Below are 57,671 nucleotides of genomic sequence, written 5' to 3' on the forward strand. Positions count from 1 at the left end.
GTAGGTCTCTGTATCCACGCCCCAAAACACCTGCACCAAAGCACGCAACATCAAGGCAATACCAAGCGAGGACATAACGGTGATGATTTTCGGCCGGTCTCTGAGATAGTCATAGAACAGCCGGTCGATACCAACCGCCATAGCCGCACAAACGATCATAGCAAGCGGCAAAGAAATCCACGGGTTCAAACCAAAGCCTGCAACAAGGCCAAGCGCGGCGAACGCACCAAAGGTTGCCAAGTCACCGTGAGCAAGGTGGGCGAAGCGCAAAATAGCAAAAACCAGCGTAATGCCGACTGCGCCCAGCGCGTAGATAGAGCCAAGTACAACACCCGGCACGATATAAAAGTTAATCAGTTCCAGCAGTGTCATTGTCTTTATCCGCCCAAGAACATTTCGGCCACTTCGCGGTCTTCCAGCAGCGCTCTGCCGGTGCCCTCATGGCGGTTTCGTCCGGCGGCCAAAACGTAGCCGCGGTCAGAGAATTCCAGCGCCTGTTTGGCGTGCTGCTCCACCAGCAAAATGGAAACGCCGGTATCGCGCACATCACGCACAATCTGGAAAATCTGCTCCATGTACTTTGGAGAAAGACCTGCTGTCGGTTCATCAAGCAGCAGCAGCTTCGGGTCCAGCATCAAGGCACGTCCCATCGCCACCATCTGGCGCTGACCACCGGAAAGATCGCCCGCCATCGCGCTGTTGCGCTCTTTCAGATCCGGAAACAGCTCGTAAACACGATCAAAGGCAGCAGAAGCATCACCTTTACGCAAGAAAGCACCCATTTCGAGGTTCTCGCGAACGCTCATTTCACGGAAGATGTTGTCCACCTGCGGTACGTAGGAGACGCCGTTCTGCACGATCTTGTTTGGTGACCATCCCGCGATATCGGTTCCATCGACTACAATGGAGCCTTCGTGGATGTTCAAAAGACCGAACACGGATTTCATAGCCGTGGATTTGCCCGCACCGTTGGGACCAACAATGGCGACGATCTCACGATCGCGCACTTCCATGTTGATGCCGTGCAGGATGTCGGCATCGCCGTAACCTGCCCGCACACCCGTCATAGACAGAACGTTTTTGGTGCTGACCGGCTTTTCGAGAACTTCACTCATGCGTCCACCTCCGCAACAGCAACCTCACCCAGATAGGCTTCAAGCACCCGTGGATCGGAGCGAACAGTCTGGAAATCACCTTCGATAAGAACACTGCCTTCGGCCATACAGATCACCGGATCGCAAAGCTTCTCGATCATCTCCATGTCGTGTTCGATCAAAATGAACGTGTAGGCGCGCTCTTTGTTGAGAACCTCGATCTTCTCTTCCAGCTTACGCAGCAGTGTGCGGTTAACACCGGCAGCAGGCTCGTCCAGCAGCACAAGCTTTGCATCGGTCATCATGGTGCGACCAAGCTCAAGAAGCTTCTTCTGCCCGCCAGAAAGGTTTCCCGCAAGCTCATCACCCACATGGGTCAGCTCAAGAAACTCCAGCGTATCCATGGCAAGCTGGCGAACCTTTTCCTCCTGCTGACGCACCCCAGAGCGGCTAATCCAGTTGGAAAACAGGTTCTCGCCCTTTTGCGCAGGCGGCACGAGCATGAGGTTTTCAAGAACGCTCAAACGGTGGAACTCATGGGGAATCTGGAACGTACGCACCAGTCCCTTATGAAAGCGCTCGTTTGTTGTTAGCGCTGTAATGTCCTCACCCAGAAACTCGATGGTTCCTTGCGTCGGTGTCAAAGCACCGGCAATCATGTTGAACAGCGTTGTCTTGCCCGCGCCATTAGGCCCGACAAGACCGGTAATCGTTCCCTGTTCAACGGAAAAACTACATTGATTGACGGCCCGAAACCCGCCAAACGACATGGTTAGCTCATTTAAACTGAGCATTTCCCCTCCCCGTTGTCTGCTGTCTTTTGCGAGCCCAACACCCCTTGACGGCAGAAAACAGCTAAAGTGCCCTTATTGGAACGCATCCGCGTGCGTTCTTACTCATTCGTTATTCGTTCAAGCCGCTCTTTTGTTTTGTGCTGACCCTGAACGATGCCCCCGAAAGATACCCCTGAATCGCCAGATAAGTATTTATTAGTATTACACTGTTCCCACCCATGGGAAAAGACCAGTGTTTTCCTCTTGTTCCATTGGCTAGGAACCAAACTTACTTGCGATCAGATGAGAGCCTTTTGCTTTTGCGCGCACTTTGCCCGTTAAGATCTTGCGCCCCCAAGGTAAGACGCCCTAAAGATCAACGCGCATTTGCCATAGTTCTGGAAACAGAACCGTATCCAGCATCTTGCGAAGGTATGAAACGCCAGCGGTTCCGCCCGTGCCACGTTTCAAGCCAATCACCCGCTCAACCGTTGTCACATGGTTGAAGCGCCAACGGCGGAAGTAGTCTTCGAAATCGACCAACTTCTCCGCCAGATCATAAAGATACCAGTAGCGCTCTGGCTCGCGGTAAACCTGAAGCCACGCCTGCGTTACGCTTTCATCTGCAAGATACGGCTGGCTAACATCCCTGTTCAGCACCGCATCGCTAATGGAAAAACCGTTGCGCGACAGCGCACGAATAGCCTCGTCATAAAGGCTCGGCTGGCTCAAGAGCAGCTCAAGCGCATCATGCACATGCGGTACATGCTCATGGGGCTTAAGCAGCGCCTTGTTACGGTTGCCTGCAAGGTATTCGATAGCCCGATACTGGTAGGACTGGAAACCGGAGGACTGGCCCAGCGCATCACGAAACCGCGTGTAATCACTCGGCGTCATAGTGCGAAGCACTTCCCAAGCAGAGTTGAGCTGCTCGAAAATGCGGGCAACACGGGTCAGCATCTTGAAGGCCTCAGGCAGGGAATCTTCCGCTACCTTGTCCTTCGCCGCTGTTAGCTCGTGTATCGCCAGCTTCATCCAGAGTTCACTGGTCTGATGCTGGATGATAAACAAAAGCTCGTCGTGGGCATCTGAAAGCGGGGCCTGTGCATCCAGCACTTTGTCCAGTTTCAGATAATCGCCGTAGGACATGCGCTCTTTGAAAGAGAGCTCTGCCCCGTGATGCTCAAGTGTCTCCGGTTTCCCGTTATCCATGCTTTACGTTACCTTGGCGCGTTTCTTGAATTCCGGCGTATCCCAAAGGCGCTCACGTAGAACCCGTTCTACGGTTTCGGCTGCCTTCACAACATCGCCATAGCTCACGTAGAGCGGCGTAAAGCCGAAGCGGATGATGTTCGGCGCGCGGAAGTCACCAACAACACCGTTGGCAATAAGTGCCTGCATAACCGCATAGCCCTCTTCCACCGCGAAGGAGACCTGAGAGCCGCGCTCATCCGCATTGCGCGGAGTAACGAGGGAAACCTCAGGACAGCGGCGCTCAACCTCTTCGATAAACAGATCACAAAGGGCCACAGACTTGGCGCGAACCTCGGCCATATCTACGCCTTCAAAGGCATCAAGAGCGGCATCAAGCGCTGCAAGAGAAAGAACAGACGGCGTACCCACACGCATCTGGTCAATGCCTTCACAAGCGCGATAATCGAGATCAAACGCAAACGGCGCTTCATGGCCGTGCCAGCCGGAAAGCGGCGTTACCATGGTGTCGTGATGACGCTTTGCAGCGTAAACAAACGCTGGCGCTCCCGGTCCGCCATTGAGGTACTTGTAGCCACAGCCTACTGCAAAGTCGGCGTTGCACTTGTCGAGCTCAACTTCAAAAGCACCGGCAGAGTGGCACAGATCCCAGATCACCAAAGCGCCAACGGAATGCGCCTTCTCGGTGTACTTGGCCATGTCGTAACGACGACCGGACTTGTACTCCACCTCGCTCAACAGCATTACAGCGATGCTTTCATCAAGCGCGTCATAGATTTCTTCAGGATCAACGATCTTAAGTTCGTGACCTGCGTCCAGCAGACGAACAAGGCCCTGCGCCATATAAAGGTCGGTCGGGAAGTTAGCAGTGTCGGAAAGAATAACCTTGCGCTCAGGGCGCATCTTTACCGCCGTTGCAAGCAGCTTGAACACGTTGATGGACGTGATATCGGTTGCCAGAACCGTACCTTCTTCCGCACCAACAATCTTTGCAAGGCGCTCACCAACACGCGCCGGCATATCCATCCAGCCGTGCTTGTTCCAACCGGTAATCAGCGACTGGCCCCACTGTTCCTCAACCATGTTCTTCATGCGTGCAGAAACAGACTTTGGCAGCGCTCCGAGGGAGTTTCCATCGAGGTAGATCATGCCTTCCGGCAGATCAAACAGATCACGACGACCGCTAAGCGGATCGTTCGCATCCAGTTCTTCCCACTTCTGTAATACCTCGACCATTTTTTCCTCTTATAGACTCACAACTTTGCGTATCTTTGCTCGTAGTTTGCCCAATATACAGACTTCCACCAGCAGTAAATTCGCTTAGCACATTATTGTTCACAGAATGGCGCAGCAAATACAAATATTGCATAGCAGAGAGCGCAAAAGTTATATTCGGAGAATATTTTCCCAAAACCGCCGCGCCACGGGCGTTCTACCTCCGGTAGATCACCTTGGATCAACCGCAAAAAGAAAAAGGCGCACCAACCGGCACGCCTGCTTTCAATATGGATGGCACTAACTGGGACCATGTGCCCCTGATATGGAACCTCACTACAGAGCTTTACCGGCCCAATAGAACCGGGTTCTGAAACACTATTTTATTGCTAGTAGATCTTCCGTTCTTTGGATCGTAAGTCGAACTTTACAGGAAAGTCCGACAAGAGGAGCCATGTTCCCAGGAAAATGGGTAAACCCTTCTGCTTCACAGGCTTGGTCTCTAAACTTAATCCATGACCGCTGAGCATCTCTCAACAGAATGACACCCAACTCTTTGTCGTCCTCCCATATGCTATTTTGGAATGAGCGACCTTGATCCCGCAGCACGCCTTGAGCTTTTTTGTAAGCAGCATTTAACTTCTTGTCTTCTCTCTCAAATATCTTCATCGTGCAATGGTACATTCCTCCGGTGGTAGAGGTGTTTTCACAATCGATCTCGGCGCGAGCGGAAAATGAAATCAGAGAAATGAAAATTGAAATAAAAACAATTTTGAACATATCTAACTACTGCCCCAACTATCAGCAATTTTAAAATAAACTGAGTACATTCACTGATATTTAGTAGGCGAGACGACAAGTTCACGTCGAGGAAAAAACAGAAAATTCCCCAACACAATTGTACTGATAAGTCAGTGAGCCGATCTGTCGATACAATAAACCCAAGAGCCTTGAGCTACCTCTGCACACAGATCAGCCGTTGTTCAATCAAGCCACTTCATCGTCTTTCAGCTGGGCTCGTAAATCACGCTTCATGATCTTCCCGTAGTTGTTCTTCGGCAGCTCATCCAGCACCACATAGTGCTTGGGGCGCTTGAAACGGGCGATGTTTTCGATGCAAAGCTGATCAAGCGCTTTAACGTCAATCTCCATGCCTTCACGAGCAGAAACTACGGCAACAACCACCTCGCCCCATTCTTCGTGATGCTTGCCGACAACCGCAACTTCGTTGACCCGCTCATCCAGCAGCAACACCTCTTCCACCTCACGCGGATAGATGTTCGAACCGCCGGAGATGATCATATCCTTGGAGCGGTCATGCATGGAAAGAAAGCCGTCTTCATCCAGCGCGCCCATATCGCCGGTCTTTAGCCAGCCATCAACGATGGTTTCACTGGTGGCCGCAGGGTTATTCCAATATCCCTTCATCACGGCGGAGCCTTTAACGACGATCTCGCCGACCTCGCCAACCGGCACCTCGTGGAAGTCGTTATCGACAACACGTACATAAGAGCCGACCTGCGCAAACCCAACGGAGCGTAAACGCTCTTGCCAGCGCGGGTGCTTGCGATCAGTCACATAGCTGCGAGGCAGAACGGTGATCGCCATCGGACATTCACCCTGACCGTAGATCTGGGCAAACCGGTCACCCATCACGTCGACAGCTTCGATAATATCGGCAAGGTACATCGGCCCACCGGCGTAGATGATCGTATCCAAACCTTCACCAGTTGCACCTGCTGCCTTGGCGTGCTCGACAAGCCTGTGCACCATAGTAGGCGCTGCAAACATAGCGATGCGGCCAATGCGGGGCGCAATGTCTAGAATTTCTTCCGGATCAAAACCGCCGGACTTGGGGCAGATGTGCCGCCCGCCTGCAATTACATGCATGAAGTTATAGATACCCGCCCCGTGAGACATCGGCGCAGCGTAAAGCGTTGCATCATCCTCGGTAGGTGTTCCAATGCCGCCGTAGTAGCCAAGGATCATGCTCTGGATGTTCTGGCAGGTCATCATCACGCCCTTTGGCCTTCCGGTCGTACCGGACGTGTAGAACAGCCAGATCATATCATCCGAGCCAAGCACCTCTGGCTCTTCAATGGGCGTAACATCGAAGAAGGTACCGAAGGAGGCGTCATCAACGTTCACAAAGCGAATGCCTGCCATTTCCGGAAGTACACGAAGCGGTGCACCAACATCCTGCGAAATGAAGACCGTTTTGGCTCCAGCGTTCTCGATAATCCAGCTTGCTTCTTTGGCATGGAGCTTTGCGTTGATCGGCACCGCACAAGCGCCAAGCCACCAGATCGCGTAGAGCGCCTCCAGATACTCGCAGCGGTTCGTCATGAAAAGCGCAACACGGTCGCCCTTCTCCACGCCATAACGACGCTCCAACCGCGCTGCGATAGACGCTGCCCGCTCGGCAAAGCGCTCGTAAGTCGCAACAAGATCTTCACCTGCAAACAAGGCCGGTGCCTGCGGTTTAACCCGCGCCGTTGTTGCCAGCCACTGTGCTGGATTCATGACCGCCCCCTCTGCAATCAATCTGCAATTGTTTAACTATAAAATTGTTGGCACCGAGTATGCGCAGTTTCTCGTAAAGTGAAATTAGCCTTCATGATGACGTGTGCGGAAAACACCTGCCGCTTGGTGAAACTTCAAAAATCACTTTAACTGGAAATCCAGCCGAGGGGATAACGTGATTTTTCAAGGCTAGATTGATGGCGGGCCACCTTTAACGGGCCGGCGCGCGCACCCATAAAATGAGCCACGCGCTTGAATCAAATATTCAACAAACAGAAATAAGCTGCTGTTTTATATGCACTTAACTTCAATTTCACCAATACCAGCGATGCGTGCGCGCATCACATCACCACGGGAAACTGGGCCAACGCCTGCAGGGGTGCCCGTAAATATGAGATCACCCGCTGCCAACTCGAAATACTGCGACAGGTAACTGATCATTTCCGGCAGCTTCCAGATTAACTGGTTCAGATCACCCTGCTGCTTCAGCTCACCATTTACTTCAAGCTCGACAGAACCTGACGCTGGAAATTCAATTTCTTCCGCCCTGACGATTGCTCCCATCGGCGCTGAACGCTCGAACGCCTTGCCGATTTCCCACGGTCGTCCAGCCTTTTTCATCTCGCCCTGCAAATCACGGCGGGTCATATCAAGACCAACGGCATATCCGAAAATATGGTTTGGAGCATCCTCCGGAGAAATGTCTTTGCCGCCCCTTCCAAGCGCAACAACAAGCTCCACTTCATGATGCACATCAGAGCTTTTCGGCGGGTATGGAAACGCACCGGAGAAGTCGAGATTATCGGGATTTTTCTGAAAGAAGAACGGCGGTTCACGGTCTGGATCGTGTCCCATCTCGATGGCATGAGCAGCGTAGTTCCGGCCAACGCAATAAACGCGGCGAACTGGAAAGAGCTTGTCCGTTCCCTTCACCGGAGCACCAACAACGGGCGCTGGCTTAAAAACAAATGACGAAGGATCCAAGCTCATCTCAACTCTCCCAAACTGCAGAACTTCTGATGCTCTTTCTGATCGCTCTTGCAGATTCTGTCCAGAGGCAGCGGCGGAGTTGTCCAAGCGAGGACAACAAAAAAGCCGGAGCGTTTCGTCAACGCTCCGGCTTCAAATTTCTTAACTATCCTAAAGGGCTTATACGCCGCCTGGGTAGTTCGGGCTCTCGCGAGTGATGGTAACATCATGCGCGTGAGATTCGCGGAAGGATGCTGCAGAGATGCGAACGAAGCGAGCACGCTCGGTGTACTCAGCAAGGTTTGGAGCACCAACATAACCCATGGAAGCACGCAGACCGCCAGCAAGCTGATGCAGAACGCTGGAAAGCGGACCTTTATAAGGAACCTGACCTTCAATGCCTTCTGGAACCAGCTTCAGCTTGTCGTTGACTTCAGCCTGGAAGTAACGGTCAGCAGAGCCGCGAGCCATAGCGCCTACAGAACCCATACCGCGGTATGCTTTGTAAGAACGACCCTGATAGAGGTAAACTTCGCCCGGGCTTTCGTCGGTACCAGCAAGCAGGGAACCGATCATCGCGGAACCTGCACCAGCAGCAAAAGCCTTCGCCATGTCACCAGAGAACTTCAGACCACCGTCAGCAATGATCGGCACGTCGGACTTTGCAGCCTCATCAGCACATTCCAGAATTGCAGTCAGCTGAGGAACGCCAACGCCTGCAACGATACGGGTGGTGCAGATAGAACCAGGACCGATACCAACCTTTACAGCGTCAGCGCCAGCATCGACGAGCGCTTTGGTTGCTTCACGGGTTGCAACGTTACCAGCAATCAGCTCAACCTTCGGATAAGCCTTCTTGATGCGTGCTACAGCGTCCAGAACTGCCTGAGAGTGACCGTGTGCGGTATCAACCACCAGAACGTCAACACCAGCGTCAATGAGCATCTCAGCGCGGCGGTAGCCATCGTCGCCAACGGAAGTAGCAGCACCTGCAAGCAAGCTGCCCTGCTCGTCCTTGGACGCATTCGGGTTCAGCTGGGACTTTTCCATGTCCTTAACGGTGATGAGACCGATACAGTTACCGTTTGCATCAACAACCAGCAGCTTTTCAATGCGGTGCTTGTGAAGCAAGAACTTCGCTTCTTCCTGAGACACGGTCTCGCGAACAGTCACGAGGTTTTCGCGGGTCATCAGTTCGCAAACGAGCTGCGATGGGTTGGAAGCAAAGCGTACGTCACGGTTGGTCAGAATACCAACAAGACGGCCGGTCTTGGTGCCGCCACGGCCGCCGTTCTCAACAACAGGAATACCGGAGATCTTGTGGGCTTCCATAAGGTTGAGTGCGTCTTCCAGCGTCGCATCAGGACCGATAACGAGCGGGTTAACCACCATGCCGCTTTCGAACTTCTTCACGCGGCGAACTTCTTCCGCCTGACGTTCGTGGGACAGGTTCTTATGAATGATGCCAAGACCACCAGCCTGGGCCATAGCGATAGCCAGACGACCTTCAGTCACTGTGTCCATTGCAGAGGACAGGATTGGCAGGTTGAGGAACAGGTTCTTAGTGATGCGCGAACGCAAATCGACCTGTGCAGGCATGACCTCAGAGTGTCCAGGCAAGAGTAGGACATCGTCGAAGGTCAGGGCTTCTTGACCAAATGATGGCTCATAGAAAGACGGCATTGCCAATTCCCTTCATTTACAAATGCGGCATCAGATTCATTCCCAAATGGGGAAACGAACCTCTGTTTTGTCCAGTTGTGCCTAGAGAAGTTGACGCTGGTCGTTACCACGCCTTTTCTCTCTTGGAAAGAGTTATTACAGTAAAAAGAGGCCGAATTCGCAAAAAAGTTAAAACAAGTTTACGGACCAAATACCAGAAAATACCTAAGTACCCAAAACTGGGTTCAAGGCGTATATCATGCAGGCTTAGTGCGTTTACCTCTACCCGTTTCAAGTGTATCAGGAAACCACCCTGCCTCCTTCTACTGTAGTCTCTAGTAACTGCAGAAAATAAACCACGAAAAGGTTATCTTCGTGACCCCGCGCCTCAAACTGATCGCCCTTGTTGTGTCTTGCGCGTTGATGATGAACATGATCGACGCAACAGTTCTGGGAACAGCCCTTCCGGCTATCGCAACCGACTTTGGAAGCGACCCCGTTTCCATGAACCTGACAATGTCGGTCTACCTGCTCATGCTGGCAGTCTTCATTCCCCTTTCGGGCTGGATGGCAGACAAGTACGGAACCAAGCCCGTCTTTCTGGTCGCGATCAGCGTCTTTATGATCTCTTCCGTTCTATGCGGCCTTGCCAACTCCCAGTTGGAACTTGTGGCAGCACGCGCCCTGCAAGGCGCATCCGGCGCACTCACCCTGCCCGTTGCACGATTGGTTTTGCTGAAAGCGGCGCCAAAGGAAGCGCTAGTGCAAGCCATGATCTGGGTTACGATCCCTGCCCTCATTGGCCCGCTCATCGGTCCGCCACTTGGCGGCTTTTTGGTAACCTATGCGTCTTGGCGCTGGATTTTCTGGATCAACGTCCCAATCGGCTTGATCGGCCTTGTGATGGCCCTTGCCTATTTTGAGAACTCGAAGGAAGAGGATGTAAGCCCGCTAGACTGGAAAGGTTTCCTGCTGATTGCCCCTGCATCGATCCTTCTTCTGGTAGGCATAGAAGCCCTTGCCTACAGCGACCAGAACCCCGTTCTTCCTGCAGGTTTTGCAGCTGTCTCTCTTTTGCTCTTTGCGCTTTACGTACGCCATGCGGCGCGGCGGGCTAACCCTATCATCGACTTGAAGCTGTTGAGCGAACCGACATTCCGCGCCAGCGTTTCCGGCGGCACGCTGTTCCGCTTCGGTATTGGCGCCTTCCCCTTCCTGATGCCCCTAATGCTTCAAGAAGGGTTTGGCCACACAGCGCTACAGTCCGGCATGATCACCTTCACAACAGCAGCCGGTGCGCTTTTGATGAAGTTTGTCGCTCCTCGCGCCCTTGCGCGCTACGGCTTTAGAGGCGTTCTTGTGCCAAACACGGTTGTCGTTGCGCTTTCCATGTTCGTGATCTGCTTCTTTACTGCAAACACGCCATATTGGCTGATGGGTGTCGTACTGCTGTTTGGCGGCTTCTTCCGTTCCCTTCAATTTACTGCGATCAACTCGCTTGGCTTCAGCGAGCTGGACAAAAAGCAGATGAGCCGCGCAACAAGCTTTAGCGCCATGGCCCAGCAGCTCTCGCTAACCGTTGGCGTTGGCGTTGGCGCGCTTGCGCTCAACGTTTCCATGAGCCTGCGCGGTAGCACTCAACTGGAGCCGACAGACTTTATCGTCGCCTTTGCCACCATCTCGCTTTTGATGCTGGTTTCTCTGTTCGAGTTCACGCGCCTCAAACCAGAAGACGGCGCAGAAGCTGCCAAGCACAAACCAACAACGGTTGGCGGAATTTCGCGCCCACCTTCTGACAGTCGTACCTAACCACACACGTCCAGGCAAAAAAACAGCCGGTAAAGACCGGCTGCTTTTACATCTAGATTTCAAGCTACTCAGCTTGCTTGCTGAAGCACTTTCACGGCCAGACCACCACGAGAAGTTTCACGGTATTTCGGGCACATATCTTTGCCCGTCTGGTACATGGTGGCGATAACCTTATCCAGTGAAACGACAGGATCAGAGTTACGGCGCAGCGCCATACGGGTGGAGTTGACTGCTTTGACCGATGCAATCGCGTTACGCTCAATGCACGGCACCTGCACCTGACCGGCAACAGGGTCACACGTTAGGCCCAGATTGTGTTCCATGCCGATTTCAGCTGCGATACAGACCTGAGACGGGCTTGCGCCCATCAACTCAGCAAGACCAGCGGCCGCCATAGAGCACGCAACGCCGACTTCACCCTGACAACCAACTTCCGCGCCGGAGATGGATGCATTCATTTTGTAGAGCATGCCAATAGCACCGGCCGCCAAGAAGTACTTGGTGTAATGCTCGGCAGAAACGCGCTCGATGAACTTGTCGTAGTACGCCAGAACCGCCGGAATGATACCCGCAGCACCGTTTGTTGGCGCAGTGACCACGCGGCCGCCAGCAGCGTTCTCTTCTGACACAGCAAGGGCGAACAGGTTAATCCAGTCAACGGTCGCCATCGGGTCGTTGTTTGAGCGTTCAGATGCTGTCAGGTGACGATGAAGAGCAGCGGCACGGCGCGGCACACGCAGCGGGCCAGCAAGAAGGCCTTCCACCTTGATACCGTTTTCGATAGCGCCGCGCATGACAGACCAAACGTGGCTAAGATGCTCATTGATCTCTGCTTCGCTGCGGAACGACTTTTCGTTCTCGTAAATCAGCGAGGAAATGCTCTTACCTGTGGCCTTGCACTGCGCCAGCAGTTCTTCAGCGTTTGCGAACGGGTACTTCACATCACGCTCGCCAGAAGAGCCCTGCCCGAAGTTTTCTTCATCAACGATGAAGCCGCCACCGATGGAGTAGTAAGTCTTCGTCAGCACCAGCTCGTCACCAATGAAGGCATGAAGCTTCATACCGTTTTCGTGAAGATCAAGCGCTGGCTCATGGAACGTGATCGCATCAGCAGGGAAATCAACCACATGGCAGTGCAAACCAACCGGAAGACGGCCTGTTTGTTCAACACGGGCGATAAACTCAGGAATACCGGCAATATCAACTGTCTCCGGCGAGTTACCGCCAAGGCCCATGATGATAGCGATATCGGTGTGGTGACCTTTACCGGTCAGCGACAAAGAGCCGTAAATATCAACGGTAATGCGTGTCACCTGACGCAGTTTGTCTGTTGCCCGCAATGTATCGATAAACTGCTTGGCCGCTTTCATAGGGCCAATGGTGTGCGAGCTGGACGGACCAACACCGACTTTGAAAATATCAAGTGTACTCAGCATTTGAGGAATTCCTTGAAAAGAAACCGGCGCCAATGGCACCGGTTTCCTTTGTTTTTCGAAGAAAAGCTTGAAGCTTAGAACAGGCCGCCAATGATGGAGCTGATCGCAACCACACCCATCACCGCGATGAAGATGTTGGACAGCGCACCGTCGTACTTCTTCATGCTTGGTACTTTCTTGATGGCGTACATCGGCATCAGGAACAGGATCGCTGCGATAAACGGCGCGCCGAGGGATTCAATCATACCCAGTACAGACGGGTTGATGACTGCAACACCCCATACGGAGAAGAAGAAGAACGCAACCAGCAGAGTTTCGAAGCGTTTTTCGCCAACGCGCTTTACGGTGTTCGGAGCAGTTTTCTTCACGATACCGGCCAGACCTTCTTTTGCGCCAACGTAGTGGCCGAAGAAGGAGGAGAAGATCGCAAGGAATGCAACAAGCGGACCAAGCAGAGAGATAACAGGGTTATCGAACTCGTTTGCAAGGTAGCTGAGAACCGGCAGGTTCTGTGCCTTTGCTTCTGCAAGCTGTGCAGGGCTAAGAGCAAGAACACAAGAGAACACGAACAGCATCACGAAGCCAAGCAGCATCAGGGATGCGCGCTGCAGGATGAGGTCGGACTTTGCTTCCGCGTCTTTGCCGTGCGCTTCACGCTGAGCCAGAGCCATGTAGGAAATTGCAGGGCTGTGGTTGAACGAGAAGATCAGCATAGGAATGGTCAGATAAACCACCAACAACATGGTGCCGAATGTAGGCATCGTAGACAGGGACATCGCGTCAAAGGACCAATGCGGAACCAGATAGAGCGACATACCAATCAGGATGAATACAAGCGGGTAAACCAACAGCTCAGTCGCAACAAGCATGAGACGACGACCAAGGATCATCACGCCCATCATCATTGCAACAAGCACACCGGACAGGATCCAGCGAGGGATCTCAGGACCGCCCATCTGGTTGATGATGAAGCTATCGACCGTGTTGGTAATGGCGTTACCGTAAATCAGAACGATCGGGTAGATCGCAAAGAAGTACAGGAAGGTAATAACGAGACCTGCGGTCTTACCGAAGTGCTCTTCTACAACGTCGGTAATGTCAGCATCGTCGCGCTTAGAGGACAATACAAAACGCGCCAAAGCACGGTGAGCATAGTAGGTCATAGGACCGACAAGCGCCGCGATCATCACCAGTGGCCAGAAGCCTTCAAGACCTGCGCGGATTGGCAGGAACAGCACGCCAGCACCTACGGCTGTACCGAACATTGAAAGCGACCATGTGAGGTCTTGTTTTGTGAATGAAACTTTTTTCTTTTTTTCTACTGCATATTCAGCAGCAACTTGATCAGTCACGAGACTTATCTCCCAATATGTACTCGACTTTACCGAGAGGAGCTTCCAACCCTCCGGCAACGTTGGGCGTTGATATACCTGCACATAACAAGAAAGCACATAGGTTTTTCACGTATACACAAAATGACAACTACGTAAGATCAAGCAATATTTGAAAGGATATTTTGCCAGCAGTAAAACAAGTGAAAACCTGCTTTAAGACTAGTCAAGATAAGACAGTAATTATGACCAATCTAGGGAGTTCCACTAAGATCGCGAAATTACTACAGTTTCCGATATGGGAAGGGTCCATTTTCAGTCAAAAACGGCAGGTATCGAAAACTTGAGATATCAGCAAAACCACTTTCAAAAAAATGTGACAGAAGTCATTGCTGCGACACTCTGCCATACACCATTGATTGCATCACCAAGGGTAAGGGCAATTTCTTAGAGTTGCTGAATTTGGAAATGCGAAGAAAGTTTTGCTCAGCAAGACGCTGGCAGGAGCAAGCCGAACCAAGAAAAGGCCCGGCTCACAAATCAAATCCTACTGGAATTCGAACATTCGCCTGAAAATGCCAGGCGCGATAACAGACACCGGATTAACGACGAACTGCGGGTCAGAGAGCTTACCTTCCAGCTTATAGGTAACACCGAAAAGACCGCCGCTGGATGAGCCTCCACCAAGAGCTTTACCGATGATAGGCAGCTTGGCGAACAGGTTATTGATCGCGTAGATCGGCACAAAAGTACCGGTGATATCGACTGTCTCTGCGTTCAGATTGACGCCGCCTGCAAACGAGCCGCCCAGAATATTACCGGCAAGCAGACCTTCATCAATGGTAATCAGGTCCTTATTTCGGCGGAACTGCACCTGCATCTTCTGGAAAGACGCCTCACCACTGCTAACCGCTGCGGAATAAACGGCCGCGTCGCGAGCGCTGCCTGCAGGCTTACGCCGAATGCCTTTCAGCGCACGGATCGCACTATCATCAACAATGGAGAAGTCCTTTACAGTGACAGTGCCTGTCCATTCATCGGATGCGGAAATGTCGATATGTCCCCAGCCGCGACCACCACGCATACGCTTGAACATCTTAAGGAAGCGCAGTACCTCACCAACATCAGCAGCGTTGGCTGAGAGCCTACGGCCATCGCCATTAGGGGCAAGATTAACCGTAAACGCGTTCTTTTGCGCTGTGCTGCCGGTAAACTGCAAGGACGTCAGCTTACCCTTTTTCATCTTGGCGGTGCCGTCAACGCCGAATGCTGACATGCCGCCGTAACCGATAAGCTGCTCCGCGTTCACATTCACCAGTACATCAACCCCGAAATCCCGCTTCTGGTTAGGGTGTTCCGTTGGCGACATGGCGCGTAACATCGCTCGCCCATCAAACCGTTTGGCGTCAAAATCAACCCGATAAGAGCCGTCAGGCTGATGCTTGATCGAAAGCTCGGCATTATCGGCAGGACGCAAATTGAAGCGTGAGAAATCAGCAAAATTCAAGCTACCCGTTGTATCAACGCGCAGGTTACCGCGAATATCCACGCCCTCGGACTTCAAGGATAGGTTATGGATCGTAACCCCCTCGGCAGATTTGGACATTCTAAAGCGGGCGGTAGCAGGAATGCCCTTCCCCTTCTTCCAGCCGATCTGCGAGATGTTCACGCTCGCCTTGGTCAGGTCCATAGAATAGGAACGAACGCCGTCCTTTTCCTCAAACCCAACCCGCATGGTGCCGGTAACGAAGTCAGTGAGATCAACACCAAGCTCTAGCAGCTCTTGGGGATCGGCTTCGAACATCACATCCTGATGCTTTTGCGCGCTACTTCCATCCAGTGGCTGGGAGATATCGATATCTGCCTTAAGCCCGTTCAGAAGACCCGTGCCTTTGGCAGTAACAACCTTGTTGTTTGCAGTTACCAATAGGTCGGCATCTTCAATTTTCTGGCCAGCGATCTGGGCAGCGCTGGTGAAATCATCAGTCTGCAAAACCGCGGACCAAGCCACTTGATCTGCTGGGATCTTGCGCAGGCCAATCGGGAAATCAGCAGTGACTGTCAATTCACCCTGACCAGAAAGCTGCCCCGGAAGCACATCAAGACGCTCCAGCGCAGAAAACGGCTTGGCATCCACCAGCACACCAAGGTCATCCGCTCTGCCCTTGACGGTAATGTTCACGTCGGCAGGCTTCACCTTCGCGACAGGAAGGTCATAAATGTGAAAGTCCACCTTGGTGATATCGACGACATTACCGTCTTGCAGGCGGAACTGTCCGTCCTCACCAATAAGGGTAAGCGTCTCATCAGCAATCACACCACGGCCACTTAGTTGCGTCGCAATCGGAAGAGTGCTCAGCGGATGTACCGCAATGTTATGCAGGTCAAAGGAGGCAGTAAGGTCATTTCCGCTAAATGCAGGCGTTGATTTATCGCCGTCGAAAGCCTTTGGACCAAGAGCGAAGGCAAGATCTATGTGGGTGGCAAAACCGCCAAGCACATGATCAACAACCCAGCTTCTTACCTTACCGATCGCGGTAACAGGCCATAGCTGCTTAACCTGATTGGCGTTAAGCCGCGGGCTCTGGATGACCAGCGCAAGCATTGGCCCTTCTGGAGCCAAAGTGAACGAACCGGCTGCATTGATATCGGCGCTGAGCCCCTGAGCGCGCGCCTTATCCAGATAAATGGTCTGATCTTTAAGATCTACACGGCCTCTAGCATAGGCATCAAGAAACACCACAGGCTGAGCGTCAACATCGTTAGGCCCGAATGCAGCCTCACGGGAGCCAAGAGCGTAGTGCCATGTATCATCATCGGTTGCTGGCGGTGTCAAAAGACCACCAAAAACCACCCGCGTGTTGCCGCGAGAAACATAGGAGCGCTCAACGACGATATCAGGGTCACCGCGATTGAGGTAAAGATTAAGCGCGACTTCGTCGATCTCCAGTGTGCTTTCTTTCAAAGTCGCTTTGATTGGAGAAGTTCTGACATTAAGCCGCGCATCAACAAAGTTACCCGGAGCATCAAGACGGGCAAAAGCAGAACTGCTCAAACGGGTGTGGGATACGCTGTTGTACTCAAGCTTTGATGAGTCCGGAAGAACGTCCATCACAGTGACATCAGCGATATCGATAGAGATATGGCGATCACCAGTCTCCGGCACCACTTCGCGGCGCATGGACCAGTTCCATCGCCCCAAACGACCTGCGATACTTGCGTTGATACCGAAGTTCACCTCGTCCATGAGCGAAAGCTTGGCATCGACACCATAGGCGCGGAAAATTTCAAGACCGGTCTGAATTGTGAGCGCACCGTTGCGCACATCAATCGTCTCAAGGTTCCAGTTCTTCAGCTCTTGGCCGAGAATGACAGAAAACTTATCAATCGCGACGACCTGATTTTGAACCTTAGGTAACGGCTTGGTACCTGCGGAAATCTTGATCTTCGCTGAAGGTCGCTCGAACGAGACCGTTTGCACTTCAAGACGGCCAAGAAGCAAGGCGCTGAAATTCACGCCAAGGCGAATACGCGGAACCAAGACCTCTGCGGAGGACCGCCCCTTTACAGAAACAACTGCATTTTCAAGAAGAACCGCGCCGTTTCCAAAAGAAGAAAGATCAAGCTGAGCATCACCAATCTGCACGTCGATCGAAGACGTATCGATGTTGTTTGAAACCCAGTTCACCAGAAAAGGAATAGGCACAGGACCAGAAGCAAGGCGCAGAATACCGGCACCAATCGCGACAAGCAGGATCGCAAGCGCGATCAGCAAATAGCGGTTACGGCGACTTCTGGTTTTGCACTCGGCAAGAGCCGGATCTTCTTTTTCTGCAGTTGTATTCAGGTGCGTGATCCCTAGATTGTATTAGGCGGTTATGTCTCGAATCGTCTTGATGATATCCGCAAAACAACGCATCCGTTGCATTTGCTGAGCTTTATCCCAAACCGACACACTCATAGCATAGCTATCGATGTTTTTTACCTAAAGATTCCACCAATTGGAGTAGCCCGATGTCCACCCTCCCCCTGAGTGAAGGCAGCCAAATTGCAGACTTCGAACTTGAAACCGATGGCGCAGGTACGTTCAAGCTTTCGTCCAGCGACGCAGCAGCTGTGGTGTTATACTTTTATCCGAAAGACGACACACCGGGGTGCACCAAAGAAGCTATCGCTTTTACCGCGCTGCACGAGCAATTTGCAGCACTTGGCGTTAAGGTTGTCGGCGTATCTCCCGATACAACAGCAAAGCATGACAAGTTTAAGGCAAAGCATGACCTTACGGTGACTTTGTTGTCCGACAGTGACAAAAAGCTCTGCGAAAGCTTTGGTGTGTGGGTAGAAAAGAGCATGTACGGCAAGAAGTACATGGGCGTAGAGCGCTCTACATTCCTTCTTAAAACCGATGGCACCATCGTAAAAGCATGGCGCAAGGTTAAAGTACCGGGCCACGCAGAAGCGGTTCTGGAAGAAGCTAAAAGCCTGCTTGGCTGATATGAACCAGCACATCGGTACATATAGAGGGGTAGCTGGCCTACCCCCTGTTCCTTCACTTGCGGCGGGCGCGCGGCTCATCGTCTGCAACCCTGACCCAATGGAAAAGGTGGCGCTCGCCCACGCTGTTTCCCAAAAATGGTTCCAGCGTTCTCTTGGCATTCATCGCGGCGCAATGGAAAAGGCAATGCCGGAACGACCGGGACGACCTGAGCACCCCTTTCTGCTCGCCCCTCGCGATATGCCCAAGCGCGCAATGAACGCCAAGAGAACGCTGGCACTGCTTCACTCCCTTGCTCATATCGAGCTTAATGCCATTGATCTGACGTGGGACCTTATTGGAAGGTTCGCCACAACGCCCTTGCCCCGTTCCTATTACGACGATTGGGTGCAGGTTGGCGTTGAAGAGGCCAAGCACTTCGGCCTCCTTGCTGAACGCTTGGCAAAACTCGGCCACAAATACGGTGACCTACCCGCCCATGACGGCCTTTGGCAAAGCGCCCAGTCCACCAAAGATGATCTGACCGCACGCCTTGCCATCATTCCAATGGTGCTTGAAGCTCGCGGGTTGGATATCACTCCCTCAATGATCGAAAAGGCTCGTTCCACGAACGACAATGAGACTGCCGACATTCTGGAAATAATCTACGAAGACGAAAAGGGACACGTTGCGTATGGCGCCAAGTGGTTCCGCTTCTTGTGTGACAGACAAAACCGACCGCCGGAACGCACCTTTCAGAATCTCGTTCGCAAGCACTTCAAAGGCTCTTTGAAGCCACCCTTCAATGACCGCGCCCGCTCAGAGGCCGGACTTACCCCAGCGTTTTACAAACCCTTAATTCCAATAGTGGCTTAGTAAAATTACAGTCAGACTTTGTTAACCTTAACCTTTTCTAATGGGCGCTGTCATAAAGATTAATTTCTAGCTGAAGTCTCGGAGATTTCCGACATGCGTTCTGCAGATCGTTCAAAGTCAGGCAATGCCCATGCAAACCGCACGACTATTACATTCAAGCGCAAAGGCAAAGAACGATCCATTTCTGCAAACCCTGCTGTGATTGCCCTTACTGGAGGCTTTATTCTTGTCACCAGCGGCCTTTACTTCGCAGCAACAGGATATCTTCTCTATAGAGACCAGATTGCCAGCGGCTCTTGGGAACGCGAAGAACTGATCAAACAATCCTACGAGAGCGAGATCATCGCGCTTCGTACCCGTGTTGAGCAGCTCAATGCAAAAACCCAACTTGCGGCTACTTCCCAGTCAGAAGAACTGCGCGCCCTATCTTTGCAGCAGCAGCGCATTTCCCAGCGCCATCAACAAATCTCGGAGATTTTGAAGCTGGTGGAAGAAAGCGGCATCTCCCTTGCCTCCACCAATCTACTGCCAACAGCCAAACCGTCTGGTGATACAGTTCCAGTCCTTGCCTATGCACCTAATGGTGATGCAAGCGCGGTTGGCGGGGAGGCCTTTCCTATAGAGGCAGTTGGCCCTGCCCTTGGCTTGAAAGGCGCTCAAAAAAAAACTGAAAATTCTGGAATAACTGACGTTCCTGCTTCAGTAGAAGCAAACCATAACCAGCTGTCGGTTATGGAAGATCAACTCGCCAGAAAAACTCAGGAAAACCAACGCCTGTTGCGGCTTTTAACGTCTGCGATAGAAGCCGATATCAAGATAATTGAAGATCATACCAGCGCGCTCGCAAAATCGACCAAGCTGCCGCTAATGCAAAATGTCGGCGGCGTGTATATTCCCCTTCAATCGGATAATTTCGAAGATCACCTTTTCCGCGCCCGCAAAGCCCTTACCCGTTTGGAGCGCCTGAAAGCGAACAGCCGACGACTACCGCTCGGCCATCCAGTTGCCAATACTGTGGTAACCAGTGACTACGGTGGCAGAATGGATCCGTTCCTAAACAAGCCTGCTTTCCACACCGGCATTGACTTCAAAGCCCCTCGCGGAACGCCTGTGCGTGCGCCTGCAGATGGTATTGTTCGCATCGCAAGCTATCGAGGCGGTTATGGCAAAACCATCGAGATCGAACACGTTGACGGCCTAACCACCCGCTATGCGCACCTTCACTCCATCTTTGTATCCGAGGGTGACAAGATCTACCGCGATGATCTCATTGGCGCGATTGGTAGCACTGGCCGCTCCACCGGCCCTCACCTGCACTACGAAACAAGACTTAACGGGCAAGCTATCAACCCGATGCCGTTCATCCGTACCGGTCGCTATCTGGAACCTATCCTGAACTAGCAACAAACATCACGTAGGACGTGACAGCACTCTATTAGCCATAACGGCGAAAAGCTCTGCAAAGCCCGCGCTGCACACTCTAACCTGCAACAAAACAAAAACACCAAGCAGCGTTGTTAGAGATGAGCGAACCAAGCAAAGACGAGACAATCAAGAACGCCGTAGAAGCATGGACGAAAGCGCTATTGGAGCGACGTTTCGACGATTGGGAAGAGTGCTGGACAGAGAACGCTATGCTCATGCCTCCCGCCCATGAAACCATTCTGGGCCCAGTCTCCATCCGCCATTTCATTCAGGACAACTATTCCAGAATTGATACCTACGAGTTTTCCAAATGGCACTTTGAAACCCGCGATGACCTTGCTGTGGTGACCAACAAGCTGCGCTGGGGTGACGACCATTACAAGCAGGTTTTGGTGTTAAAGATGGTGGGCAAAAAGTGGCTCGTACACATCGTCATGTTCAATGATGATGGAACAACCAATACATAAACAAAAAAGCCCCGCCCATTTGGGGCGAGGCTCCAAACTTGAATTAACCGCTAGGGATTAGTCCAAATCTTCAATGGAAGCTGGCCCTTCACCGAAGGCACGCTGTGCAAGCGCTGCTTCCATGAAATCATCCACATCGCCATCAAGAACATCAGAAGGAGACGTGCTTTCTACGCCGGTACGCAGGTCCTTCACCAACTGGTAAGGTTGCAAAACGTAGGAGCGGATCTGGTGGCCCCAACCGATATCGGTTTTGGACGCAGCATCCTTGTTCGCCAATTCTTCACGGCGCTGAAGCTCTGCTTCATACAAGCGTGCCTTCAACATATTCCATGCAGTCGCACGGTTTTTATGCTGGGAGCGCTCGCTCTGACACTGAACCACAATACCAGTTGGACGGTGCGTAATACGAACCGCGGAGTCCGTGGTATTAACGTGCTGACCACCTGCACCAGATGCACGATATGTATCGATACGGCAGTCGGCTTCATTGATTTCAATATCAATGGAATCGTCAACAACAGGGTACACCCACACACTGGCAAAGCTAGTGTGACGGCGGGCGTTACTGTCATATGGCGAGATACGAACCAGACGGTGAACACCGGACTCGGTCTTCATCCAGCCGTAAGCGTTTTCGCCTTTGATCTGCAAGGTAGCGGATTTGATGCCGGCTTCTTCGCCGTCGTTGTATTCCATCAATTCCACTTTAAAGCCGCGCTTTTCCGCCCAACGACGGTACATGCGCAGCAAAATGCTCGCCCAATCCTGAGATTCCGTACCGCCTGCACCGGAGTTGATTTCAACGAATGTATCGTTGCTATCAGCTTCACCGGAAAGCAGAGACTGAAGCTGCAGTTTGCGAGTGCCGTCAAGAAGACCACGCAGGCCCGCTTCGGCATCGTCAACGATGGACTGGTCGTCTTCCATCTCACCCATTTCAATGAGTTCGATGTTATCGTCCATATCCTGTTGCAGTTTGCGCAAGCCGTTGATGCTGTCATCAAGGTGCTGGCGCTCACGCATCAGTTTCTGTGCGCTGGAAGGATCATTCCAGAGGTTCGGGTCCTCGGAAAGAGCATTGAGTTCATCTAGACGGACAAGTGCATTGTCCCAGTCAAAGATGCCTCCTCAGCAGGCTTATGGCCTGCTTGATTTCATCAACGATGGCCTGCATTTCTGCGCGCATCGGATACCTCGCATTAAATAGAGTCACGCCGACTATGTAGTCGGCACAAAAGATTGGAGGGCGACAATAGTCGCCCTCCTGCGTGTTTTCAATGAGCTTGCGCCCATGATCAAGAATTAATAGAGGCCGCCTGTACCGGACATAACTGCCTGACCTGCTTCAGGAGAGAGTTCGCGGTAGATACCGATCTCGTCCTGGAAGCCAATCACAGAGTAGCTGTCTGGTGGCATTGTGCCCGGCTTGAAGGCTTCCAAAATGGTGCCCGGTGCACCGGCATCGGCACGAAGACCGGTGCGGCGGTTGATCGGGATCAGCTGGAGACCTGCAGGAAGCTGGAATTCAAGCGGTGGCTTGTCCTTCAAAGCTTCTTTCATGAACGCGGTAAAGATCGGCGCGGCAATACCGCCACCTGTGGCACCACGGCCCATGCGGCGCGGCGTATCATAACCAATGAACACACCAACCATCAGCTCTGGGGTGAAGCCCATAAACCAAGCGTCTTTTTCCTCGTTGGTTGTACCGGTTTTACCAGCAACCGGACGACCTAGAACCTTAACGCTTGTTGCGGTACCGCGCTGAACAGCACCTTCAAGCATAGAGGTAACCTGATAAGCGGTCATAGGATCAAGAACGCGCTCACGGGTATCAATCAGCTCAGGCTCAGCCTGATTGTGCCAATCGGTAACAGCACAGGCATCACAGACCAACTGGTCGTTCTTGTAGATGGTATGGCCGTAACGGTCTTGAATGCGGTCGATGAGCGTAGGCTGAACACGGCGGCCACCGTTTGCGATCATAGAGAACGCAGTGGTCATGCGCAGAACAGTCGTCTCACCTGCACCCAAGGACATGGAAAGCACCGGCATCATATTGTCGTAGATACCGAAGCGGCGGGCATATTCAGCCACAACGTCCATGCCCATGTCCTGTGCCAGACGAACAGTCATCACGTTACGAGACAGTTCGATACCGGTACGCAGAGTAGATGGACCGTAGAACTTGCCGCCGTAGTTCTGAGGACGCCAGACTTCAAGGCCCGGACCCTGCTCAATCTCTACAGGCGCATCAAGCACCACGGAAGACGGAGTGTAGCCGTTATCAAGCGCAGACGCATATACGAACGGCTTGAAGGTAGACCCCGGCTGACGCCAAGCCTGCGTTGCGCGGTTAAACTGGCTTTCTGCAAAGCTGAAACCACCAACCAGAGCTTTTACGCGGCCTGTGTGTGGATCCATCGCAACCAGCGCGCCGGAAACCTCAGGCACCTGACGCAGAATGTAACCGCCCTTGGCTTTCTTCTGAACGTAGACAACATCGCCCGGAGACAGCACTTCCTGTACGTTACGCGGCGCACGACCCTGAACGCGCGCCCACTTCATTTCGGAGAGCTTGAGTTCGGAGCGCTGACGCTCGGTAGAGTACTTGCCGTTCGCCATTTTTTCAGGGCGCAGGCCAATGATAGCCTTCTCGTTGCTCACAGAAAGAACAACGGCAGGGCTCCACTCACGAACGTCATAAAGCGTATCGACTTTAACCAGTTCAGCGCCCCAGTCCTTCGCACCAACCTCGATTGTTGCGATAGGACCACGCCATTTGCCGCGTGTCTGGTCGAAGTTAATCAGACCATCCATCAGCGCCTTACGGGCCTGTTCCTGCATGACAGGATCAAGGGATGTACGAACAGACAGACCGCCCTCGTAGAGGCGCTCTTCACCAAATGTGCCTGCAAGCTCACGGCGAACCGCCTCGGAGAAGTACTCCGCACCCTCGACCAGAGTTCCGGTGGAGCGCAGTTTTACATTCAAAGGCTTGGCTTTAGCTTCATTTGCCTGCTGAACGGTGACGTAGCCGTTATCAACCATGCGGTCGATAACCCAGTTACGACGCTCGATAGCGCGGTCACGCTGGCGATAAGGGTGATAGTTGTTCGGGCCTTTAGGAACAGCGGCAAGATAGGCCATCTCTTCCAGTTCAAGCTCGTGAACAGACTTATCGAAAAGGATCAAAGACGCGGCACCAACACCATAAGCGCCAACGCCCAGATAGATCTCGTTGAGGTAGAGTTCGAGAATCTGATCTTTGGTGTAGGTCTGCTCCATTCGGATCGCCAGCAAGGCTTCCTTGATCTTACGTTCGAAGGAGACTTCGTTAGTAAGAAGGAAGTTCTTTGCTACCTGCTGCGTAATGGTGGACGCACCTTCAGGACGACGACCGGTGCCGTAGTTCTGAATGTAGCGAATACCCGCGCGGGCGATACCTTGGATGTCGATACCGAAGTGGTTGTAGAAGTTTTTATCTTCTGCCGAAATGAACGCCTGCTTCAACAGATCAGGCATTGCCTCGATTGGCAGGAAAAGACGCCGCTCACGTGCAAACTCGTCCATCAACTGCCCATCCGCCGCGTGAACGCGGGTCATGACAGGAGGTTCATAGTTCTGCAGAGCAGTAAAATCCGGAAGGTCTTCGGTGGATTTGTTCAAATAGACCCAGACACCGCCAGCCGCGATAAGCCCGAGAATCACCGAAACACTAAATAGGTATCCGAATAACTTTAAAAGTGATTTCATTTGTTCGGGCGCTTCCTATCCCGTTAAGTTCCGCAAATTCGATTGGGAGCTGAACCCTCAACCCCACACTGGCCGTCTCGTCTGCCATCGGCATAATAAAGAGAACCCGTGCTACCTCAGGGAACTCCATTTACCCGCCATTATGGCATTGCTGAGGCGAACGCCTCAAAAAAATACGCCGCACGCGTACCCTTATTTTTCGCTGGCTGCAATATGCGCACGGAAATACTGGGCGACAGACTGCACAAGTGCGTCAGTTGCACGCTCTCTCCATTCGTCAGAGCCAAGCATTTTCTCGTCGAGAGAGTTCGACAAGAACCCCAATTCTACCAGAACGGAGGGAACATCAGGACTTTTTAAAACCTGAAACCCTGCCGAACGCAAAGGGTTATTGATGACTTTAGTCGCGCTTTTCAACTCCTCAACAGCCAAGCGGGCAAAATGTATAGAGAAGTTCTTGGTTTCGCGGCGCGTTAATTCCACAAGAATATCAGAGACCTCGCCCTCTTCCTCGGAAAATTCAATACCTGCGATTGCATCGGAAAGGTTTTCGCGGTCAGCAAGCGCTGCAGCCATTCTGTCCGATGCTTTTTCCGAAAGCGTATAGACAGAGGCCCCTCGGGTACTCTTTGCACCAACGCGCACAGAATCTGCGTGGATAGAGATGAACAGGTCAGCATTGAGCTCGCGGGCAATGGAAGAGCGGCCCCGAAGCGGGATGAAACGATCATCATCACGCGTTAGGTGGATGGTGTAGTGCCCCTGCGCTTCCAGCTTTTCTTTAAGATAGCCGGCAAAGTCCAAAACGATATGCTTTTCCAAGGTGCCGTTTTTACCGACAGCACCGGAATCGATACCCCCATGACCGGGGTCGATAACAATAATCGGCTTATTACTGGCTGGCGCAGCAGCGGAGACAACTGGAACACTGGCAGCTTCTGCAGACTGCTCTGCCCTACCGCGCTCAATCGCTCCTACGAAATCACTGTGGGAGGTTTGCACCAGATCGATCACCAAGCGGGTTGGCTGATCCTGAACACCGGGCAATAAAAACGCCTTATCAAGAATCACAGGACTGTCGAGATCGAGCACGATACGCGAGCGTCCCTTGGAGATCAGACCGTACCGCCAAGACGAAACGAGCCCACGCCCCTCAGGCATAAAACCCTCAGCGAACTGAAAACCGACTTCAGGCAGATCAACAATCATACGGTAAGGACTTGCCAAAAATGACAGGCCGTAGTCGATCCCTTTATCCATGTCGATGATAAAGCGCGTACGAGTATCATCCCCCGCCACGCGGGCATCGATGATCTTGGGAGTCGCGGAATTCTGCGCAAAAACTGGGTTATGAAGCGCTGCAATGCTCAGCCCAAGGCAAATAACTAACGTAAAGACACTTTGAAATTTTGCACAAAGCCTTCTTGCTAGGCCGTAGAACGAACCATCGCTACTGCACATTTTACTAATCCCTGGGCCCGATCCCTAAAGTTTTTGAATAATGCATCCTAACGCTACATTCTTTAGGATCCCATTAACACTTTGAACACGCCTGTGTACCTTGTCTTGGAATAGATTTCCCCAACCTTGCCAATTGGCATCTCTAATCGTAAAAGGGTACTACGAGTTTCTGGTCATGTTCGGTTCAAAAACCCACCATGATCGATGCCTGATCCCGCACACGGGCCTTTCCCCGGCACGGAGTACGCGAACGGGAGGGCTATAAGCCCCTTTATAATCTAGACTTTTTCCGTGACACGGGCGCATTTGTATTTTGAAAACTGTGACCGTGGCATTATAAAAGACCGGATAGGAACAGAATACGAACTACAAGCTTCGCGGCTTGAACCTGCGAAAAGCGGTAGTTTATTTTCCTTCGACAGGGCCCTCCAATTGCAGAAGGCGCACGTTCGAAGGAACGAAAGAAACAGATTTTTGGCGAAGGTCGATATCGACCTTCAGGGTATTTCTGGCTCGCGGAGTATCTCCGGGGCGGACATATCCATCACCAAGGGCGAATGGTTTGCTAAAGTTACGCGCACTGAACATTGCAGTAACCGGAAAAAGCGCAGGACAGCACAATGCAGTCCGCGTTGCCGGTCGTGATGCGCGTCACCCTCGCCTTTCCGATTTTCCTTACTTCTCAAACAATACAGCACGCCCGTTGGCGTTGACGGAACAGGGCACCCTGCGCCGCCACGATGGCAGTGCTGTCAGGACTAAATTCAATGGCGAACAAAATGCTCATAGACGCGGCCCACCCGGAAGAAACCCGGGTGACCGTTGTACGTGGTAACCGTGTAGAAGAATTTGACTTTGAGGCGGCGAACCGCCGTCAGCTCCGCGGAAATATCTATCTGGCACGCGTAACACGCGTTGAGCCATCCCTTCAGGCTGCGTTCGTTGAGTACGGCGGCAACCGCCACGGCTTCCTTGCCTTCAGCGAAATTCACCCAGACTACTACCAGCTACCAAAAGCAGACCGCGAAGAGCTTGAACGCCAGCTCGCGGAAGAAGCTGAAGCCAACCGCCGCGAGCGTGAACGCCGCGAGAAGGAAGAAGCTGAGCGTGCAAAGGCCGCTGGTATCGAGGAAGAAAACTCCGAGGACAGCGAAGAGGACGAAAGCAAACTGGCTGAAGAGCTGGATGCTGCATACTTAGCTAGCCTTGACGCACCTTATGACGACGATCACGGCGTGGAAGACATTGGAGCGGGCTCAGCTTCTGATGACGATGAACCTGCGCCTACCAAAAAGCCTCGTCGTCGTGGCAGACGTAGTAAAAAAGAAATTGCGGCTGCTGAAGAAGCAGCAAAAGAGGAAGCTGAAGACAAGTCCAAGTCCATCGCTGCGGAAGCATCTATCGAAGCGGTAGTTGCTGAACAGATTTCAGAGGAAATCGAGAGCGACTCGGACGAAGACGAAAAAGCTGAAACTGAAGCAACTTCCAAAGCTTCAAATGAAAGCAACGACAACGATAATGACGAGGAAGATGAGGGCGAAGTTCGCTCCGAAGCTCGCATTCGCCGTCTGCGCGATCGCTATAAAATTCAGGAAGTCATCAAGCGCCGTCAGCTTCTGCTGGTACAGGTTGTAAAAGAAGAGCGCGGTAACAAAGGCGCAGCTCTCACCACCTACCTGTCTCTTGCAGGCCGCTATTCTGTTTTGATGCCAAACACCGACCGTGGCGGCGGGATCTCCCGCAAGATCACCAAGCCTGCTGACCGTAAGCGTCTCAAGCAGATCGCTGGTGATTTGAATGTGCCGGACGGAATGGGCGTTATCCTGCGCACTGCCGGTGCTACCCGCACCAAGGCAGAAATCAAGCGCGACTTTGAATACCTGATGCGTCTTTGGGAAAACGTACGCGAACTGGCCCTTGATTCCACCGCTCCTAGCCTCGTTTACGAGGAAGGTAGCCTGATCAAGCGCTCTATCCGCGACCTTTACAACAAAGACATCGATCAGGTTCTGGTTTCTGGTGAGGCTGGCTACCGTGAGGCAAAGGGCTTCATGCGTATGCTGATGCCTAGCCACTCCAAGAACGTGCAGCCATACCGTGACGCAACGCCGATCTTCACCCGCTTTGGTGTAGAAGCGCAGCTTGATGCTATGTTCTCGCCTCAGGTTACCCTGAAGTCCGGCGGCTACATTGTTATCAACCAGACTGAAGCTCTGGTTTCCATCGACGTGAACTCCGGTAAAGCAACCCGCGAGCAGAACATCGAGGACACCGCACACGCGACGAACCTTGAAGCTGCGGAAGAAATCGCCCGTCAGCTCCGTTTGCGCGACCTTGCAGGTCTTGTGGTTATCGACTTCATTGATATGGAAGAGAGCCGCAACAACCGCTCCGTCGAGCGCAAGCTGAAAGAGTGCCTGAAGTCTGACCGCGCCCGCATTCAGGTTGGTCGCATTTCTCACTTCGGCCTTCTGGAAATGTCCCGCCAGCGTATTCGCACCGGCGTTCTGGAAAGCTCTTCCGTCATCTGCCCGCATTGCCATGGCTCTGGCATGGTGCGCTCCGTGGAATCTGTAGCGCTGCACATCTTGCGCTCTCTTGAAGATCACCTGCTGCGTGACTCTTCCCATAACATCAACGTCCACACTCCAGTTGATGTTGCTCTTTACATTCTCAACCAGAAGCGCGGTCACCTCACCGATCTGGAACTTCGCTTTGGTCTGACTATCGCCGTTCTTGCTGATGATAGCATTGCCGGCCAGCACTACTCCTTCGAGCGCGGCGAGCCTGCAAAGCTGGTTTACCGCCCTAAGGCGCTCTCTCCGACCATTCAGCCAGACAGCCTGACACCGGCCGAACTGGAGATGATCGAGCAGCCTGTTGAGGTTGAAGAGGACGAAGTAGAGGCAGAAGAAATCCGCGACTCCGATGACGGTGATAACCGTGATCGTCGCCGCCGCCGTCGTCGTCGTCGTCGTCGTGGTAAGCACGGTGATGAAGGCATGGACGCAGAAAACGGCTCTGCTGACGAAGAGGCTGATGGCGAAAAAACAGAGGTTTCCGCTGAAGCGACTGAAAATGGTGACGCAGAAGCCTCTGAAGAAGGCGCATCTGACGAAGCATCTTCCGACGATGATGATGATCAGGGTGATGATCGCCGCCGCCGTCGCCGCCGTGGTCGCCGTGGTGGTCGTCGCAGCCGCCGTACCGGTCGTGAAGAGATGGATGGCTCCGAAGCACAGGATGCAGACGGTGAAGCGCAAGAAGGTGAAGCCGTTGCAGCGCCTGAAGCAGCAGAAGCACCTTCTGAGCCTGTAGTTGCTGAAGCTGCTGCCGAAGCAAGCGAAACCTCCCCTGCTCCAGAGGCACCAGCTGTTGAAGTTGAAGCGCCTGCGGTAGCAGAAGAGGCTGCTAAACCGGTAGAAGCAGAGGAAGCTCCGGCTGAGGCACCTGTGGAACCTAAGAAGCCACGCCGCCGCAGAACAACAAAGGCTGAAAAGGCTGCCAAAGCGGCGGAAGCTGCTGCGGAAGAAACTCCAGCGCCATCAGCTGCTGAAGCAGTAGCGGAAGCACCTCCTGTTGTTGAGGCAGTCGTAGAGCCTGCTGTTTCAGAGCCTGTTACTGCAGTGGTAGCTGTTGAAGCGCCTGCTGAAGTTAAGGCTGAAGCACCGGCTGTAAAAGTTGAAGAGCCTTCTGCTTCGGACTCTGTCGTGCTCGTTTCACCTGAAGGTGAAGTTGTTGCGATTGAAACGCCAAGCGAACCTTCTGCACCTGCAAAGGCTGAGGAAGCGCCAGTCGAGGCAGCTTCTGAAGACACCGCAGATGAAGCAGCTAAAAAAGCCCGCCCAAAAGCACCTGCTAAGCCAGTTGTAACAACTGAAAAAGTTAGTCAGGACCAGACTGTTACAGTTGAAAAAGAAGAAGATTCGCCACGTAGCGGCTGGTGGCAGCGCCGCTCCTTCTTCTAATTGAACTATTCAAGAAAAAAAGGCGGCTCATTGAGCCGCCTTTTTTGTATCTGCTTGAGAGTTTTAGGCGCCTAGCGAAGCCAGTCCTTCAACCGGTCCATAGCAAGCTGCATGTGGTCCGTTGGTCCGGCAAAAGAAAACCGCATGTAGCCAGCACCACGCACGAGGTCAAAATCTGCGCCCGGCGTCGCTGCGATATGGGTTTCCTGAAGCATCTTCTGGCAGAACTCTTTGGAGTCGTTAGAAAAGCGACGCGTATTCGCATAAACGTAGAACGCACCATCAACCGGTAGCAGCTCCTCAAAACCAGCCGCAGGCAAGCCAGAAAGCAGAATCTCTCTGTTCCTTGCATAGCCTTGCTTGATCACTTCCAGCTCTTCAGTCGCATCAAATGCCGCAGCAGCTGCAACCTGCGAAAGCGCTGGAGGCGAGATATAAAGACTTTGCGCAATCCGCTCGACTGGGCGAACAAGCGCCTCAGGCAACACCATCCAGCCAATACGCCATCCTGTCATGCAGTAGTACTTGGAAAAGCTATTGATGATGATCGCATTTTGAGAAAACCGCAAAGCAGTCTCCTCTTCCATTGAAAAGGCAAGGCCGTGATAGATTTCATCTGAAATGAACCAGATGCCAAGCTCGTCACAAGCTTCAACCAGAGAGCGGAGCGCATCCGGCGTCATCATGGTGCCTGTAGGGTTGGCAGGGCTTGCAATGAGAACGCCCTTCAAAGGGGCTTTTGCATGCTCTTCCCTTAACCGCTCGGCAGTCAATGACCATCGCGTATCAGGCCCGACTTCAATCTCAACAGGAACCAGACCAAGCGCCTTGATAATATTGCGATATGCAGGATAACCCGGCGCGGTTAGCGCAATGCGGTCACCAGCATCAAAACCAGCTAGAAACGCAAGATTAAAGCCAGCGGACGAACCCGTTGTGATCATTACGCGGCTTTCAGGAACATCGATCGCGAAGTGCCGTTTGTAATAGCCTGAGATCGCAGTCCTAAGATCAGGAATGCCCATAGCTTCGGTGTAGCCTAGACGGCCGTCTTCCAGCATCCGGCGCGCAGCTTCCAGAACAGGTTTTGGTGCAGGCGCCCCCGGCTGCCCAAGCTCCATATGAAGGATTTGATGTCCTTCCGCTTCCAGCTTGTTGGCAGCGCTCATCACGTCCATCGCCAGAAATGCATCTACCCCGCTACGGCGGGAAGCTTTGAGATTATTCTGCATGACTAATGCCCCAACAAAAAACAGGGTGTTACGGTATGATCCGTAGCGCCCTTCACACGGTCATACCGTGCGCTCACTTATGTTGGCCCTAATGAACAAAATATCGGCCCAATTGGCAAGCCACCCTCAGCAACATTAGGATGTTGAAATATCAACTAAAACTAGAGCTGAGCCGAAGTGCCATAGAAGCCAAGCCTTTGTCCCATCAAAATTGCCTGAAAATCTGCGCTGGCAGTCGCCCACCGCTGAACCTTTAGCCTAACTCTCAAGTTGTACACAGACCGATCAAAAACGGGTTAGCCCTGCCCCATTTCGGCCCAGCTTCGATGGTTAAGCCTTTTTCTATCGGATATGGTGTAGGTTCAGTTCGCTCTATTGAACCGATCTCTGCCACAAAGGGGCATATTTTGCAGCAGTTCACCCAAACGATCTCTAAGTTGACGCATGTTGCTTTGCGCACCCGTACGACGCTTGCAAAAACTGCAGTTGCGACGGGAACTGCCCTTTCGGTGCTCCTGACCAGCTTCTCTGTCACCCCTGTTTACGCACAGGCCGGCAGGTTACCGCTGGTTAGAGATGCCGAGGCAGAAGATCTTCTTCGAGAATATGCAAAACCGATCTTTCGGGCAGCGGGCCTACGCTCCGGTCAGGTAGACATCATTCTCGTAAACGATAAGAGCTTCAACGCTTTCGTTCCTGATAGCCGCCGCATGTTCATCAACCTCGGCGTTATTATGGAAGCTGAAACACCTGAGGAAGTCATCGGCGTTATTGCTCACGAAACCGGCCACATAACCGGCAACCACCTTGTGCGTATGCGCCAAGCAGCCTCCAGCGCGGAGATTATCTCCGTTATCGGCATGATCCTTGGTGCAGGTGCAATTGCTGCCGGTGCAGGAACAGGTAATGCAGATGTTGCCCGAGGCGGTGCAGCAGCAGCTATGAGCGGTAGCGCACTGGGCCAGAGAACATTTCTTGCCTATCGCCGCTCTGAAGAATCATCAGCAGACCAAGCTGCGCTTAAATATTTGAGCCGCGCTGGTATTTCGCCAAAAGGCATGCTGAAAACGTTCGACCGCATGGCAGATCAAACGCTTTTTGCTGCACGCTACGCTGATCCGTACGCTATCAGCCACCCTATGCCGCGCGAGCGCTATAACGCGCTTTCTGTAAAAGCGAAGAAGAGCCCGCACTTCAATAAAAGCGTTTCAGACCGCTTGAAATTCAAACATGAGATGGTGAAGGCAAAGCTCGTTGCGTTTACCAATCACCCGAATACAGTTTTCCGCCAGTTCCCGCGCTCTAACAAGTCGCTTCCTGCACAGTACGCTCGCGCTATTGCAACGATGCAGTCATCCAGCCCGTCAAAAGCGGCAAAGGCCATTGACGGATTGATCCGCCAAATGCCGGAAAACCCATATCTTTACGAGCTAAAAGGACAGGCTTTTCTTGAAGGTGGCAAGCCAAAAGCATCCATAGCCCCATTTAGAAAGGCCCTTGCGCTCTATCCAGGTAATCCGCAGTTTGAAGTCTGGCTTGGTTTTGCCCTTGTTGCCTCCAACAATAAGCAATACCTGCCAGAAGCAAAACGCCTGCTCACTGGCGCACTACAAAAAGACCCTAATTCTGCTATGGGCTTTGCCCAGCTTGCTATTGCCCATTCACGAATGGGTGATCAGCCTCAGGCGGACCTTGCCACCGCACGCGGACTTATGGCACGCGGTGATGTACGCGGCGCACAGCGCTACGCGGCTCGCGCGAAAAAAAGCTTGAAGGTCGGCACCATCTCGTGGCAGCAAGCGGACGATATTCTGTCCTACAAAGTGGACCGAGCCCTACAGCGATAGGAACTCAACCGCCATTGATGGCATTTGGAGTTGAAGAATTGAAGATTTTGAAAACCGCCGCTCTCGGCCTTAGCCTTGTAGCTTTCGCAGCACCACTGCCTTCCATGGCAAGTGACAACGCTCTTGACCGTGAAGCGGTAGAAACCATCGTTCGCGAATACCTTATCGAGAACCCTGAAGTAATCGCCGAAGCGCTTACCGTTTTGGAAGAGCGCCGCGTTGCTGAAGAAGAAGCTGCTAAAAAGCAGGCGCTGGCAGAGATTTCCGACATTCTCTTCGATTCTGACAATCAAGTTGTGCTTGGCAATCCGGAAGGCGATGTAACGCTTGTTGAGTTTTTCGACTACAACTGCGGCTACTGCAAACGCGCAATGGCCGACATGTACCGCCTGATTGAGGAAGACAGCAACCTGCGTGTTGTTCTCAAGGAGTTTCCAGTTCTTGGTCAGCCTTCCCTCGACGCAGCAAAAGTTGCAATTGCTGTAAACGAGCTGGCACCAGAAAAATACTCTGACTTCCACGCTGTTCTTATGTCCCAAGCAGGCCGTGCGAACCTTGAAACCGCGATGAAAGCGGCAACGGATCTTGGCCTCGACAAAGCAGAAGTTGAAAAGGCAATGGATTCCGGCGCGGTTCAGGCAACCTTGCAGGAAGTTTACACCATCGCAAATGCGCTTGGCCTAACCGGCACACCGTCTTACGCGATCGGTTCCGACGTCCTTGTTGGCGCAGTTGGATATGACGCGCTGAAGGAAAAAATCGACGCGCAGCGTAAATAAGTGTTGCTTGCAGGGCAAAAAACACCTGCAAATGACATGAAATCGTAAAGAACTTGGCAGCAAAGCGGATTGAGGTCTTTTCCTCGATCCGCCTTGATCATATAAGTGCGCAAACGAAAGTCTATCCCATCTTGACCTGATGGGCCTTACTCACCAAATGCAGGTGTGATAGGGCAAGGGGTGGTGTATAGACATGCTTACCCTTTCTGCTTTCAGAAAGAGGTCGCGTTTGAAGGAATAACTGACGGGCTCTGACCGCCCCGAATACCCAAATATGTGGGTGGGGTCAGGAAGGATTTCGCGTCAACCGTCTCATCGGACAGATCGTTTGAAGAGACAACTGGGACATACGGCTAAGTTTTTTAAAGGCCGCCCTACTGCATTGAAGAAAGCCGCCACGACGGTGGACACTGGCTTTCAGGATTTAAATACGGGATGCTGCCTCCCTTGAGGCTTGCGCCCACATTAATGGAACTCTGGCTTTGCTGGCCTGAGCGACACGAACTGGACGATTAAAACATGACGAAAGCAACCAAGTTTGACCAGGACCTGATCCGTCAGCTCGCAACTCTTCTCGATGAAACGAACCTGACCGAGATTGAACTGGAACAAAAAGATTTCCGTGTCCGCGTCGCCCGTCAGGTGACTATCGAAGCAGCAAGCGCTGCTCCTGCATATGCTGCACCTGTTGCAGCGGCAGTTCCAGCTCCGGTAGAAGTTGCAGTTTCTGCTGACCCTGCAAACCACCCTGGCGCAGTTGCTTCCCCAATGGTTGGCACCGCTTACATGGCTCCAGAGCCAGGCGCTCGCGCATTCATCGAAGTTGGCTCCGTTGTTCGTGAAGGCGATACCCTGCTTATCATCGAAGCAATGAAGACCATGAACCAGATCCCATCTCCAAAGTCTGGTAAGGTAACCGCGATCCTGGTCGAAGACGGTCAGCCTGTAGAATTTGGTGAGCCTCTTGTCATTATTGAATAATATCGAGCCCGCTCCAATGTTTTCGAAGATCCTCATCGCAAACCGCGGCGAGATCGCACTTCGCATTCTGCGTGCCTGTAAAGAGCTGGGTATCCGCACCGTGGCGGTTCACTCCACAGCCGACCAGGACGCGATGCACGTGCGCCTTGCTGACGAAAGTGTGTGTATTGGCCCGCCAATCGCCCGCGACAGCTACCTGAACATTCCGCAGATTCTGGCTGCCTGTGAAATCACTGGCGCCGATGCGGTTCACCCAGGCTATGGTTTCCTTTCTGAAAACGCTCGTTTTGCAGAAATTCTGGAAGCACACGGCATCACCTTCATTGGCCCAACCTCTGAGCACATCCGCATGATGGGCGACAAGATTGTGGCTAAGCAGACCGCTCAGGAACTCGGTATTCCGGTTGTTCCAGGCTCTGACGGCGCAGTACGCCCTGAAGACGATCACCATGCCATCGCAGCGAAAATCGGCTTCCCTGTGCTTGTAAAAGCAGCAGCAGGCGGCGGTGGTCGCGGCATGAAGGTTGCCCGCACAGCTGCTGAGCTTGATACCGCTCTGTCTACCGCACGTTCCGAAGCAAAAGCTGCTTTCGGTGACGATGCGATGTACATGGAGAAGTACCTCGGCCAGCCTCGTCACATCGAAGTGCAGGTTCTGGGCGATGGTCAGGGTAACGCGATCCACCTCGGTGAGCGTGACTGTTCCTTGCAGCGCCGCCATCAGAAGGTATTCGAAGAGTGCCCATCCCCTGCTCTCAATGACGCTCAGCGTCAGCAGATCGGTGAAATCTGCGCAGAAGCAATGCGCAAGATGAAGTACCGCGGTGCAGGCACCATCGAGTTCCTTTATGAAAACGGCGAGTTCTACTTCATCGAAATGAACACCCGTCTTCAGGTAGAGCATCCAGTAACCGAGATGGTTACAGGTATTGACCTTGTGAACGAGCAGATCCGCATCGCTTCTGGCGCGCCTCTGACCATTTCACAGGACGATATCCGCTTTACCGGTCACGCGATCGAGTGCCGTATCAACGCTGAAAACGCGCGTACGTTTGTGCCATCTCCTGGCACCATCACCTACTACCACCCACCGGGCGGTCTTGGTGTTCGCGTAGATTCCGGCGTTTATCAGGGCTACACCATCCCGCCATACTACGACAGCCTCATCGGCAAGCTCATCGTACATGGCCGGACCCGCGTAGAGTGCTTGATGCGTCTGCGTCGTTGTCTGCACGAATTCGTTGTAGATGGCATCCAGACCACCATCCCGCTCTTTTCCGATCTGGTGGACAATCAGGACATCGCAAACGGTGCCTACGACATCCACTGGTTGGAAAAATTCTTGAAAGAAGAACAGACCCTCTAATCCAGAGGCTCTGAACTGACAACAAGGACAGGGTCCTATGGCGAACGAGCCTGACGACCAGAAATTTGAAATTACGCCGCAGGTGCTTTTAAAAGCATACGCCTGCGGCGTTTTTCCTATGGCAGAATCTGCCGACGACCCCACCATCTTCTGGCTGGAGCCGGAGCATCGGGGCAACTTGCCTCTCGATAGCTTCTACATTCCCAAAAGATTACGCCGAACCGTTCGCTCCGACCGTTTTGAAATTCGCGTCTCGACCGACTTTCAAGCTGTTATCGAGTCATGCGCCGCCCCTACTCCCGACCGTGAGGAAACGTGGATCAACGGGCCCATCAAAGAGCTGTACGGAGCCCTCTTCTATAAAGGCTACTGCCAGACCATCGAGGTTTACAAAGAAGGCAATCTCGTAGGCGGCCTATACGGTGTAAACCTTGGCAGCGCGTTTTTTGGCGAGACGATGTTTTCACGGGAAAGAGATGCATCCAAGGTCGCTCTTGTGCACCTTGTTGCGCGCCTCATCAAAGGCGGCTTTACTCTGCTGGACACGCAGTTTCTCACCGATCATCTGGCGCAGTTTGGCGTCATAGAGATTGATCGGGATATCTATATGGAAAAGCTGGAGGCCGCGCTCCAGATCCCCGCTAACTTCTTTGCATTGCAAGACGACGTTAGCGGAGCAGAAGCGCTGGCAATAATAGACGACGCCAGCGCTCTCTAATTATCATAGAACTTAGAACCGCAGTGGGTTTGGCCATGGAAGCGGAATATCGCCGGTACTGACGAAGTCAGCGCCTGCTAGCTCATCACGCTCAGGTTCAATTTCTACTGCAGGGCCGGAATAACCTTCAGGCGGCTTGATTTTGGAGCTGCGCTTACAGTTTACCAGCCACACATCATAAACCGAATGCTCGACAGCGTGCACGCCAGGGTTTGCCGCAAACATCCAGCCGGTAAAGATCCGCTGCACCTCATCATTCAAGGTAAGCGCATCCACCTCTAGAAACGCGGTGGTCTTGGCAGCTTCTGTCGGCGGGCGGGTGTAGCAAACGCGCGGAGTTACCTGCAACGCACCAAACTGGACAGTTTCGCCGATGTAAACGTCAAACTCGATCAAGCGGCCGGTGATTTTGTCCAAGCCGTTAAAAACTGCAATCGGATTTTCAATTTTCGCGGCGTGCGTATCTGCTACGCTAACAAAACACCCCGCCACTGCAACAGCCGCAAACGCGGTGTGACGGAACCACGAACGTGGAAAACGTAAAGTCATTCTATCCAATTCCGGAAACAAGTGAGTCACCAGTCATACTGCCCTAGCCTGTAGCAAAGGAATAGTGCTGGGAAAAGGTAGGAATAGGGCAAACAGGCGGCAATCACCCAAGAAACACCAGATCATCCCCGCAGTTTCGTTATTTTCAAGGCAAAGGCAGTAAAAAACGCCGGCCTTGTGGACCGGCGTTCTTTAATTTCAAATTTAAGTCGGCTTAGCCAAGTGCTGCAAGACGAGCCAGCGCTTCGCTGACCTTTACCTTGCGCTCTGACAGTTCAGCCATACGTTCTTTCTCACCAGCAACAACTTCTGCCGGAGCCTTCTCGACGAAGCGTGGGTTTTCCAGCTTCTTGCCGATCTTGTCCAACTCACCGTCGATCTTGCCCATTTCCTTCTCAAGACGAGCTTTTTCGGATGACAGATCAAGAACGCCAGCAAGCGGCAGACAGATGGTTGCTTCGCCAACAACGATCTGAGCAGAACCCTGAGGAGCTTCATCAGCAACGCTTACGCTTTCAGCGCGTGCGTTTTTCATGATTGCGCCTTCATGGATCGCAAGACGCTGCTTGGTCACTTCAGAAGCGCCGGTCAGAACCACAGGAACCTTCGCACCCGCAGGAACGTTCATTTCAGAGCGAACAGAGCGGATCTGCGAGATAACTTCAAGTAGCCAGTTGATTTCGCTAGCAGCAGACGCATCTTCGCCAATTGGCTCAGGCCAACGGGTCAGAGAAAGCAGACCATCGCGGCTTCCGCCCTCTGCTTCCAGTGTACGGGTCCAAAGCTCTTCAGTGATGAATGGCATAAACGGATGAAGCACTTTAAGAGTTTCATCACGAACCCAAGCAGCAGTTGCGCGGGTTTCTGCTTTAGCTTCTTCATCATCGCCGTTGAAGATTGGCTTTGCCAGTTCCAGATACCAGTCACAGAACGTGTTCCAAACAAAGCGGTAAGCGCTGTTTGCAGCATCGTTGAAGCGGTAGGTGTCGATAGCTTCAGACACTTCACGGATCAGGCGGCTGGTTTCAGTTACGATCCAGCGGTTAACAGTAAGCTTTGCGTGCGCTGGGTCGAAGCCTTCCTGACGGAAACACTCGTTCATTTCCGCAAAGCGGCATGCGTTCCAGAGCTTGGTTGCAAAGTTGCGGTAACCAGCAACGCGGGAGGTCGCCAGCTTGATGTCGCGGCCCTGTGCAGCCATTGCAGCAAGGGTAAAGCGCAGAGCATCCGCACCATATTCGTCCATCAGTTCCAGAGGGTCGATAACGTTGCCCTTGGACTTGGACATCTTCTGACCCTTTTCATCGCGAACAAGGGCGTGGATGTACACGGTGTGGAACGGCTCGGTCTTCATGTAATGGTTGCCCATCATCATCATACGGGCAACCCAGAAGAAGATGATGTCGAAACCGGTTACCAGAACCGAAGTCGGGTAGTAGCGAGCAAGCTCAGGGGTCTTATCTGGCCAGCCGAGGGTAGAGAACGGCCAAAGCGCAGAAGAGAACCAAGTGTCGAGCACGTCTTCATCGCGGTAAAGCGCGATAACAGCATCGTCACCCTTTTCGTGGCGAACCAGAGCGTCGTTTACATCAACGATCTCGGCATCTTTGCCATAGAACGCCTTTGCAGCAGCCAGAGCTTCTTCTTCGCTCTTTTCAACGAAGACTTTGCCTTCTGGGCCGTACCATGCAGGGATACGGTGACCCCACCACAGCTGACGGGAAATACACCACGGCTGAATGTTTTCCATCCACTCGTAGTAGGTCTTGTCCCAGTTAGAAGGCACAAACTTGGTGCGGCCTTCACGAACAGATGCAATAGCAGGCTGCGCAAGGGTCTTTGCATCAACGTACCACTGGTCGGTCAGCATAGGCTCGATCGGAACGCCGCCACGGTCACCATGTGGAACCATGTGTGCGTGCTCAACGATCTCGTCCAGAAGGCCCTGCTCTTCCAGCATGGAAACGATAGCTTTACGCGCAGCAAAGCGCTCAACGCCATCCAACGCAGCAATGGTTGCCTTGAGGATTTCGCTTTCTTCAACGCCTTCAAGGAAGTCAGCGTTTTCAGCAAGAATGATGTTCGCTTCACGATCCATAACGCTGATCTGGCGCAGGTCGTGGCGCTTGCCGATATCAAAGTCGTTGAAGTCGTGCGCAGGCGTAACTTTCATCGCGCCGGTGCCGGTTTCGATTTCAACGTAATCGTCAGCAAGAATAGGAATACGGCGGCCTACCAGCGGCAGGATGATTTCCTTGCCATGCAGGCTTGCAAAGCGCTCGTCTTCTGGGTGAACGATAACAGCGGTATCGCCCAGCATTGTTTCAGGACGGGTTGTCGCGATAACAATGTAGTCGCGCTTTTCAAAAGCAGTTGGCTTGCCTTCCTCATCAAACTCGACAGGGAAGTCATAGGTCACACCATCCGCAAGCGGATAGCGGAAGTGCCACATATTACCCTTGGTTTCGACCTGCTCTACTTCCAGATCGGAAATCGCGGTCAGAAGCTTAGGGTCCCAGTTTACAAGGCGCTTGTCTTTGTAAATCAAGTTCTCTTTGTAAAGAGATACGAAAACTTCGAGAACAGCCTTGGACAGGCCTTCATCCATGGTGAAGCGCTCGCGGGACCAGTCGCAGCTCGCGCCAAGACGCTTGAGCTGGTTAAAGATCATACCGCCGGATTCGCCCTTCCACTTCCAAACGCGATCAACAAAGGCGTCGCGGCCCATGTCACGGCGGGAAGGTTCACCATTTGCAGCAAGCTGGCGCTCAACAACCATCTGGGTCGCAATACCTGCGTGGTCCATACCTGGCTGCCAAAGAACATCGCGGCCGCGCATACGCTGGTAGCGAACCATAATGTCCTGCAAAGTGTTGTTCAGCGCGTGGCCCATATGCAGGGAGCCTGTCACGTTTGGCGGCGGAATCACGATGGAATAAGTCGCCGCGCCATCCACAGCGCCAGCGCCCGCCTTAAAGGCATCAGCTTTTTCCCAGGCTTCGTAAATCCGCGGCTCAACGGTGGCCGCCTCATATGTCTTGTCGAGCATTATTTCTTTCTTCCAATTTTGGAGTTTGTCTCGGTGTAAACCGGATTGCACCCCTTCTGTCAACACTGACAGGCCAGCGAAACCACACCTATACGCAGCTACGCCCGCAAAACACCTGACAACAAAAAAGCGCCGCCCGAAGCAGCGCTTTATCTAGCCGAATTCCGCAGGGTCATCGACTGCGGGAAATTCTTTCAATTTCCTGCTGCACCAGACGCTCTACCATAGAGGGCAGGTGTTGATCCAGCCAAGATTTCAACATAGGTCGCAGCATCTCGGCAACCAAATCCTCAAGCGTACGGGCGTTCTGGGAAAGGAGCGTTGTGGCAAGGCCGTTGAAGGAACTGGAGACCGCCTGATTTGCCTGATCGGAAAGCAGAGTCTGGATAGGCTCACTGCTCACTTGCGCAGTTATGCTCTCAGCAGAAATGGTTGGCGCGGGTTGTGGTGCTGGCTCAGGAGCAGTGGCGACAGGGTCTGGCTTGGCAAACAGATCGTCGATATCTTCCTGACGGGCGATCTCTGCTGGCATCTCCGGCTCAGCTTCTTCCATAAAGGCAATATCACCGCCCTCACCTGTATCTCCATCAGGCAAGCCATTGACGATGGGAAGATCAGAGGAAATTGCCTGCGCTTCGGTCAGCTCAAGAACATCAGCTTCCTTGGAGACTTCAGGCTCTGGCTCAGCCATTACGGGACTATCGAAAAGTTTGTCCAGCTCTTCTTGGGAAAGCTCGGTATCTGCGCTTAACGCTTCATCTTCTCCGCTCTGTGGAGCCCCTTCATCATCATCTGAGATGATTTTGCGGATCGAGCTGAGAATATCCTCCATTGAAGGATCCTTTGATGGAGATCGTTCTCCCATGACAGCGCCTCGCCTTTGTTACCCCCGCACACCAAACTGATGCACCCAAATATATCGCCCCGTTAATTATAGGGGTAAATACGAAGTCAAAAAGCAACTAGCTGCGGCCTAAGCCCTTATTTCCCCATGTAAATAGGATTACCCCTTACCCGAATACATATGAAAGCAAGCTGGCAGAACCGCATCTAGGGAGACATGTACTCCCCAAGAGCAACGGCGGACTGAGGCAATTAGCCAACAAAAAAGGGGCCCGAAGGCCCCTAAATCTACTTTGTTTTTCGCTCTTAGCGACCATCTGGGGTGCGCAGACCGAACCACTTGTCACGAACCTGGTCATAATGCTCGGTTGCATCATAACGAGCACCGGTAAGACCAAGGGTTTCGTAGTTCAGGCGACCAACAGAAGAAAGCAGCGCGTAAGCTGCAACAACGCGGTCACGCTGTGCGGTAACAAGAGTTACACGCGCGTTGATGAGATCGCTCTGAGAATCGAGAACATCGAGAGTGGTACGCTGACCAACACGCTGCTCTTCGATAACGCCTTCCAAAGCCAGACGTGCAGCAGCAACTTCTGCCTCAGCAGCGGTGATGGACGCGATAGACGCGTTCAACTGGCCCCAAGCGGAAATTGCACGAGCGCGGATGGTATCGCGGGAAACATCAACCAGAATCTGCGTCTGGCTCAGTTCTTCCTTAGCCTGACGGATTGTGGAAGAAACAGCGCCAGCCTGATAGATCGGCACAGTCATACGGCCGAACACAGAAGCTGTGTTGGTAGAACCACCGCCTACACCATCGAGCGTGTTGTTGTTGTGAGAAAGGTTGCCTTCCAAATCAAGAGTTGGAAGCAAACGACCTTCTGCAGTCTTAACACCAAACATCGCCGCATCAACAAGGTTGACCGCGGAAAGGATTGCCGGATGTTCCTCCTGACCAACAGTCACCGCAGAGCCAACATTGCGTGGCAGCAGATTGGTGATATTGGTTTTAGCGCTCAGATTCACCGGATCAACACCGATAACCTGACGGAAAACAGCGCGGCTGGTGTTTAGATTGGCAAGTGCAGTGTTCAGGGCAGACTGCGCACGAGCGCGGCCAGCTTCAGACTGGGACACATCAGTACGGGTACCCTCACCCACGCTAAAGCGATCCTGCGCTGCGCGAAGGTTTTCTTCCTGGAACTTCAAATCGCTCCGGCGAAGAGAAACAAGCGCTGTATCGCGGATCACGTCCATATAGGCAGTGGATGCCTGAAAGAGAACGTCCTGCTCGGTTGTACGAAGTTCTTCACGCTGAGAGCGAACAATCGCTTCAGCCTGACGTGTGGAGTTGACCGTTCTAAAGCCACGGAAGAGCGGCTGGGTCATCTGCACTGCGACAGTCGTATCGTTAAAGCCTTTTTCAGTGAAACCGGTAGAAGAGCGATTCACGAATCCAGAGCTAAGGCTACCAAAGATACTAGGACGCCATCCAGAGAGGGCCTGAGGCACATTTTCATCTACGCTACGCAGCTGAGCACGAGCCGCATTCAACGATGGGTTATTCTGGTATGTCGTTGAAAGAGCGTCGTTTATAGTCAGCGCGTTCGCGTTGCCTGCCATCATTACACATAGGCCGGCGACCGCAGCTGATTTGAGTTTGAGTGAAACCACTTTAAAAGCCTCAACTTTGGCGGAGCGAGCCCGCCACCGCGTCAATTCCAAAACGAAACAATTGGTACGTACTATAGCCTTTTGGCTAAACACGAAAAGCAGGCAGACAGACCTTTTCTGCAAAAAAGGTAGGCACTGAGGAAAAACAGCAACAACCTACAGGGTGGTGGCAGCGCCCACCGCGCAGCCACAAGCCCGAAAGCCCACAGGTATTAACGTGCCATTATTACTATATCTAACCGATAGACAACCGAAAAGTCGTAACCAATTGTATTCGGAGAGGGACAACACCTCGGTTTTCCCTCCTGTTTTCTGGCTAGACCTGAATTTGAGACCCTAAAAATTAAAGGTCACAGGTTGTTCAAAACCTGGCAATCGTGGCGCATTTGCGTTGAAACCAAAGCGCCCTGTCACAGCTTCGCCGTTCTTCTGGTAAAGCATGGCAACGCCCGCGCCGCCTAGACCTTCTACAACCACAAGACGCCCCTCGTCCTTTAGCTGGCCCAGCAGGCTTTCCGGCACGCCGTCAATTGCGCCATTGATAAAGATGACATCATAAGGCGCATCAGCGGGATATCCGCTTTTATGGGCAGCATGCACAACAGCGGCGTTTTCAATACCAAGATCAACAAGAGTCTCGGTCGCGCTGTTCACGAGCTCTTCGTCCTCGTCAATACCAACAACAGAATCACAAAGCTTGGAAACAACAGATACGCCGTAGCCAGCGGTAGCGCCTACAAACAAAACCACATCTGTTGACTTGATCTGCGCCAGCTGAACCATACGCCCAAAAATATGAGGCTTGGGAATATTGCGGCTGCGATCTGCTACAACAGGCAGGTCCTCATCAATATAGGCAAGGCTTCGAAAACTCTCTGGCACAAAGCGCTCTCGCGGTATTTCGCCCATGGCCTGCAAGATACGCCGATCCGTAATGTCATTGGGCCGGAGTTGGTTGTCGACCATCTTTTTGCGAGACTGGCTGAAATCTACCATTTTTTCCTCGATTGCAAACTGCGCCTATGCACTTTGGGATCATTATAGCTCCCACAATTCAAAAACAAGCAAGCCAACACGGATAATTGCAGCATTTATGCGTAATATCCCTCAGGAAATCGCAAAAGAGTTATTTTTCTTTGATGCGCCAAGCTGCCCTTAGAGCAAGTCACAGTGGAAAACTGCTGTAATTATATGGGTTTATACAAATCAAAATCCACAAAAACGGCATTTTTACACAATACAATCATTTCAAGGCCACAACACCGCTTGACTAAAGGCGGCAAATGTCAGAAAAGCCCTCTCACACCACCGGCGGCGTCGTGGCGGAGTGGTGACGCAGCGGATTGCAAATCCGTGTACACCGGTTCGATTCCGGTCGACGCCTCCAACTTTCTATTTCCCCTGAAATTGCTAGTGTTTTTAGCGAAGCTCAAAGCTTCCGCCAGGGCGTTGTTTGTCGACTTCCGCCAACTTCCCCCAAAACAACAAGAGCGCAGATTTTACCGCGCCCTACTCCCCTACATTCTTATAGGTCTGCACTAATGGCCACTGCGAATGCGTTCAACATTCCAGTTCATCCAGTGGCGTAGAACCAGTTTGTAGGCCCACTTCTTAATTCCAGACAGGTTACTTCCAAACCGACCATAGAAGTCTTCTGGCCGGTCATAGATGCCGAAATCCTGCGCGATCCCTTCCTTTTGAATGAAAGTATCCCCGCCAGTCCATTTCACCTGCGGGTTTTGAAGGTCTTTGGTCGCGATGCCATATCCTTTGAAGGTACCTTTAGAGCCAGAAAACCTGCGCTGAACAGCCTTCATGTAAACCTCATCAATGATGAAGCCTTCAAGCTTGATCCACTTACCGTTTACAAAAGCCTCCACCCAACTATGGATGATCTCGTCTGGCGCAATGCGCTGTAATAGTGGTGGGATAGCCCCAGCCTGAAGCTCTTTATAGATCGTGAAACCATGAAAACGGCAGGGTATGCCGCCTTTGCGCAGCAACGCCATAAGCAGCGTGCCTTTGGTATTGCATTGGCCATATCCGTCTGCGAGCACCTCGGATGCAGTCAAGGTGTCTCCAGAGTTATATCCAAACGCGATATCGTTACGCACGAAATCGTAGATCGCACCGGCACGCTCAGCTTCGGGCAAAGCCAACCACTTTTTCCAGTGCGCCAGATCTGCAATCAGCGGCGCGGAAAAATCGAGCATCTCGGTTTCTTCAAGATAAGCATTTTGATCCATAACCGTCTCCTCTTGTTAAAGAGGAGACTAGGTAATGTGCTCGATGCTTACTTGAACGAACCTGCTATTTCGCAGCAGTTTGGAAGGACTTAAGCCAAAGGTTTCTCGAAAAGTTCGGCTGAAGTGAGCGGAATCTGAAAAGCCGCCCAAGTGAGCAGCTTCGGTTAGATCGCTTCCTTGTATGATCGCTAAGATAGTGTCCATAACTCGCCGCCATAGAAGAAAGCGGCGAAGGGGAAGGCCAACCTCCTCCCGCCACAAGTGCATGAAACGGCTTTCGGATAGGCACGCAACATCAGCCAACTCTGCTGCGGTGACCCGCTTTGTCTCAAGCGTGGAGATATGAGCGAGCGCACGAGCAATTCTTATATCTCGTTGATGAGAGTGTATTTGAGTAGGAGCAATAAGAGCCTCGGCAAAGCACCGCGCCTCCTCGCAATTGGACGGAATCTGTAGGTCTGCCAAGTCGGGCGCCTTCAGGTCTTGCGTGGAAAGGCAGCCGCTAGCGGATTCCCCATCCAGCAGAGCAATGGCTACCGTATGCCCTTTGCTGTCAAGGCAGTGGCTTTCATTTGCCGCCAATGCTGCAAAACGCTCGTCGCTCCACTCTCCACTTCGGAAAAGACGAAACGGCCCGTCCAGCCCAAGACATACCTGCACTGCGTGATGCCGGTGCTCGGAGTTATCTAACAGCGGCCCAATATAAAGAGCGCCACCTTCCCACATAAAGAGCTTAACAGAATCAACCATATCGGCACTTTATCGTATTTGGCAGAACCTAGTGATAGCCATTGGTAGGGCGCAGTTTGTGTACAACAACACCCGCAAGGCTGAGCTCAATGCGGCACCTTTTAGCCAACTAAGCCAACTCGTTCCTTCTCGCATTACAACTTGCTTGCTCAGCTAAGAAAACTTAGGGGCGATAGGTATCCCTCAAGGTGGTGGCCGAAAGAAAGCGTGGAATACCTATCGCCACTACAAAATCAGCGAGACCTTAGCGGGGCCGCGCTGATTTGATCATGTCTGCGGCTTTTTCTGCGATCATCACAACGGGTGACGCCGTATTGCCGGAGACTATTTTCGGCATGATTGACGCATCAACGACCCTAAGACCATCCAAGCCCCTAAAGCGCAATTCTGGGTCAACAACTGATGCGGGATCGCTGCCCATCCGGCATGTACCCACCGGATGAAAAATCGTAGTGGCGATCTCACCAATGGCGCTTAAAAGCTCGTCATCTTCATCGATGTTCGGTCCGGGCAATATCTCCTCAGGCATATGCGCAGCCAAGGCTTTTGCGGTCATAATCTGACGCGCTTGCCTCACCGATGACAATGCAATTCGCCGGTCATTTTCTGTAGAAAGATAGTTCAACCGGATATCTGGCTGGGTTTGGCTGTCATTGCTCTGGATATGGCAAGTGCCCGTACTTTCTGGCCTCAGATTACACACGGACACGGTAATTGCCGGAAATGGATGCAGAGGATCTCCCAGCCGGTCCGTCGATAACGGCTGGACATGATACTCCAGATCGGGAGTGGCAACTTCCGGCCCTGATTTTGTGAATATACCGAACTGGCTTGGCGCCATAGACATAGGGCCGGAGCGATTGAGCGCATATTGAAAGGCGATCTTGGCTTTGCCGAACAACGAACCCGCTTCGGTATTTAAGGTTTTGGCGTTCTTGACCTTGTAGACCGTTCTAATTTGCAAATGATCTTGCAGGTTCTGCCCGACACCATCGCGTTGATGCACCACGTCTATGCCATGGTTCTTTAAAACGCCCGCATTTCCAATTCCCGATAGTTCAAGAATTTTGGGAGAGTTGATAGCCCCCGCCGCAAGAATTACCTCTCCCTCTGCCCTAGCCTCAAATAGCTTGCCCTTTCGCTTGAAACGAACGCCCTCGACCTTCTTTCCAGTAAGCACAAGCTTTTCTGTAAGAGCGCCAGTTAGCACCGATAGGTTGGGCCGTTTCATAGCAGGTTTAAGGAAGCCCTTGGCCGTATTCCAGCGAACTCCATTATTCTGGTTCACTTCAAAGTAGCCGGAGCCTTCATTGTCACCGTCATTGAAATCAGCACGAGGCTGGATACCAAACTCGCGTGCACCCTCCTGTACCGCTCCGAGGATATCCCAGTTAAGGCGCTGCTTTTGTACTTTCCACGCGCCGCCGCTGCTGTGCATGTCACTTGTGCCGCTGTGATGATCCTCTGACTTCAAAAAGTACGGAAGAACATCATCCCAGCCCCAGCCGGTATTGCCCATCTGCCGCCATAGGTCAAAGTCAGCTGCCTGCCCGCGCATGTAGATCATGCCATTTACCGAGGTGCAGCCTCCAAGGACTTTACCGCGCGGATAAACCAAAGAACGACCGTTAAGTCCCTTCTCCGGCGCTGTTTTCATCATCCAGTCAGTACGGGGGTTGCCAATGCAATAAAGATAGCCGACCGGAATATGAACCCAGTGGTAATTGTCGTTGCCGCCAGCTTCCAGAAGCAACACATTTACCGAAGGGTCTTCACTGAGGCGGTTGGCTAGAACACACCCCGCCGTACCCCCGCCAATAATGATGTAGTCGTAACGCCCTTCAAGAAGGCTCGCGTCCCCCATCAATCAAGCCTCCTCCAGCTGCTGCTGCCAGAAACTGCGCATTGATGCTGTCAATTTGAGGTAAGTCTCGTAGCGCGCCGAATAGTGCGAAGACAAAGAGGCATCTGGCATCAGAACCTTTTCGGTTCTTGTCATCTTGGCGATAGCCTCTTCATAACTACCCACATAGCCAGTTGCGATGGCAACGCCCATTGCTGCGCCCAAAGCACCAGTCTCACGCGCCTGCGCAACGGTGATGGGAACTCCCAAAGCATCTGCAAACATCTGCGGCCAATGAGGGCTGCGAGAGCCTCCGCCGGACAGTGTTGCCTTGCTGAAATCAACGCCGGAACGGCGCAACACATCGATATGGCGAAGGTGTTCGAAAAGAACGCCCTCAAAGAGCGCCCTCAGCATATGTGCTTCACTGTGCCAACCAGCGAGGCCGTAAAAACCGGCCCTATATTCAGCACCCTGCCCGGAACCATAGAGGAATGGATGGAAGAACGGGTCATCAGCCTTCGGCTCGATATCACCCAGTTTGCTATTCACATAGCCAAACGGGTCATCATGATGTTCCCCGCGCTCAATCAGCTCACGCACAAACCACTCAAGGTTTGCAGCGGACGTGGCACTTGCTTCAATGTTTACAAAGCTATCTTCACCAAAGGCGGTGACCATAAACACGCTATCATCAACCACCGGCTCGCTGGAAAACACCTGATTGATGCTCCAGCTACCCGCGATGATGGAAGCCTGCACCGGTAACCCTGTGCCCGAACCTAGTGCTGACGAAATCACATCGAAGAAACCGGCAATCACCGGTGTACCCTCAATAAGTCCAGTCGCCTTGGCTGCTTCTGCCGTGACATGCCCAGCAATATCGCAGGGGGCTAGCAGATCAGGCAGCATGTACCAGGCATCTTCCAGCCCATACAAAGCCATAAGCTCCTGATCGTATTTCGCCTCTGGCAATTTGGTCATACCGCAGCCAGACATGTCGGAGATATCGCTCACCAGTTTTCCGGTGAGCTGATAGGAGATATAGTCCTTGCAGAGCAAAACAGTTGCAGCACTGGCGTAAACGTCGGGCTCGTTCTGCTTGATCCAAGACAGCAAGGTCGGCGTTTGCGATGGCCACGGCTTTTGCAAGCAAAGCTCATGGAACCGCGCGCCGTGCTGCTCGCATAGCTCGCTCGCAAGACCTGCCGCACGCGTATCAAGCGACTGGATACCAACCAGTGGTTCGCCCTGCTTATCCAGCAGGTACAAACCATTGCCATGTCCAGCACAGCCAACGCCCTTGATCTTTGCAGGATCGATTCCCGACTGGGTAATGCACGCCGCAATCACATGCTGGGCATTGGCCCAAAGCTCGCCAAGATCACGCTCAACGTGGCCGGGTTTGGGAGTAGAAGACTGCCCATCTAACGCACAAATAGCGATCTGCTGTCCCACTTCATCAAACAGAACAGCCTTGATAACCGTATTGCCAGCATCAAGGCCGAGGAAATAGGCTTCAGACACTGTTGTAGATCTCCCACGCATGACCACCACTTGCACCTTCGTGGATGATCGCCATCAGAGCGGCCACAACTGCGCGCGGATTGTCGTGTTGATAGATGTTACGGCCGTACACCATGCCTTTCGCGCCCTGAGCCATCAGCTTGGCGGACTTTTCCAGCACGATCCGAAGGTCTTCCTTACCGCCGCCGCGCACAAGAACAGGTACACGCGCTGCTTCGATTACGCGGTGAAATTCCTCAGGATCATCGGTAGGGTCTGCCTTGATGATATCTGCCCCCATTTCCGATGCGAGACGAACCAAGGTCACGATTTTCTCTGCATCGCCGTCAACCTGATAGCCACCACGAATTTCGTTTGGCAGCATCACCAGCGGTTCGATCATCAATGGCATGCCATACTTTTCGCAAGCGGCTCTGACCTTGGAGATGTTTTCAATACATTGGCGGAACAGCTCCGGCTCATCCGGCAGCATGAAAAGGTTCACCACAACTGCGGCAGCATCTTTTTCCAAGGCTCCGATAATCGGTTCCTCGTGGTTTTGCAGCATGGACCACATAACGCGGTGACGCGCCGCGTTATATGGATTGCCCATGTCGATCCGCATAACCAGAGCAGGCTTGTCCTTTTCCGGCCGGTTTTGCAGCAAGTCAGCTTGTCCGTAAGCACACTGGATCGCGTCTGGCTTGGCGCGGATGAGCGTATCCATTACGCCTTCCATATTCTCCAGCCCGACCATAAAGCTTGGCTCGTTGCAAACCCCGTGATCGACAGCAACATCAAGGCAACCGCCGTTGGTGAACATACGGTTCATTCGTGCTTTTTGGCTTATCCGCATTGCTTGCTCCATTCCCTGTAATTTTCGCTATCTCGCGCTTCCAGCATCTCCTGCGAAACGGCGTGGAATTGCGATAGTTCGTTGATCAAAGTGCGCCGCTGATCGGCGGCAACATCCGGTGAAAGAGGTTTTTCGGCGATCATGATCTGCTCAAGCTCACTGATGAGCTCAGAGGAAAGCTCGCCCGTAATCGCTAGCGATGTGCGCCGGAGGGCAAGGTCTGAAAGTGTCTCGACCGCTTCAGATTTGATGAGAAACGCTATCTCGTCTCTGGTGTAGAGAGTATTTGGCGACAGGTAGGAATCACTCGTCAACGAACAGGCCCCTTGCACGTTGAATGAAAGGCTACCGTAGTGATCTGCCAAGTGTACAGCCCGTTCACGGCTCACCCCAAAACGCTTGCAAAGCGTAGCAACCAGATCGTCAAAGCTGCGGGGGTAGTTGGTACCGCCGCCGATGGTCAGGCCAAGCGTGGATACGCTGCGTTTCTTGCCAAGCTCGGCCAGCACCTCGTCAGATGCTTGCTCAGCAAATGCACGAAAGGTCGTCCACTTGCCGCCAATCATGCATATTTGTGGAACCGAACCAGCAAGGCGCTTAGTGTAGTGGCCGCGCGTAATCCGCCCCGTATAACCGTGGGAGCTTTTCGGCAATGGGCGTATGCCGCTGAACGAAAAGACGACGTCTGCTGCTGACAAACTGACATTAGGGAACACAAGATTGAGGGATTCCAGAATGTAATCCTGCTCTTCTGGTTCGCACCGCTCCCTCGCCGCCTTATCAACGCGGATATCGGTAGAACCGGCAAGCACATGGCCCTGATAAGGAAAGGCAATACAAACGCGGCCATCAGTGTTTTCAAAGTAGATCATATGCCCATCAAGGGCCTTGACCAGCGCTTCATTTGCAAGAATGAGGTGGGAACCTTTGGTGCCGGAAACCATCTCATCGATCTTATCGCTTGCAAGGGCTTGCGCGGTTTCATCCAGCCATGCGCCTGACGCGTTGACGATGACCTTTGGCGTTACAGCAAGTTCTTCACCCGAAAGACCATCCACCACAACGTATTGATCACCCTCTAGCTTCATCTGCGCATAATTAAGCGCAATTGAAGTTGGCGAATTCTCACAGGCGTCTCCGATCATTTCCATGCATAGGCGTTCTGGATGACTTATCCATGCATCATGATAGACCGCAGAATAATGCACCTTGGAGGTAAGTTGAGGCCACTTTGCACGTGTCGCCCTACCACTATTGAAATAGTGCCGTGGTAGAATTCGGCTGCTCCGCGTCACCCAATCATAAAGCGCCAAGCCAAGTTTGATTGGCACGACACCACGGTTGGACGGCTTGCCATTCCAACCAAAAAAGCTGGCAGCACCATTGAGCAGACCCGAGAAGATCGAGGTTATTGGAATAACGGTTGGCAACGGGCGCACAAAGTGAGGTGCGTTCCTAAGCAGTGCATCCCGTTCCTGCAAAGACTCACGAACAAGCGAGAACTCACCGTTTTCAAGATAGCGCAGCCCGCCATGGATCATCCGCGAAGGCGCTGCGCTACAACCTGAACAGAAGTCATTCCGCTCAACCAGCAGCACCCGCAGCCCTTGAAGGGCGAGATCGCGATATACGCCGATACCGTTGACACCGCCGCCAATGACAACGGCATCAAAAGCACTGTCCTGCTTGATCTCGTCCAGCTTTGTTTGACGAATTTCGGACATAACTCTCCTGTTCGCCGAAATGACTTCCGGCGTTGCCTTCTGTTCAAAATTCTTCGAGGACTATCCGTCGAGGTTTACAAGATGGCTCGCTGCTGCCGTGTTGATGAGCGAAATATCTTCCGAAGAAAGCCGCAGGCGCCCTGCCTTGGCGTTTTCCTTGGCCTGCTTTTCATCACGCGCACCGCAGAGGGAGAACGTAATTCCCGGCTGTTGAAGCGTCCAAGCAATGACTATCTGGGCCAGCGTCGCATTGTGCGCTTCTGCCACTGGTGAAATCGCTTCCATCAACTTGGCAACCTTCTGCCTGTTAGGCAGAGAAAAGCGAGGGTTGTCTTTGCGAAGGTCATCGCCGTTAAACACACGGTCCGGACCGATCCGCCCACCCAGAAGACCAAGGGCCAAAGACGAGTAGCTAAGAACGGAAACACCAGCATTGGAGCAAAGCGGAAGCATCTGCTCCTCAAGGTCACGTTTGACCATCGAGTATTCTTCTTGAATGGCATCAAGCTGGCCTGCCTCAAGATAGGCTTTCACCTGATCTGCCGAGGTATTACTTGCACCAATAGAGCGGATTTTGCCCTGCGCTTTCAGCATTTCCAGAGCTTCCATAGTCTCGGAAATAGGCGTGGTTTCATCCTGCCAATGGGTGATGTAGTGGTCGATGTAATCTGTACCCAGCCGCTTGAGGCTCTGCTCAACCTCATGGATGATAGACGCTTTGCCCAAGTAGCGATGAACAGGACCGCTGTCATAGTCAAAAAAGTGGTTGCCCTGCTGGGTATGCCAAACTAAACCGCATTTGGTTGCCAGCACCACTTTGTCGCGGCGCCCTTTAAGCGCCTTACCGACGATTACTTCCGCAACACCCTGTCCGTATGCAGGCGCACTATCAATTAGCGTAATGCCTTCATCGACCGATGCTTGAATAGCGGCGATGGATCTGGCTTCATCAGTGCCGCCCCACATCCAGCCACCAATAGCCCAAGTGCCAAGCCCAACAGCAGTCGCGTTGATTTCAGAGCGCCCGATAGGCCGAACCAGCTGTTCAGTTTGAATTGTATCAAGCATGGACTTTTTCCTTTTCAAGCATCGCTGCTGCGGTCTGTTCGTCTGTAACAAGCGCGTTTACATAGCTACCGTTCAGAGCTGCAATAATTGGTTCAACTTTGTCGCTTCCCACTGCTACCCCGATGCAGACGGGTATCTTCACCATCTTCTCAGGAGATAGGGAAACGAGCCTTGAATTGAGGTCGCTATCCGACAAGCTGCCGTCTTCTTTGACCAGATGGCCGAGTAACTCCGAGCGTACACCGGAGGCATAAAGGGCTGAGCGGTCCTCTTCGGAAACCGGATGGGCCTCATAGTAGGTGGCGTTATCGCCAACCACAGCACCAAGCCCAACAACAGCAACAGCAGCGCGGTGCGCTTCATCCATCACCGTGCTCACCGACTGCAAAGACATGATGATGTCCCGCTCCTCTTTGGATGCAGCGTGCAGCGGTGCGTGGATCAAAGTCGCCTTGCCGTTCAACCGCTCCGCCATCGACGTGGCGATATGGTTCACGTCTGTGTAGTGCTTGCCCTGAATGCCGCCGGTCATTGGCACAACGGTTACGTCATAGGCCTGTTCCGGCAGCATGTTTTCGATAATAGCGCTGATGGTCTTACCGCCGGAGATCGCGATAGTGTCCCCATCGCGAATGCTATTGAGCAGCAGATTGGCAGCACCCTTGCCAACTTCATTGAGTGTGATTTCCGGACTGCCTTCTACCGTTGGCAGAACCAGACACTTCTTCAAGTTCCAGCGTTTCGAGATCGCGTTTTCAAGATCAAACAAACGGACCAGCGGTGTCTTGATGGTTATATGAACCATCCCAAGCTCCCGCCCCTGTTTCATGAGGCGGTTAACTTTCGCGGTAGAAAGCTCCAACTCCTTGGCGATATCTGCCTGAGAGTGGCCTTCCTCGTAATGCATGACGAGCACTCTGGCGATAAGGCGCATCTGTTCGCTGTTTAGGGCGCCCAAGTTCATCAGGACGTTCCCTTTCGGCTAACAAGGTGGTTGGACGCAGCAGCAATGAGAAGCGCAGCCCCAAGCACAAGTGTCTGGTAATAGGCAGGCACAATGGTCAGCATACCCACTGTCAAAGACATGATGATCAACGCCCCGCAAAACGATCTCAAAACTTTACCTTCCCCGCCGCTGAATGCGGTACCGCCAAGCAACACAACAAGAATTGTTGTCAGCTCCATACCGTCGCCCGACAAAGGATCGCCAAGAGACATGAACGACGATCTGGCGATCCCTGCAAGCGCAGCTGTAACGCCAACAAGAACGTACAAAAGGAACACAACGCGGCCCGTATTGATGCCCGAAAGCTTGGCCGCAGTCGGGTTTCCGCCCGTTGCAGCTGCGTACTTACCAAGCACGCCGCGGCGCTGAACAATTACCAGCAATACCGTCACAGCGACCGCCATCCAGAATGCAGCAGGCAGGTTCAGCAATGTGCCATCACGGCCATAGTCATTGAACCACTTCGGCATCTTAGCCAGCGCGCTGGACTTGATCGCAGAAACACCGTCTTCAACAAGAAGTAACGCAACGCCCTTATACAAACTTAGGGTAATCAACGTAGCGATAACCGGCGTAATCTTCAACCGAACCACCAGAAAGCCGTTGATAGCCCCAAGCAGCACGCCTACGCACACGGTTATCAGGAAGGCTGGAAGAAACGGTACGCCGTTGATAGCCAGCATCGCATAGACCACCGCAGAAAGGCTCATGGCACTGCCAACGGATAGATCAATGTAGCCAGAAACCATCAGCAACGTGAATGCGCCGCAGATAACCAGCAGTGGAGCCGATATGCGCAAAATGTTGATGATATTGCGCTCGTTGAGAAAGTTCCCTCTCTCGAACAGATCAAACCGGTCAAGGTTTGCAGAAGCAAGCAATACAACAACGGCGACAAGAACGAAGTAGATGTAGTACTCGCGCAGGAACTTGGCGACGCTGGAACCCAATGAGCTCTGTGAGTTTTCAATCATGTTTGCCATTTCACTCACCTATTGCGTAGGGCAAGCGCCCAGGTTTGCGCCATGATGGCGAGGAAGACGGCAATCGCTTTTAGAATAAACTGCCAGTCGGGAGAGAGCACCAGACCGGTGGCAGCAGAGGTAACAACAGCCAGAATAATTGCGCCGAAGAACATACCGATCACCGAGCCGAAACCACCAGCAATCGCCACACCGCCAAGCAGCGCAATGACCAGCGCATCAAACTCCATCAACAGACCACGGTTGGAGAAACCGGACTTGAATTCCGATGCGAGCAAAATACCAACGGCCCCTGCAATAGCAGCGCTAAACAGGTACAGCTTGGTTACATGCCAGCCGCGATTGATGCCGGAAAGTGTCGCCGCAACCGGGTTAGAACCAATCCAGTAAGTCACACGGCCAAAAACCATTTTCTTTTCAATAAATACGGCGACGAGAAGCAGAACCACCATCAGCACAACCGGTAGCTTGATTGAGGTACCGAACATCGTCAAGTTGCCAAGAAAGCCAAAGCTGTCAGGAAGGTTGGTGTTTCGCTGCGAGCCGTGGGTAATAACCTGCGCAACACCGCGTGCCACCATCATTGTTCCAAGAGTTACGATGATTGAAGGGATCTTGAAGCGCACCACGAACAGCGCATTCAACGCTCCAATGGCTAGCGCTCCGCCCATGGCACAAATGATGGCAAGCACATAGGGCATACCAAGCCCGCTGGACAGTGGGTTAGCGCCGCCTACTGCCTGCGCAAAATAAACAGAGAGCACGCCGGATAGCGCAACAACACCGCCCACCGACAAATCGAAGTTTCCAGAAACCAGAAGAAACGAAACACCGATACCGAGCGAGATAACGGCCCAGTTATTGGTCACCAGATTAACAAGGTTCTGAAACTGGAAGAAGTTCGGCAAAACAGCCGATGCAAGCAGAAACAAACCGATAGCAACACCAACCACCAAGAGCGTAATAAAGCTCTCGTCGCTCATGCGCCGACCTGTTTCTTTTTGAGGTAAGAAGTCTGCAACACTCGTCATTGTACGGCGGCCTCCCCTCCGCCGGTGACCACATTCAAGATATGTGAAATGTCAATGTTCGGCCCGTTGGCAAGTTCTTCTCTGACGACACCATCAAACAGCAAAAAGATGCGGTCGCAGATGCCAAGCACCTCTTCCAACTCCGATGAAAACACCGCAACTGCGTCGCCCTGATCGGCCAGATTTTTGATTATCTCGTAGATCTCTGTTTTGGCGCCCACATCAACGCCCCGTGTCGGCTCATCAAGAAGCAGCAACTCAGCTTGGGAAAATAGGCACTTAGCGAAAACAACCTTCTGCTGGTTACCGCCGGAAAGCTTTTCTGTGTGCTTGTCGATGGAGCTCGTCGCGATGCGTAAACGCTCAACATATTCCTGCGCAGCGCTCACTTCATCCGCAGAGCGGTAAAGCCCACCGGCAGACATGCGCGGCAAATTCATGACAGGGATGTTCTCGCGGATAGAAAGACTGGTGAACAGCCCTTGCGTGCGGCGCTCTTCCGGCACCAACGCAATACCAGCGGCAATGGCTTCACGCGGAGAATGGCCAACCTGTTTGCCATTAAGCGCGATGGAACCGGAATACTTGTCTGCCCCGAACACTGCTCTGGCGATCTCGGTTTTACCGGCGCCAACCAGCCCGTAAAAGCCAACGATCTCGCCCTTTTTGATGTCAAAGGAGACATCTTTAAGCAGCGCGTTGGATAGGCCGGAAGCTTGAAGTACCACTTCATCGGTTACGGTCGTTCTTGGTTTATAGTCCTGAAAGACCGGTCTACCGATCATCAACTCGATCAGTTCAGAGCGTCCGTTTACCTGCGATAGCGGCTTGGTAACAATGTGCTTGCCATCGCGCAGAACAGTAACGTTGTCCCCCAGCTCGAAAATCTCGTCCAGCTTATGGGAAATGTAGATAACCGTTACATCGCTTTCGCGTAGTCGGCGAATAACACCAAAAAGTCGCTCAACCTCACGTTCTGAAAGAGCCGCCGTCGGCTCATCCATAATAATGATGTCAGCGCCTGATGATGCAGCGCGGGCAATTTCAATAATCTGTTTTTGTGCAACGCTGAGAGACGAAACCGGCGCAGTCGGATCAATAGATGGCTCGATAGCCTTCAATGTTGCAACAACACGATCTTCAAGATCAGACTTTACAAAAAAGCCGAA

Annotated in this window: 43 protein-coding genes and 1 tRNA gene (1 of these 44 running past the window's edge); 12 read left to right on the forward strand and 32 right to left on the reverse strand. The window is 52.7% G+C overall.

Annotated features, from left to right (window positions below; all coding sequences use genetic code 11):
- The 9 genes from E1162_RS08375 to guaB form a co-directional block, all read right to left on the reverse strand.
- A partial coding sequence (locus E1162_RS08375) for a branched-chain amino acid ABC transporter permease (RefSeq protein ID WP_371311861.1) occupies positions 1-372 on the reverse strand: 372 nt, incomplete at its 3' end.
- Between the two features lie 5 nt (positions 373-377).
- The gene (locus tag E1162_RS08380) at positions 378-1,067 is read right to left on the reverse strand and encodes an ABC transporter ATP-binding protein (protein ID WP_371311874.1); all 690 of its coding nucleotides are present in this window, start codon (positions 1,065-1,067) and stop codon (positions 378-380) included.
- 44 nt (positions 1,068-1,111) lie between these two features.
- Complete coding sequence (locus E1162_RS08385) at positions 1,112-1,888, reverse strand: ABC transporter ATP-binding protein (RefSeq protein ID WP_155129389.1); 777 nt, start codon at positions 1,886-1,888, stop codon at positions 1,112-1,114.
- A gap of 348 nt (positions 1,889-2,236) precedes the next feature.
- Positions 2,237-3,079, reverse strand: coding sequence for a tryptophan 2,3-dioxygenase (kynA, locus tag E1162_RS08390; RefSeq protein ID WP_155129392.1), 843 nt, complete (start codon positions 3,077-3,079; stop codon positions 2,237-2,239).
- A 3-nt stretch (positions 3,080-3,082) separates the two neighbouring features.
- Positions 3,083-4,315 carry a kynureninase gene (gene kynU / locus E1162_RS08395; protein ID WP_155129395.1) on the reverse strand — a complete coding sequence of 411 codons (1,233 nt, stop codon included), beginning with the start codon at positions 4,313-4,315 and terminating at the stop codon, positions 3,083-3,085.
- 357 nt (positions 4,316-4,672) lie between these two features.
- Entirely contained in the window at positions 4,673-5,074 is a 402-nt protein-coding gene (locus E1162_RS08400; protein WP_155129398.1) for a lysozyme inhibitor LprI family protein, read from the reverse strand.
- A gap of 207 nt (positions 5,075-5,281) precedes the next feature.
- A complete protein-coding gene (locus E1162_RS08405) occupies positions 5,282-6,817 on the reverse strand; it encodes a class I adenylate-forming enzyme family protein (protein ID WP_155129401.1) in 1,536 nt (511 codons plus the stop codon).
- A 291-nt stretch (positions 6,818-7,108) separates the two neighbouring features.
- Positions 7,109-7,807 (reverse strand): fumarylacetoacetate hydrolase family protein, encoded by a 699-nt coding sequence (locus E1162_RS08410; protein ID WP_155129404.1) that lies wholly within the window; start codon positions 7,805-7,807, stop codon positions 7,109-7,111.
- A 159-nt stretch (positions 7,808-7,966) separates the two neighbouring features.
- A complete protein-coding gene (guaB, locus tag E1162_RS08415; protein ID WP_155129406.1) occupies positions 7,967-9,469 on the reverse strand; it encodes an IMP dehydrogenase in 1,503 nt (500 codons plus the stop codon).
- A 354-nt stretch (positions 9,470-9,823) separates the two neighbouring features.
- Here guaB and E1162_RS08420 point away from each other — a divergent pair, with 354 nt between their 5' ends.
- Positions 9,824-11,257, forward strand: coding sequence for an MDR family MFS transporter (locus tag E1162_RS08420; protein ID WP_371311862.1), 1,434 nt, complete (start codon positions 9,824-9,826; stop codon positions 11,255-11,257).
- A gap of 68 nt (positions 11,258-11,325) precedes the next feature.
- Here E1162_RS08420 and E1162_RS08425 read toward each other — a convergent pair whose 3' ends face one another.
- From E1162_RS08425 to E1162_RS08435, 3 genes are all read right to left on the reverse strand, one after another.
- Positions 11,326-12,693: an L-serine ammonia-lyase gene (locus E1162_RS08425; RefSeq protein WP_155129410.1), complete on the reverse strand. Its 1,368-nt coding sequence runs from the start codon at positions 12,691-12,693 to the stop codon at positions 11,326-11,328.
- Positions 12,694-12,767: 74 nt separating this feature from the next.
- On the reverse strand, positions 12,768-14,045 hold the full coding sequence (locus E1162_RS08430; protein ID WP_371311863.1) for an aromatic amino acid transport family protein: 1,278 nt from the start codon (positions 14,043-14,045) through the stop codon (positions 12,768-12,770).
- A 526-nt stretch (positions 14,046-14,571) separates the two neighbouring features.
- Positions 14,572-17,799, reverse strand: coding sequence for an AsmA-like C-terminal region-containing protein (locus E1162_RS08435; RefSeq protein ID WP_155129413.1), 3,228 nt, complete (start codon positions 17,797-17,799; stop codon positions 14,572-14,574).
- Between the two features lie 239 nt (positions 17,800-18,038).
- On the opposite strand from E1162_RS08435, the gene E1162_RS08440 reads away from it, so the two are divergent.
- From E1162_RS08440 to E1162_RS08455, 4 genes are all read left to right on the forward strand, one after another.
- The gene (locus E1162_RS08440) at positions 18,039-18,518 is read left to right on the forward strand and encodes a peroxiredoxin (RefSeq protein ID WP_155129415.1); all 480 of its coding nucleotides are present in this window, start codon (positions 18,039-18,041) and stop codon (positions 18,516-18,518) included.
- Between the two features lies 1 nt (position 18,519).
- Positions 18,520-19,374 (forward strand): ferritin-like domain-containing protein, encoded by an 855-nt coding sequence (locus E1162_RS08445; protein ID WP_155129833.1) that lies wholly within the window; start codon positions 18,520-18,522, stop codon positions 19,372-19,374.
- Positions 19,375-19,467: 93 nt separating this feature from the next.
- On the forward strand, positions 19,468-20,775 hold the full coding sequence (locus tag E1162_RS08450; protein ID WP_155129418.1) for a M23 family metallopeptidase: 1,308 nt from the start codon (positions 19,468-19,470) through the stop codon (positions 20,773-20,775).
- Between the two features lie 122 nt (positions 20,776-20,897).
- Complete coding sequence (locus E1162_RS08455) at positions 20,898-21,266, forward strand: Cif family virulence factor (RefSeq protein WP_155129421.1); 369 nt, start codon at positions 20,898-20,900, stop codon at positions 21,264-21,266.
- A 57-nt stretch (positions 21,267-21,323) separates the two neighbouring features.
- Here the strand turns inward: E1162_RS08455 and prfB are convergent.
- From prfB to E1162_RS08470, 3 genes are all read right to left on the reverse strand, one after another.
- Positions 21,324-22,455, reverse strand: a protein-coding gene (prfB, locus tag E1162_RS08460) for a peptide chain release factor 2 (protein ID WP_155129424.1) whose coding sequence is annotated in 2 segments (ribosomal slippage) — positions 21,324-22,385 and positions 22,387-22,455 — 1,131 coding nt in all. Because the reading frame shifts where the segments join, the coding sequence is not laid out codon by codon here.
- A 116-nt stretch (positions 22,456-22,571) separates the two neighbouring features.
- Positions 22,572-25,022, reverse strand: a complete 2,451-nt coding sequence (locus E1162_RS08465; RefSeq protein ID WP_155129427.1) for a penicillin-binding protein 1A — start codon at positions 25,020-25,022, stop codon at positions 22,572-22,574.
- Between the two features lie 192 nt (positions 25,023-25,214).
- Entirely contained in the window at positions 25,215-26,483 is a 1,269-nt protein-coding gene (locus tag E1162_RS08470; protein WP_155129430.1) for an N-acetylmuramoyl-L-alanine amidase, read from the reverse strand.
- Positions 26,484-27,250: 767 nt separating this feature from the next.
- Here E1162_RS08470 and E1162_RS08475 point away from each other — a divergent pair.
- Positions 27,251-30,451 carry an Rne/Rng family ribonuclease gene (locus E1162_RS08475; RefSeq protein ID WP_155129433.1) on the forward strand — a complete coding sequence of 1,067 codons (3,201 nt, stop codon included), beginning with the start codon at positions 27,251-27,253 and terminating at the stop codon, positions 30,449-30,451.
- A gap of 71 nt (positions 30,452-30,522) precedes the next feature.
- On the opposite strand, the gene E1162_RS08480 is transcribed toward E1162_RS08475, so the two are convergent.
- A complete protein-coding gene (locus E1162_RS08480; RefSeq protein WP_257098870.1) occupies positions 30,523-31,683 on the reverse strand; it encodes a pyridoxal phosphate-dependent aminotransferase in 1,161 nt (386 codons plus the stop codon).
- A gap of 326 nt (positions 31,684-32,009) precedes the next feature.
- Between E1162_RS08480 and E1162_RS08485 the strand changes: the two genes are divergently transcribed.
- The 5 genes from E1162_RS08485 (at position 32,010) to aat (ending at position 37,374) form a co-directional block, all read left to right on the forward strand.
- The gene (locus E1162_RS08485; RefSeq protein WP_155129436.1) at positions 32,010-33,530 is read left to right on the forward strand and encodes a M48 family metalloprotease; all 1,521 of its coding nucleotides are present in this window, start codon (positions 32,010-32,012) and stop codon (positions 33,528-33,530) included.
- A 38-nt stretch (positions 33,531-33,568) separates the two neighbouring features.
- On the forward strand, positions 33,569-34,309 hold the full coding sequence (locus E1162_RS08490) for a DsbA family protein (protein WP_257098871.1): 741 nt from the start codon (positions 33,569-33,571) through the stop codon (positions 34,307-34,309).
- Positions 34,310-34,828: 519 nt separating this feature from the next.
- Positions 34,829-35,290 carry an acetyl-CoA carboxylase biotin carboxyl carrier protein gene (gene accB / locus E1162_RS08495; RefSeq protein ID WP_155129439.1) on the forward strand — a complete coding sequence of 154 codons (462 nt, stop codon included), beginning with the start codon at positions 34,829-34,831 and terminating at the stop codon, positions 35,288-35,290.
- Between the two features lie 16 nt (positions 35,291-35,306).
- A complete protein-coding gene (accC, locus tag E1162_RS08500) occupies positions 35,307-36,656 on the forward strand; it encodes an acetyl-CoA carboxylase biotin carboxylase subunit (RefSeq protein ID WP_155129442.1) in 1,350 nt (449 codons plus the stop codon).
- Between the two features lie 37 nt (positions 36,657-36,693).
- Positions 36,694-37,374, forward strand: a complete 681-nt coding sequence (gene aat / locus E1162_RS08505) for a leucyl/phenylalanyl-tRNA--protein transferase (protein WP_155129445.1) — start codon at positions 36,694-36,696, stop codon at positions 37,372-37,374.
- 12 nt (positions 37,375-37,386) lie between these two features.
- On the opposite strand, the gene E1162_RS08510 is transcribed toward aat, so the two are convergent.
- The 5 genes from E1162_RS08510 to E1162_RS08530 form a co-directional block, all read right to left on the reverse strand.
- Positions 37,387-37,923, reverse strand: a complete 537-nt coding sequence (locus E1162_RS08510) for a DUF2155 domain-containing protein (RefSeq protein WP_155129448.1) — start codon at positions 37,921-37,923, stop codon at positions 37,387-37,389.
- Positions 37,924-38,137: 214 nt separating this feature from the next.
- On the reverse strand, positions 38,138-40,972 hold the full coding sequence (locus E1162_RS08515; protein ID WP_155129451.1) for a valine--tRNA ligase: 2,835 nt from the start codon (positions 40,970-40,972) through the stop codon (positions 38,138-38,140).
- Positions 40,973-41,144: 172 nt separating this feature from the next.
- Entirely contained in the window at positions 41,145-41,804 is a 660-nt protein-coding gene (locus E1162_RS19685; RefSeq protein ID WP_306455020.1) for a DUF2497 domain-containing protein, read from the reverse strand.
- Positions 41,805-42,121: 317 nt separating this feature from the next.
- On the reverse strand, positions 42,122-43,489 hold the full coding sequence (locus E1162_RS08525; protein WP_371311864.1) for a TolC family outer membrane protein: 1,368 nt from the start codon (positions 43,487-43,489) through the stop codon (positions 42,122-42,124).
- A gap of 336 nt (positions 43,490-43,825) precedes the next feature.
- Positions 43,826-44,485: a protein-L-isoaspartate O-methyltransferase family protein gene (locus E1162_RS08530; RefSeq protein ID WP_155129457.1), complete on the reverse strand. Its 660-nt coding sequence runs from the start codon at positions 44,483-44,485 to the stop codon at positions 43,826-43,828.
- Between the two features lie 317 nt (positions 44,486-44,802).
- Here E1162_RS08530 and E1162_RS08535 point away from each other — a divergent pair.
- Positions 44,803-44,876, forward strand: a tRNA-Cys gene (locus E1162_RS08535).
- Positions 44,877-45,027: 151 nt separating this feature from the next.
- Here E1162_RS08535 and E1162_RS08540 read toward each other — a convergent pair.
- From E1162_RS08540 to E1162_RS08590, 11 genes are all read right to left on the reverse strand, one after another.
- Positions 45,028-45,735, reverse strand: a complete 708-nt coding sequence (locus tag E1162_RS08540; protein WP_155129460.1) for a transglutaminase-like domain-containing protein — start codon at positions 45,733-45,735, stop codon at positions 45,028-45,030.
- A gap of 27 nt (positions 45,736-45,762) precedes the next feature.
- Entirely contained in the window at positions 45,763-46,485 is a 723-nt protein-coding gene (locus tag E1162_RS08545; RefSeq protein ID WP_155129463.1) for a helix-turn-helix transcriptional regulator, read from the reverse strand.
- A gap of 244 nt (positions 46,486-46,729) precedes the next feature.
- On the reverse strand, positions 46,730-48,349 hold the full coding sequence (locus tag E1162_RS08550; protein ID WP_155129466.1) for a GMC family oxidoreductase: 1,620 nt from the start codon (positions 48,347-48,349) through the stop codon (positions 46,730-46,732).
- 3 nt (positions 48,350-48,352) lie between these two features.
- Positions 48,353-49,855 carry an FGGY-family carbohydrate kinase gene (locus tag E1162_RS08555; RefSeq protein WP_371311865.1) on the reverse strand — a complete coding sequence of 501 codons (1,503 nt, stop codon included), beginning with the start codon at positions 49,853-49,855 and terminating at the stop codon, positions 48,353-48,355.
- Positions 49,848-50,690 (reverse strand): class I fructose-bisphosphate aldolase, encoded by an 843-nt coding sequence (locus E1162_RS08560; protein ID WP_155129472.1) that lies wholly within the window; start codon positions 50,688-50,690, stop codon positions 49,848-49,850. Before E1162_RS08560 ends, E1162_RS08555 begins: the two co-directional genes overlap by 8 nt.
- A complete protein-coding gene (locus E1162_RS08565; protein WP_155129475.1) occupies positions 50,681-52,414 on the reverse strand; it encodes a glycerol-3-phosphate dehydrogenase/oxidase in 1,734 nt (577 codons plus the stop codon). The genes E1162_RS08560 and E1162_RS08565 overlap by 10 nt, the downstream gene beginning before the upstream one ends.
- Before the next feature lie 60 nt (positions 52,415-52,474).
- Complete coding sequence (locus E1162_RS08570; protein ID WP_371311875.1) at positions 52,475-53,470, reverse strand: aldo/keto reductase; 996 nt, start codon at positions 53,468-53,470, stop codon at positions 52,475-52,477.
- Between the two features lie 4 nt (positions 53,471-53,474).
- A complete protein-coding gene (locus E1162_RS08575; RefSeq protein WP_155129481.1) occupies positions 53,475-54,446 on the reverse strand; it encodes a sugar-binding transcriptional regulator in 972 nt (323 codons plus the stop codon).
- Positions 54,446-55,471: an ABC transporter permease gene (locus E1162_RS08580; RefSeq protein WP_155129484.1), complete on the reverse strand. Its 1,026-nt coding sequence runs from the start codon at positions 55,469-55,471 to the stop codon at positions 54,446-54,448. The genes E1162_RS08575 and E1162_RS08580 overlap by 1 nt, the downstream gene beginning before the upstream one ends.
- A gap of 5 nt (positions 55,472-55,476) precedes the next feature.
- Positions 55,477-56,502 carry an ABC transporter permease gene (locus tag E1162_RS08585; RefSeq protein WP_155129487.1) on the reverse strand — a complete coding sequence of 342 codons (1,026 nt, stop codon included), beginning with the start codon at positions 56,500-56,502 and terminating at the stop codon, positions 55,477-55,479.
- A protein-coding gene (locus E1162_RS08590) for a sugar ABC transporter ATP-binding protein (RefSeq protein WP_155129490.1) crosses the window boundary here: on the reverse strand, positions 56,499-57,671 show its 3' portion. 339 nt of this gene lie beyond the right edge of the window; 1,173 of the gene's 1,512 nt are visible here — the last part of the coding sequence; the start codon falls outside the window, past its right edge; its stop codon occupies positions 56,499-56,501. The genes E1162_RS08585 and E1162_RS08590 overlap by 4 nt, the downstream gene beginning before the upstream one ends.

The organism is Pseudovibrio flavus, from assembly GCF_009711345.1.
In the GTDB taxonomy this organism is placed as follows: Bacteria; Pseudomonadota; Alphaproteobacteria; order Rhizobiales; family Stappiaceae; genus Pseudovibrio; species Pseudovibrio flavus.

Excerpts from the sequence above, each read along its gene's own strand:
- E1162_RS08380 (WP_371311874.1), bottom strand. The coding sequence starts at position 1,067 with ATGACGGGTGTGCGGGCAGGTTACGGCGATGCCGACATCCTGCACGGC.
- E1162_RS08385 (WP_155129389.1), bottom strand. The coding sequence starts at position 1,888 with ATGCTCAGTTTAAATGAGCTAACCATGTCGTTTGGCGGGTTTCGGGCC.
- kynA (WP_155129392.1), bottom strand. The coding sequence starts at position 3,079 with ATGGATAACGGGAAACCGGAGACACTTGAGCATCACGGGGCAGAGCTC.
- kynU (WP_155129395.1), bottom strand. The coding sequence starts at position 4,315 with ATGGTCGAGGTATTACAGAAGTGGGAAGAACTGGATGCGAACGATCCG.
- E1162_RS08400 (WP_155129398.1), bottom strand. The coding sequence starts at position 5,074 with ATGTTCAAAATTGTTTTTATTTCAATTTTCATTTCTCTGATTTCATTT.
- E1162_RS08405 (WP_155129401.1), bottom strand. The coding sequence starts at position 6,817 with ATGAATCCAGCACAGTGGCTGGCAACAACGGCGCGGGTTAAACCGCAG.
- E1162_RS08410 (WP_155129404.1), bottom strand. The coding sequence starts at position 7,807 with ATGAGCTTGGATCCTTCGTCATTTGTTTTTAAGCCAGCGCCCGTTGTT.
- guaB (WP_155129406.1), bottom strand. The coding sequence starts at position 9,469 with ATGCCGTCTTTCTATGAGCCATCATTTGGTCAAGAAGCCCTGACCTTC.
- E1162_RS08425 (WP_155129410.1), bottom strand. The coding sequence starts at position 12,693 with ATGCTGAGTACACTTGATATTTTCAAAGTCGGTGTTGGTCCGTCCAGC.
- E1162_RS08440 (WP_155129415.1), top strand. The coding sequence starts at position 18,039 with ATGTCCACCCTCCCCCTGAGTGAAGGCAGCCAAATTGCAGACTTCGAA.
- E1162_RS08445 (WP_155129833.1), top strand. The coding sequence starts at position 18,520 with ATGAACCAGCACATCGGTACATATAGAGGGGTAGCTGGCCTACCCCCT.
- E1162_RS08450 (WP_155129418.1), top strand. The coding sequence starts at position 19,468 with ATGCGTTCTGCAGATCGTTCAAAGTCAGGCAATGCCCATGCAAACCGC.
- E1162_RS08455 (WP_155129421.1), top strand. The coding sequence starts at position 20,898 with ATGAGCGAACCAAGCAAAGACGAGACAATCAAGAACGCCGTAGAAGCA.
- E1162_RS08465 (WP_155129427.1), bottom strand. The coding sequence starts at position 25,022 with ATGAAATCACTTTTAAAGTTATTCGGATACCTATTTAGTGTTTCGGTG.
- E1162_RS08470 (WP_155129430.1), bottom strand. The coding sequence starts at position 26,483 with ATGTGCAGTAGCGATGGTTCGTTCTACGGCCTAGCAAGAAGGCTTTGT.
- E1162_RS08475 (WP_155129433.1), top strand. The coding sequence starts at position 27,251 with ATGGCGAACAAAATGCTCATAGACGCGGCCCACCCGGAAGAAACCCGG.
- E1162_RS08480 (WP_257098870.1), bottom strand. The coding sequence starts at position 31,683 with ATGCAGAATAATCTCAAAGCTTCCCGCCGTAGCGGGGTAGATGCATTT.
- E1162_RS08485 (WP_155129436.1), top strand. The coding sequence starts at position 32,010 with ATGGTTAAGCCTTTTTCTATCGGATATGGTGTAGGTTCAGTTCGCTCT.
- accB (WP_155129439.1), top strand. The coding sequence starts at position 34,829 with ATGACGAAAGCAACCAAGTTTGACCAGGACCTGATCCGTCAGCTCGCA.
- accC (WP_155129442.1), top strand. The coding sequence starts at position 35,307 with ATGTTTTCGAAGATCCTCATCGCAAACCGCGGCGAGATCGCACTTCGC.
- aat (WP_155129445.1), top strand. The coding sequence starts at position 36,694 with ATGGCGAACGAGCCTGACGACCAGAAATTTGAAATTACGCCGCAGGTG.
- E1162_RS08510 (WP_155129448.1), bottom strand. The coding sequence starts at position 37,923 with ATGACTTTACGTTTTCCACGTTCGTGGTTCCGTCACACCGCGTTTGCG.
- E1162_RS08515 (WP_155129451.1), bottom strand. The coding sequence starts at position 40,972 with ATGCTCGACAAGACATATGAGGCGGCCACCGTTGAGCCGCGGATTTAC.
- E1162_RS19685 (WP_306455020.1), bottom strand. The coding sequence starts at position 41,804 with ATGGAGGATATTCTCAGCTCGATCCGCAAAATCATCTCAGATGATGAT.
- E1162_RS08530 (WP_155129457.1), bottom strand. The coding sequence starts at position 44,485 with ATGGTAGATTTCAGCCAGTCTCGCAAAAAGATGGTCGACAACCAACTC.
- E1162_RS08540 (WP_155129460.1), bottom strand. The coding sequence starts at position 45,735 with ATGGATCAAAATGCTTATCTTGAAGAAACCGAGATGCTCGATTTTTCC.
- E1162_RS08545 (WP_155129463.1), bottom strand. The coding sequence starts at position 46,485 with ATGGTTGATTCTGTTAAGCTCTTTATGTGGGAAGGTGGCGCTCTTTAT.
- E1162_RS08550 (WP_155129466.1), bottom strand. The coding sequence starts at position 48,349 with ATGGGGGACGCGAGCCTTCTTGAAGGGCGTTACGACTACATCATTATT.
- E1162_RS08560 (WP_155129472.1), bottom strand. The coding sequence starts at position 50,690 with ATGCGGATAAGCCAAAAAGCACGAATGAACCGTATGTTCACCAACGGC.
- E1162_RS08565 (WP_155129475.1), bottom strand. The coding sequence starts at position 52,414 with ATGTCCGAAATTCGTCAAACAAAGCTGGACGAGATCAAGCAGGACAGT.
- E1162_RS08575 (WP_155129481.1), bottom strand. The coding sequence starts at position 54,446 with ATGAACTTGGGCGCCCTAAACAGCGAACAGATGCGCCTTATCGCCAGA.
- E1162_RS08580 (WP_155129484.1), bottom strand. The coding sequence starts at position 55,471 with ATGGCAAACATGATTGAAAACTCACAGAGCTCATTGGGTTCCAGCGTC.
- E1162_RS08585 (WP_155129487.1), bottom strand. The coding sequence starts at position 56,502 with ATGACGAGTGTTGCAGACTTCTTACCTCAAAAAGAAACAGGTCGGCGC.